At 38.8% G+C, this 49,739-nt stretch carries 50 protein-coding genes, 3 pseudogenes and 3 riboswitches; of the genes and pseudogenes, 33 read left to right on the top strand and 20 right to left on the bottom strand.

Annotated elements, in window-relative coordinates:
- Positions 1–2: 2 nt before the first annotated feature.
- Genes trxB through R2B72_RS16035 form a run of 3 tightly spaced genes read left to right on the top strand, consistent with a single transcriptional unit; the run spans position 3 to position 1,685 of the window.
- Complete coding sequence (gene trxB / locus R2B72_RS16045; RefSeq protein ID WP_318617758.1) at positions 3–947, top strand: thioredoxin-disulfide reductase; 945 nt, start codon at positions 3–5, stop codon at positions 945–947.
- Positions 947–1,375 carry a dual specificity protein phosphatase family protein gene (locus R2B72_RS16040; RefSeq protein WP_318617756.1) on the top strand — a complete coding sequence of 143 codons (429 nt, stop codon included), beginning with the start codon at positions 947–949 and terminating at the stop codon, positions 1,373–1,375. Before trxB ends, R2B72_RS16040 begins: the two co-directional genes overlap by 1 nt.
- Positions 1,376–1,406: 31 nt before the next feature.
- A complete protein-coding gene (locus R2B72_RS16035) occupies positions 1,407–1,685 on the top strand; it encodes a HesB/IscA family protein (protein ID WP_318617754.1) in 279 nt (92 codons plus the stop codon).
- Between the two features lie 293 nt (positions 1,686–1,978).
- Here the strand turns inward: R2B72_RS16035 and topB are convergent, their stop codons facing one another.
- On the bottom strand, positions 1,979–4,129 hold the full coding sequence (gene topB / locus R2B72_RS16030) for a DNA topoisomerase III (RefSeq protein ID WP_318617752.1): 2,151 nt from the start codon (positions 4,127–4,129) through the stop codon (positions 1,979–1,981).
- A gap of 378 nt (positions 4,130–4,507) precedes the next feature.
- Positions 4,508–4,608, top strand: a riboswitch (purine riboswitch).
- Between the two features lie 164 nt (positions 4,609–4,772).
- Here topB and R2B72_RS16025 point away from each other — a divergent pair.
- Both R2B72_RS16025 and R2B72_RS16020 read left to right on the top strand, forming a co-directional pair.
- On the top strand, positions 4,773–5,972 hold the full coding sequence (locus tag R2B72_RS16025; RefSeq protein WP_318617750.1) for a NupC/NupG family nucleoside CNT transporter: 1,200 nt from the start codon (positions 4,773–4,775) through the stop codon (positions 5,970–5,972).
- 30 nt (positions 5,973–6,002) lie between these two features.
- The gene (locus tag R2B72_RS16020) at positions 6,003–6,524 is read left to right on the top strand and encodes a cupin domain-containing protein (protein WP_318617748.1); all 522 of its coding nucleotides are present in this window, start codon (positions 6,003–6,005) and stop codon (positions 6,522–6,524) included.
- A gap of 417 nt (positions 6,525–6,941) precedes the next feature.
- Here R2B72_RS16020 and R2B72_RS16015 read toward each other — a convergent pair.
- Positions 6,942–7,192, bottom strand: a pseudogene (locus R2B72_RS16015) (YitT family protein); the annotation flags it as partial.
- A gap of 85 nt (positions 7,193–7,277) precedes the next feature.
- Between R2B72_RS16015 and R2B72_RS16010 the strand changes: the two are divergent.
- The 7 genes from R2B72_RS16010 (at position 7,278) to R2B72_RS15980 (ending at position 13,722) form a co-directional block, all read left to right on the top strand.
- Entirely contained in the window at positions 7,278–7,637 is a 360-nt protein-coding gene (locus tag R2B72_RS16010; protein ID WP_318617746.1) for a phage holin family protein, read from the top strand.
- Positions 7,638–8,179: 542 nt separating this feature from the next.
- Entirely contained in the window at positions 8,180–8,860 is a 681-nt protein-coding gene (locus R2B72_RS16005) for a response regulator transcription factor (RefSeq protein WP_318617745.1), read from the top strand.
- On the top strand, positions 8,844–10,256 hold the full coding sequence (locus R2B72_RS16000) for a HAMP domain-containing sensor histidine kinase (RefSeq protein ID WP_318617744.1): 1,413 nt from the start codon (positions 8,844–8,846) through the stop codon (positions 10,254–10,256). The genes R2B72_RS16005 and R2B72_RS16000 overlap by 17 nt, the downstream gene beginning before the upstream one ends.
- 132 nt (positions 10,257–10,388) lie before the next feature.
- Complete coding sequence (locus tag R2B72_RS15995) at positions 10,389–10,613, top strand: hypothetical protein (RefSeq protein ID WP_318617743.1); 225 nt, start codon at positions 10,389–10,391, stop codon at positions 10,611–10,613.
- Between the two features lie 19 nt (positions 10,614–10,632).
- A complete protein-coding gene (locus R2B72_RS15990; protein ID WP_318617741.1) occupies positions 10,633–11,874 on the top strand; it encodes an efflux RND transporter periplasmic adaptor subunit in 1,242 nt (413 codons plus the stop codon).
- Positions 11,874–12,611 carry an ABC transporter ATP-binding protein gene (locus R2B72_RS15985; protein ID WP_412177868.1) on the top strand — a complete coding sequence of 246 codons (738 nt, stop codon included), beginning with the start codon at positions 11,874–11,876 and terminating at the stop codon, positions 12,609–12,611. The genes R2B72_RS15990 and R2B72_RS15985 overlap by 1 nt, the downstream gene beginning before the upstream one ends.
- Positions 12,559–13,722 (top strand): ABC transporter permease, encoded by a 1,164-nt coding sequence (locus R2B72_RS15980; RefSeq protein WP_318617767.1) that lies wholly within the window; start codon positions 12,559–12,561, stop codon positions 13,720–13,722. Before R2B72_RS15985 ends, R2B72_RS15980 begins: the two co-directional genes overlap by 53 nt.
- Before the next feature lie 60 nt (positions 13,723–13,782).
- Here the strand turns inward: R2B72_RS15980 and R2B72_RS15975 are convergent, their stop codons facing one another.
- The gene (locus R2B72_RS15975; RefSeq protein ID WP_318617739.1) at positions 13,783–14,358 is read right to left on the bottom strand and encodes a phospholipase D-like domain-containing protein; all 576 of its coding nucleotides are present in this window, start codon (positions 14,356–14,358) and stop codon (positions 13,783–13,785) included.
- A gap of 214 nt (positions 14,359–14,572) precedes the next feature.
- Between R2B72_RS15975 and R2B72_RS15970 the strand changes: the two genes are divergently transcribed.
- The 6 genes from R2B72_RS15970 (at position 14,573) to R2B72_RS15945 (ending at position 20,071) form a co-directional block, all read left to right on the top strand.
- Entirely contained in the window at positions 14,573–15,286 is a 714-nt protein-coding gene (locus tag R2B72_RS15970; RefSeq protein ID WP_318617738.1) for a polyphosphate polymerase domain-containing protein, read from the top strand.
- Position 15,287: 1 nt separating this feature from the next.
- Entirely contained in the window at positions 15,288–15,986 is a 699-nt protein-coding gene (locus R2B72_RS15965; RefSeq protein WP_318617737.1) for a DUF4956 domain-containing protein, read from the top strand.
- 81 nt (positions 15,987–16,067) lie between these two features.
- On the top strand, positions 16,068–17,678 hold the full coding sequence (locus tag R2B72_RS15960) for a CotH kinase family protein (protein WP_318617734.1): 1,611 nt from the start codon (positions 16,068–16,070) through the stop codon (positions 17,676–17,678).
- A gap of 474 nt (positions 17,679–18,152) precedes the next feature.
- Positions 18,153–18,605, top strand: coding sequence for a MarR family winged helix-turn-helix transcriptional regulator (locus R2B72_RS15955; RefSeq protein ID WP_318617732.1), 453 nt, complete (start codon positions 18,153–18,155; stop codon positions 18,603–18,605).
- Between the two features lie 300 nt (positions 18,606–18,905).
- Positions 18,906–19,424, top strand: a complete 519-nt coding sequence (locus R2B72_RS15950; protein WP_318617730.1) for a GNAT family N-acetyltransferase — start codon at positions 18,906–18,908, stop codon at positions 19,422–19,424.
- Positions 19,425–19,447: 23 nt separating this feature from the next.
- Entirely contained in the window at positions 19,448–20,071 is a 624-nt protein-coding gene (locus R2B72_RS15945) for an FMN-binding negative transcriptional regulator (protein WP_318617728.1), read from the top strand.
- Between the two features lie 142 nt (positions 20,072–20,213).
- On the opposite strand, the gene R2B72_RS15940 is transcribed toward R2B72_RS15945, so the two are convergent.
- From R2B72_RS15940 to R2B72_RS15930, 3 genes are all read right to left on the bottom strand, one after another.
- Positions 20,214–20,612, bottom strand: a complete 399-nt coding sequence (locus R2B72_RS15940) for a VOC family protein (RefSeq protein WP_318617727.1) — start codon at positions 20,610–20,612, stop codon at positions 20,214–20,216.
- Between the two features lie 35 nt (positions 20,613–20,647).
- Positions 20,648–21,082: a VOC family protein gene (locus tag R2B72_RS15935; RefSeq protein ID WP_318617765.1), complete on the bottom strand. Its 435-nt coding sequence runs from the start codon at positions 21,080–21,082 to the stop codon at positions 20,648–20,650.
- A gap of 207 nt (positions 21,083–21,289) precedes the next feature.
- Positions 21,290–21,844 carry a TetR/AcrR family transcriptional regulator gene (locus R2B72_RS15930; protein WP_318617726.1) on the bottom strand — a complete coding sequence of 185 codons (555 nt, stop codon included), beginning with the start codon at positions 21,842–21,844 and terminating at the stop codon, positions 21,290–21,292.
- A 152-nt stretch (positions 21,845–21,996) separates the two neighbouring features.
- Between R2B72_RS15930 and R2B72_RS15925 the strand changes: the two genes are divergently transcribed.
- Positions 21,997–22,923: a DsbA family protein gene (locus R2B72_RS15925; RefSeq protein WP_318617724.1), complete on the top strand. Its 927-nt coding sequence runs from the start codon at positions 21,997–21,999 to the stop codon at positions 22,921–22,923.
- Positions 22,924–22,939: 16 nt separating this feature from the next.
- Positions 22,940–23,245 (top strand): monooxygenase, encoded by a 306-nt coding sequence (locus R2B72_RS15920; RefSeq protein ID WP_318617723.1) that lies wholly within the window; start codon positions 22,940–22,942, stop codon positions 23,243–23,245.
- A 225-nt stretch (positions 23,246–23,470) separates the two neighbouring features.
- Here the strand turns inward: R2B72_RS15920 and R2B72_RS15915 are convergent, their stop codons facing one another.
- The 3 genes from R2B72_RS15915 to R2B72_RS15905 form a co-directional block, all read right to left on the bottom strand.
- Positions 23,471–23,785 carry a multidrug efflux SMR transporter gene (locus R2B72_RS15915; protein WP_318617722.1) on the bottom strand — a complete coding sequence of 105 codons (315 nt, stop codon included), beginning with the start codon at positions 23,783–23,785 and terminating at the stop codon, positions 23,471–23,473.
- A complete protein-coding gene (locus R2B72_RS15910; RefSeq protein ID WP_318617720.1) occupies positions 23,785–24,126 on the bottom strand; it encodes a multidrug efflux SMR transporter in 342 nt (113 codons plus the stop codon). The genes R2B72_RS15915 and R2B72_RS15910 overlap by 1 nt, the downstream gene beginning before the upstream one ends.
- Positions 24,127–24,195: 69 nt before the next feature.
- Positions 24,196–24,293, bottom strand: a riboswitch (guanidine-I (ykkC/yxkD leader).
- A gap of 560 nt (positions 24,294–24,853) precedes the next feature.
- The gene (locus R2B72_RS15905; RefSeq protein ID WP_318617718.1) at positions 24,854–25,600 is read right to left on the bottom strand and encodes a MurR/RpiR family transcriptional regulator; all 747 of its coding nucleotides are present in this window, start codon (positions 25,598–25,600) and stop codon (positions 24,854–24,856) included.
- 193 nt (positions 25,601–25,793) lie between these two features.
- On the opposite strand from R2B72_RS15905, the gene R2B72_RS15900 reads away from it, so the two are divergent.
- Positions 25,794–27,122: a 6-phospho-beta-glucosidase gene (locus tag R2B72_RS15900; RefSeq protein WP_318617716.1), complete on the top strand. Its 1,329-nt coding sequence runs from the start codon at positions 25,794–25,796 to the stop codon at positions 27,120–27,122.
- Between the two features lie 99 nt (positions 27,123–27,221).
- Here the strand turns inward: R2B72_RS15900 and R2B72_RS15895 are convergent, their stop codons facing one another.
- The 4 genes from R2B72_RS15895 to R2B72_RS15880 form a co-directional block, all read right to left on the bottom strand.
- Entirely contained in the window at positions 27,222–28,004 is a 783-nt protein-coding gene (locus tag R2B72_RS15895; protein ID WP_318617714.1) for a DUF817 domain-containing protein, read from the bottom strand.
- A 93-nt stretch (positions 28,005–28,097) separates the two neighbouring features.
- The gene (locus R2B72_RS15890; protein ID WP_318617712.1) at positions 28,098–28,316 is read right to left on the bottom strand and encodes a helix-turn-helix transcriptional regulator; all 219 of its coding nucleotides are present in this window, start codon (positions 28,314–28,316) and stop codon (positions 28,098–28,100) included.
- Between the two features lie 10 nt (positions 28,317–28,326).
- A complete protein-coding gene (locus tag R2B72_RS15885) occupies positions 28,327–28,803 on the bottom strand; it encodes a DUF2975 domain-containing protein (RefSeq protein WP_318617709.1) in 477 nt (158 codons plus the stop codon).
- 141 nt (positions 28,804–28,944) lie between these two features.
- A complete protein-coding gene (locus R2B72_RS15880; RefSeq protein WP_318617708.1) occupies positions 28,945–29,745 on the bottom strand; it encodes a helix-turn-helix domain-containing protein in 801 nt (266 codons plus the stop codon).
- A 214-nt stretch (positions 29,746–29,959) separates the two neighbouring features.
- Here R2B72_RS15880 and R2B72_RS15875 point away from each other — a divergent pair.
- A pseudogene (locus R2B72_RS15875) lies at positions 29,960–30,082 on the top strand (QacE family quaternary ammonium compound efflux SMR transporter); the annotation flags it as partial.
- A gap of 395 nt (positions 30,083–30,477) precedes the next feature.
- Here R2B72_RS15875 and dapA read toward each other — a convergent pair.
- Positions 30,478–31,362: a 4-hydroxy-tetrahydrodipicolinate synthase gene (gene dapA / locus R2B72_RS15870; protein ID WP_318617707.1), complete on the bottom strand. Its 885-nt coding sequence runs from the start codon at positions 31,360–31,362 to the stop codon at positions 30,478–30,480.
- Positions 31,363–31,608: 246 nt separating this feature from the next.
- A riboswitch (Lysine riboswitch) is annotated at positions 31,609–31,786 on the bottom strand.
- A gap of 109 nt (positions 31,787–31,895) precedes the next feature.
- A pseudogene (locus R2B72_RS15865) lies at positions 31,896–32,069 on the bottom strand (haloacid dehalogenase-like hydrolase); the annotation flags it as partial.
- Positions 32,070–32,239: 170 nt separating this feature from the next.
- On the opposite strand from R2B72_RS15865, the gene R2B72_RS15860 reads away from it, so the two are divergent.
- Positions 32,240–33,004: a hypothetical protein gene (locus R2B72_RS15860; protein ID WP_318617706.1), complete on the top strand. Its 765-nt coding sequence runs from the start codon at positions 32,240–32,242 to the stop codon at positions 33,002–33,004.
- A gap of 25 nt (positions 33,005–33,029) precedes the next feature.
- Positions 33,030–34,211, top strand: a complete 1,182-nt coding sequence (locus tag R2B72_RS15855; protein WP_318617704.1) for an XRE family transcriptional regulator — start codon at positions 33,030–33,032, stop codon at positions 34,209–34,211.
- 165 nt (positions 34,212–34,376) lie between these two features.
- Here the strand turns inward: R2B72_RS15855 and R2B72_RS15850 are convergent, their stop codons facing one another.
- Both R2B72_RS15850 and R2B72_RS15845 read right to left on the bottom strand, forming a co-directional pair.
- Positions 34,377–34,979: a DUF2812 domain-containing protein gene (locus R2B72_RS15850; protein WP_318617702.1), complete on the bottom strand. Its 603-nt coding sequence runs from the start codon at positions 34,977–34,979 to the stop codon at positions 34,377–34,379.
- Positions 34,963–35,286, bottom strand: coding sequence for a PadR family transcriptional regulator (locus tag R2B72_RS15845; protein ID WP_318617700.1), 324 nt, complete (start codon positions 35,284–35,286; stop codon positions 34,963–34,965). The genes R2B72_RS15850 and R2B72_RS15845 overlap by 17 nt, the downstream gene beginning before the upstream one ends.
- Before the next feature lie 306 nt (positions 35,287–35,592).
- On the opposite strand from R2B72_RS15845, the gene R2B72_RS15840 reads away from it, so the two are divergent.
- Positions 35,593–36,081, top strand: a complete 489-nt coding sequence (locus tag R2B72_RS15840; protein ID WP_318617698.1) for a hypothetical protein — start codon at positions 35,593–35,595, stop codon at positions 36,079–36,081.
- A 188-nt stretch (positions 36,082–36,269) separates the two neighbouring features.
- Here R2B72_RS15840 and R2B72_RS15835 read toward each other — a convergent pair whose 3' ends face one another.
- Positions 36,270–36,695: a GatB/YqeY domain-containing protein gene (locus tag R2B72_RS15835; RefSeq protein ID WP_318617696.1), complete on the bottom strand. Its 426-nt coding sequence runs from the start codon at positions 36,693–36,695 to the stop codon at positions 36,270–36,272.
- 165 nt (positions 36,696–36,860) lie between these two features.
- Between R2B72_RS15835 and R2B72_RS15830 the strand changes: the two genes are divergently transcribed.
- From R2B72_RS15830 to R2B72_RS15820, 3 genes are all read left to right on the top strand, one after another.
- Positions 36,861–38,237 carry a catalase gene (locus R2B72_RS15830; RefSeq protein WP_412177867.1) on the top strand — a complete coding sequence of 459 codons (1,377 nt, stop codon included), beginning with the start codon at positions 36,861–36,863 and terminating at the stop codon, positions 38,235–38,237.
- A 211-nt stretch (positions 38,238–38,448) separates the two neighbouring features.
- Positions 38,449–39,273, top strand: a complete 825-nt coding sequence (locus R2B72_RS15825; RefSeq protein ID WP_318617694.1) for a gluconate 2-dehydrogenase subunit 3 family protein — start codon at positions 38,449–38,451, stop codon at positions 39,271–39,273.
- A gap of 15 nt (positions 39,274–39,288) precedes the next feature.
- Positions 39,289–41,034 carry a GMC family oxidoreductase gene (locus tag R2B72_RS15820; protein ID WP_318617692.1) on the top strand — a complete coding sequence of 582 codons (1,746 nt, stop codon included), beginning with the start codon at positions 39,289–39,291 and terminating at the stop codon, positions 41,032–41,034.
- A 187-nt stretch (positions 41,035–41,221) separates the two neighbouring features.
- On the opposite strand, the gene R2B72_RS15815 is transcribed toward R2B72_RS15820, so the two are convergent.
- Both R2B72_RS15815 and R2B72_RS15810 read right to left on the bottom strand, forming a co-directional pair.
- Complete coding sequence (locus R2B72_RS15815; RefSeq protein ID WP_318617690.1) at positions 41,222–42,226, bottom strand: aldo/keto reductase; 1,005 nt, start codon at positions 42,224–42,226, stop codon at positions 41,222–41,224.
- A 29-nt stretch (positions 42,227–42,255) separates the two neighbouring features.
- Entirely contained in the window at positions 42,256–42,654 is a 399-nt protein-coding gene (locus R2B72_RS15810; RefSeq protein ID WP_318617688.1) for a MerR family transcriptional regulator, read from the bottom strand.
- A 469-nt stretch (positions 42,655–43,123) separates the two neighbouring features.
- On the opposite strand from R2B72_RS15810, the gene licT reads away from it, so the two are divergent.
- From licT to R2B72_RS15785, 5 genes are all read left to right on the top strand, one after another.
- Complete coding sequence (gene licT, locus R2B72_RS15805; RefSeq protein WP_318617762.1) at positions 43,124–43,984, top strand: BglG family transcription antiterminator LicT; 861 nt, start codon at positions 43,124–43,126, stop codon at positions 43,982–43,984.
- Between the two features lie 230 nt (positions 43,985–44,214).
- The gene (locus R2B72_RS15800; protein WP_318617686.1) at positions 44,215–46,143 is read left to right on the top strand and encodes a beta-glucoside-specific PTS transporter subunit IIABC; all 1,929 of its coding nucleotides are present in this window, start codon (positions 44,215–44,217) and stop codon (positions 46,141–46,143) included.
- Between the two features lie 68 nt (positions 46,144–46,211).
- Positions 46,212–47,648: a 6-phospho-beta-glucosidase gene (locus tag R2B72_RS15795; protein WP_318617685.1), complete on the top strand. Its 1,437-nt coding sequence runs from the start codon at positions 46,212–46,214 to the stop codon at positions 47,646–47,648.
- Positions 47,649–47,684: 36 nt separating this feature from the next.
- Positions 47,685–49,121 (top strand): glycoside hydrolase family 1 protein, encoded by a 1,437-nt coding sequence (locus R2B72_RS15790; RefSeq protein ID WP_412177869.1) that lies wholly within the window; start codon positions 47,685–47,687, stop codon positions 49,119–49,121.
- Between the two features lie 492 nt (positions 49,122–49,613).
- The coding region (locus R2B72_RS15785) for a helix-turn-helix domain-containing protein (RefSeq protein WP_318617760.1) at positions 49,614–49,739 on the top strand (126 nt) is incomplete at its 3' end.

Genomic DNA, 49,739 nt, shown 5'->3' with positions numbered 1-49,739 from the left:
TAATCCTAGGTACTGGGCCTGCTGGCTTAACAGCAGCAATTTATTTAGCAAGAGCCAATATGAATCCTATAGTTATCGAAGGTGAACAACCAGGAGGACAATTAACACTAACAACAGAAGTTGAAAACTTTCCGGGTTTTATAGATGGGATTATGGGACCGGACCTTATGGATAACATGAGAAAACAAGCAGAACGCTTTGGTGCTGAATTTAAAAGAGGATGGGTAACGGATGTGGATGTATCCCAAAAACCTTTCAAGCTTCATATTAATGGTTTAGGGGAAGTTGTAACCGAATCACTTATTCTTTCAACGGGTGCATCAGCAAAACTCCTTCAAATTCCAGGCGAACAAGAACACATTGGTTCAGGTCTAAGCACTTGTGCAACTTGCGATGGCTTTTTCTACAGGGGCAAAAAAGTTATCATTGTTGGAGGAGGAGACTCGGCAATGGAAGAAGCGAATTTTCTCACTAAATTCGCTTCTGAAGTTACTATTATTCATCGCCGTGACGAATTACGCGCTTCAAAGATTATGCAAAATCGAGCTAAACAAAATCCCAAAATAGCTTGGGGGTTAAATAAAACTCCTCTGGAAGTAATTGGGGATGGTATAAAAGTAACGGGACTGAAAGTGAAAAATAATGATACTGGTGAAGAAGAGATAGTTGAGGCAGATGGGATTTTTGTCGCAATTGGACATACACCAAATACGGCTTTCCTAAAAGGACAAATCGAAACAGACGAGGTTGGTTATATTCAAGTAAAGCCTGGAACAATAGAAACTAATATATCAGGTGTCTACGCATGTGGCGATGTCCAAGATGATAAATATCGCCAAGCAATTACAGCTGCGGGGACAGGATGTATGGCAGCCTTAGATGTAGAAAGATACTTAGAATCTGTAAGTAATGAATGGAATCCAACATTGATCGGGGGGAAAGAATGATGACGACAAAAAATTATCAGGAATTAATTGAGGACGGTATTTTTATTGGTGGTGCAGATGATGCAGTGGATGTTATGAAGGATGAAAGAGTAGATGTAATCGTAGATTTACGTGCAGAATCCACGAATATTTCATCTGACAGCAATCGGATTCATTGTCCGATTGTTGATGATGCCGATCAGCAAGATGAATCTGTGAATAAAGCCATCAATTTGGTCGTCAATTCTTACAATGACGGACAGAAAGTCTTCGTTCATTGCGGTGGGGGAAGTAATCGAACAGGTACTGTGGCTATCGGAACACTTTTGGCCCTTGGTAAAGCAAACACAATTGCTGAAGCAGAGGAAATGGCGAAAACAATTCGCCCTAAGATCAATGTAAAATCAGCAATGAGAGACTCATTAAAAAGAATATTCCCCGATGCATAGTCATTGGATGGGAAAATAAGGAGAGAAGATAATGAACATTACAAATGAAGCCAAAGAATATATTCAATCACTATTGAAAGAACAGCAATCTAATGGACTTCGGATTTATGCCATTGAGGGTTGTTGTGGACCGCAAATCGGTTTATCCCTTGATCCACCTGAAGAGTCGGATACTGTTTCTGTGATCAATGACATCCAAGTTGCCGTTTCCACGATAGCTTTAGACCTTTTGAGCAATGTAACATTGGATTTTGAAACTGAAGGTGAACAATCCGGTTTAGTCATGATTGGTGCGCCGAATAACTGTTGAAAAAGAACTAGCTTTTTGTACAAAGAAAGCTAAATTGAAAATGCTTAAATCAGCTGAAGAAGTTCGCTTCGAGAATAAAGAGAATGAACAAACGCTGAATATGGAAATTCAGCGTTTGTTGTTTGTGTGCTATTCGCACTATTAGGTTGATTGTTCAAACCTCTGTAATTGATTAATTGTTTGTAATCAATCGATCTTTATTAGTTTCCGAGTGCCTGTTACCACTACGCTTTGAAAAAGTTGTTCATTATACCAAGCATTATTCATAAAAAAAGCAACTGTGCTCCCGCCTATTAAACAAACTCCAAATTGATCTTCCCGTCGACAAGTGTCAGCTGCGCATCAAACTTATTTCCCGTATTGGCAGTAAAGCCCTTAATTACATTCGTTTTTCCCTTCGTGCACAGGAGCTTAATCTGACTTGGTGTCAGCTTCTTCTTCAAAAACACTCCAGGGAATGTTTGCTTGCAGCCACTTTTATAAGCGCTACAACCGTAAAACTCTTTGCGTGCAATAATCATGCCTTCTTTACAAGCGGGGCATGGAGCAACTTCCACTTGTTTATAGGAGGTGCGTTGGGTCGTCTTGCTGACTACATTGGCGGCTAATTTTGCATCAATTGGCTTGGCATTTAATTGACCCGGTACTTCCTCCAATAAACTATGAATGAATTTCGCGATGCTACCTAGAAAGAGTTCTTGCGTTCCTTCGCCATTGCCGATTTTGCGTAAATAGGTCTCCCATTTGGCAGTCATCGACGGGCTTGCCAGCAGGTTTCCTTCAATGGCTTGGCATAGGATGCGACCTTTATCCGTAATCGACACGATGTTTTTCGTCACACTGATATAACCATGCCGTTTGATTGTTTCGATGATGCCACTTCGAGTCGCTTCTGTTCCAAGCCCCTCTACTTCTTTCAGAATTTCCGTCTCATTTTTATCCTCAACGAGCTTGCCACAGGTTTTCATCATGGCGATGAGCTGACCTTCTGTATACGGTTTAGGCGGCATCGTTTTGCCTTCCTTAATGCCGATGTCACTGTCGACGGGTTCATGGAGCGTGAGTGGTGGTAATGTAGGCTCGTCCTTGTCGTTATCTTTGGCAGATGAACGAACGAATAATGCTTTCCAACCTTTGTCACGCTCGGTCTTGCCGACTGTGAAGAAGGGAAGTCCGTTCACGTCAGTTGTCACCTTCGTTTCGGTGTACAGGTAGTCGGTATGGAACATGGCGAGTGTTGTGCGGACCACTTCCTCGTATAAGTTGCGCTCGATAGTCGATAACCTGCCAAGCACCGCCTGTGACGGGATTTTTTTCGTCGGTATGATGGCATAATGCTCTTGAACCTTCGAGCTGTCAACATAGCGCTTTTTCGGCGCAAGCGACTCGACGGGGAAGGGATGTCCAATAAGCTGTTGGTAATCGCTCACTTGGTTGGCAAGATAGGTGAATTCATTTGGCGTAATATAGCGAGAATCTGTCCGTGGATACGTGACAATCTTTTTTTCATAGAGTCCTTGCATGATCTTCAACACATCTGCAGGACTCGTTTTCCACAACCGATTCGCTGTTGCTTGTAACGTTGACAGAGAGTGCAGCTGTGGAGGTGGCGTCCGTTTATCGATTTTCTCCACAGATGTAATGGTTCCGGGTGATTTTGGATGAATATTGTGCTTGGCTAGTAGCTCCCGAATGATTTCTCGTTTCGGCTCCTTGGCCTTCGCTTTTCCTTTATACGCTCCATTAGCAGCTGTAAACGTTGCTTCAATTTCAAAAAATGGCTCCGAAACAAACGTCTCAATTTCTCTTTGTCGCTGATAAATTAAGTAAACCGTTGGCGATTGCACGCGTCCAATCGAAAAGACATCCTGAACACCACGTTCTTTTAGAAGTAACGAATACAGGCGTGAGCCATTCATTCCTACAAGCCAATCACTAATCTGGCGAGCTTTGGCTTCTTCATACATGAGAAGGTCTTTGCGGTTATCCTGTAAGTTGGAAAAACCTTTCCGTACTTCATCCACCTCAAGGGAATTGATCCATAATCGTTTAATCGTCTGATTCCGAGCCCCAGTTTGATAGTAAATGCTATAGAAAATATTCGATCCTTCACGGTCCACGTCACAGCCATTAATGACCGTATCCGTCCCTTTAATGAGCTTCTTCACAATCGTAAACTGCTTGTATTTCCCCTTCGCCACCTGGAACTCATAGCGTTCTGGCAAAATCGGCAAGCTGCCCAGTGACCACTTTGTCCATTTCGGGTCGTACGCTTTGGGCTCTTTCAATTCAACTAGATGGCCGATCCCCCATGTAATATAGGCACCCTCTGGAAAAATCGGTGAAGGCAAGATTTCTAAATAGCCTTCATGTCGTTTAACGGAAAAAGCATCCGCGTAAGCCTTTGCTTGGGATGGTTTTTCAGCTAGGATGACGGGTTTCATGATAGCACCTCTTTTCTTTATGCGATGAAACAGTAGTTCTTGTAGTTGAATTATCGCATATACGGAGGTGGTTTCCAAATTCATAGTTAGGGTGGAGGCTAGTGCGCAACTTATTATCCCTAGAGTTCAAAAAAACTTGTTTTTTTGAATTAACGTGTTTGAGTGACTGGTACCGAATACTAATTTGGCGTGTTTTTGCTTTATGATAAAGCAGAAAGTTTTTTTATTGTCTTCAGGATTGTTAAAACCTTTTCGTACTTCACCGACTTTGGATGGGTTGCACTTAGATGCAATAAATTTATAGTATTCATAATTAATAATTATATAAATATAACTTTAAATGATGGGTACTCGGTGTTACAATTAATTTTGCAATTAAAAACTTCATTATTTTTCACTCATATAATAGCAGGAATATGGCCTGCAAGTTTCTACCGAACCCCGTAAAGGCTTCGACTATGAGTGGCGATATTTTTGTGTTTTTTTATATTAAGAACCCAGGAAGTATTGTTCACTCATTTAAGTGTCTAATATTTCCTGGGTTTTTTTTTATTTTCCGGAAAATATGAAGGGGTTTTGTGAATACTGAGGTGGAAAGTGATTTCTTTAATAGCATTAAACTTGAGAAGGAGCAAAAACAATTATGTATTTTATTATTAATGTGGTTGGAATCATCGTAATTTTAGGTCTTGCTTATGTTTTGTCATTCCGTAAAAGACAAATAGCGATCAAGCCGATTATTACGATGTTAATCTTACAGCTGGCTATGACATGGTTCATGTTATCGACGGATATCGGTGGAAAAGTGATTACTTTAATTGCTGATTTCTTTTTATGGCTCATCAACAGTTCGATGTCTGGCATCAATTTTGTATTTGGGGATTTAGCGCCGCTTGATGGCTCGAGTTTTACTTTTTTCATGAATGTGTTGTTGCCGATTATTTTTGTCGTCGTCTTTTTTGATATTTTAACGTACTTTGGGATTCTACCGGCAATTATTAATGGGGTTGGCTGGGTGCTTTCCAAAATTACAAGAACACCGCGTTTTGAAAGCTTCTATGCCATTCAAGTTATGTTTTTAGGGAATAATGAAGCGTTGGCGGTTACGCGTGAACAATTAAATCGAATGAATGATAAACGGTTTTTAACTGTTGCGATGATTAGTATGTCCTGTGTAAGTGCGGGAATGATCGGCGGCTATTTGACGCTATTAGAGCCGACATATGTATTAACGGCGATTCCGCTAAATGCGATTGGGGCATTAATTATCACTTCAATTATTAATCCTTATCTTGTTACGGAAGAAGAGGATATTGTTTACTCACCGCCCAAATCGGAAAAAGGAAATTTCTTTGATATGATTACGACAGGTATGCTGATGGGCGGTAAGTTAGCCATCATCATTGCGGTCATGCTGATTGGTTTTGTTTCACTCATTACCGCTACGAATACATTCTTGGCTTTGATTCATTCCGAGCTTTCACTTGAGAATATTTTTGGTGTACTATTTGCACCATTAAGCTTTTTAATGGGCGTCGAATGGGATCAAATCCTCGCGGTTGGCCAATTAATGGGCGTCAAAATTGTTTTAAATGAATTCATGGCGATGACTCATTTAAAGGAAATGACTTCTTCTTTAAATCCGCATACAGAAGCCGTTGCGACAAGTTTTCTTGTCTCGTTTTGTAACTTTGCGACAATCGGTATCATTCTTGGAAGCATGCAAGCTTTATTTAAAAAAGAAAGATCCCAATACGTTGCAAGATATACATGGTTACTATTAGCAAGCGGTATTCTTGTTTCTAGCTTAACGGCAATGGTAGTCGGGCTTTTCGTTTGGTAATGATCACAATGCGGAATGGAGGAATTATCGATGAATCAACGCGATGCACACTATTACGTATCAAAACTTGGACTAGAGCCGCATCCAGAGGGCGGTTATTATAAAAGAACATTTGCATCTAGGGAACAGGTAACAGATCAGGAACTATCCGTGAATTTTGACGGGAAGCGCAAGCTTTATACAAGCATTTACTTTCTATTAACTTCTAAAGACGTGTCACATTTTCATCGATTAAAATCGGATGAATTATGGTACTACCACGCAGGAAGTCCTTTAACCATTCATATCATTCACGAAAATGGGGAATATGAAGAGATTAAGCTTGGGTTAAATCTAGATAATGGAGAAGTTCCTCAAGCGTTAGTTCCAAAAAACTCGATCTTTGGTTCGTCCGTTATGGATAAAGATACATTTTCTTTAGTAGGTTGTATGGTTTCACCGGGCTTTGAATTTCAAGACTTTGAGATGTTCACACAAGCTGAACTATTGTCCAAATACCCGAGGTACAAGGAAGTTATTATGAAGTTGGCCTATGAAGTACTTCCAGAATAAGGGGTAATATGGGTTGTACAATACATGACGTTAGTAAAAGGAAAGCTTCATCCACCAATGTTTACCCCCTACATGGATGTAACGTTACAAAGCAGTTTGATTGTAGGGGAATTAAAACCAGAGCGATTAGAAGAAGGATAACGCCTTAAATTAGGGTGTTTCCTTCTCTTTTTTTTTTTGGCTATTTCCTTGAAAAAGTCAAACCTAAATATAATCTGGAGTTCTTGACAAATAAGAAATTCAACAACTTTTACCTAAGTTTAACGTTGCTTGACCCTTTTCATCAACATAATAAGGTGAAATGTTTCATGACCACATCTCTTTTCTTTTTGCGATGAAACGTTAGTTCTTGTAATTGAATTACATAAGAGTGTGATGTTTTTTAATTCGATTTGATTAGAGAGAGGAAGTGCATAATTACCTATCGTTCGACTTAATATGATAATCTACATTATTTTCATCATAATTTGGTGATGTACTAGAGTGTATTAATATGCGGTCTAATACTTTTTTAGTAAATGGCATAAAGTAATTAAGTATTAGCCCCCTAAACAAACGGTTAATAAAGTTCCAACGCCGATTGGTCTATTAAAAAGTAGTGCCATTATCAAGAATACGAGGTAAATGAATCGATGAAACAGAGATTCAAAAATTATTGTTTGAGTGACTGGCACTTTTTTTATTTAGTCTCGCAAAGGTATACTAGAGTATATATTGTAATATAAAAGAAAACAGAGAGAGGGGGAAGCTGCAATGAACTGGTTTGGAAAGATTCTTTTGAATGCGGTCTTCTTTTTAGTACTGTCGTGGTTGATTCCAAGCTTTATCGTTTCAAGTATTTGGACAGCTATTTTAGCAAGTGTTGTATTGGCGATTATTAACGTCATTGTGCGGCCTATTTTAATTATCTTAACGTTACCGGCAACCATTATTACACTCGGATTGTTTTTATTCGTTATTAATGCGCTAATGCTTTTATTGACGAATAAAATAATTGGTGATGGATTTATCATTGAAGGTTTTGGAACAGCGCTCGTCGTTGCATTTTTAATGACGTTGTTAAATATATTCGTAAACCCAGCTATTTCAAATTCTAAAAGTAAAAGAAGATAATTGAGCTGCGTAGAAATGTTTGGATTGAATCATAAAGAGCATACCAATCAAGTGGTATGCATTTCAACGAAAAACGGAAAAGCATATGCGCTTTTCCATTTTATTTTGCCTATTTACTTGTTACTCCTCTTTTGAATAAAATTTTCCTTTGCCGTAATGTTCATTACGAGTTTATTAGATAAAACGTTCGTTCTAATTTGTTTGAGTGACTGGCACTTTATTTAACTGGCACCCATTTCTAATCAAATCCACGCACTATTTGTAATTTGATATGAGGAGTGTTTATGATGGATGTATTAATTGAAAGTTGGGTAGTTGGATATGTATTCGGAAAAAATCGTGGTTTGTGTATAAACAGAAACCCATGAAGAGGAATTACATTAGAAGATCGAGACGTCTGCGAAGTTGATCAAAGAATGGTTTCTCTTATTGATTTGGCTCGAAGTAGGTGCGGACACGCATATAGTCATGGTAAGTACAAGTATCTACTCGAAATTTTATCGAAAGGAACTCTTATTACTAATATACGAGGGATGATTATCATGAAAAGAATTTTAATTATAGAAGACGAATTTGCAATTAGCGAGGTGTTACGAGTTTATTTACAAAAAGCTGGATTTCATATTGAACAGGTATTTAACGGTACGGAAGCGATGGAGACATTTTATTCAAGCCAGCCGGATCTTGTACTGTTAGATGTAATGCTTCCTGGGAAAGATGGATGGAAACTGCTCAAAGAGATACGCCAAATTAATACGTGTGCTGTTATTATGCTTACAGCTTTAGGAGATATTAATTATCGTTTAAATGGATTGAATGAAGGAGCAGATGATTATATAGCGAAACCGTTTAATGCGGAAGAAGTGGTGGCTCGTGTAAAAGCAGTAATGCGTCGTTCCAAAGCTGAGAATTCTCAAGTTAAACGATTCGGACAACTTGAGATTGATTTGAAATCCCATCATGTTAAGCTTTTAGGAAAGACAATTCGTTTAACACCGCGTGATTTAACCGTACTTTTATTTTTGGCTGACCATCCTAACCAAACGTTTACAAGGGATCAATTGATTGAAGAAGTTTGGGGGTGGGATTATGAGGGAAGTGATCGGGCGGTTGATCTTGCCATAAAGCGATTAAGAAATGCACTACAGGATTGGCCGAAAGAAGAAGGTGAAATTAAAACACTTCGTGGAATGGGGTATCAGTTGGGTGTTCATAAAAAATAAAAAGCGAATTCCGTTAAGTCGTTATTGGACAAGTCGTTATTTATTGACGTTATGTATCGGATTAATCGTAATTGCACTTTTATCTGCGTTATGGATTCGCAATACGACTTTAGAAAATCGCATCAATATTATGAAGTTGCTTACAGAGGATATGGCGAACAGAATTGTAAGCTCAAATGAAATAAGACCACCTCTTGGTAGGGGTGTTCCGGGAGGATTTCCAGATCGCCGTTGGATGGGCTTGGAAAGTGAACCATTTATATATATTGCGAATTCGGATGGACAAGTTGTTTCCAGTAATCGGCCGATGGGACCTTTAGGCAAACAAGTAGATGTGAATATTATAGAATCTAAAGAAACAGTGCAAAAACTGCAATTCGGTGAGAATTCAATTAATTTTTATCTAGTTAAAGCACCTATATCAGTGAATGAGAATATAATTGGTTGGGTTGTAATGATGGAGTCCGAAATCGGATTGGTAAAAGTAAACCAGGAATACACGTTGCTGACCATCATGATTATTAGTCTTGCATTGCTAGGGTGGGGAGCTATCTATTTTTTAACGAAGCGGTTATCAAGACCGATTAAAGAAGTCGCCAAAGCAGCAAAACAAGTTCAAGAGGGTGATTATCGTATTCATCTTCCACTAAACAGTAAGGAAGAAGAGGTGTATGAACTCGTCGCATCTTTTAAGGAAATGGTGAATCGATTAGAACAGCTCGAATCCTTGAGGGCAGAATTGCTAGCTGGTGTAACGCATGAACTGAAAACACCGGTTACGTCTATAAGTGGCTTGCTTCAAGCGATAAATGATGGCGTTGTTTCTGGAGAAGAAGCAAAAAAGTTTTTAAAAATTTCTCTTAAAGAAACAACAAAAATGAATACAATGGTTGAGGATTTACTCGCTTTTAATTCATTTGCTGCTAATGCTGTTCACTTAACGATGATAAAGGCGAACATGAATGATTTGGTAGAAAACATCGTCTATCAGTGGAATGCATCCCAAGAAGAAGAAGGAATCAAGACAACCATTTCCCTTTTAAAAACGGATTTGCAAATAGAAGTGGATACAATTCGATTAGAACAAATTATGATGAATCTGCTGAATAATGCAAAGCAGGCAATCCAAGAAGGAGAAATCCAGGTAAGCGTAAGCTTTGATAAGGATGTTGTTTATATTGATGTTGCGGATGATGGACCAGGAATCCCATTGAATGAACAAGCATTTATCTTTGAGCGGTTTTTTCGTGGAGAAGGAAAGAAATACCTCCATAGGGGGTTAGGTCTTGGATTATCTTTAAGTAAAATGATTGCTCAAGCGATGAAAGGGGATTTGTATCTGAAGCAAAGCAGTTCCACAGGAACCATATTTCGTATTTGTTTACCAAGAGAATAGGTAATAAATTATTGAACACAGCCGCGAAGAGTCGTAGCTGTTTTTTTTGCAGGCAATAAATTTTTGTTCTGACATCGGCTTGACACAATACTGCAGTAAAGTATGTTTTATAAGAAAAGAGGAGGAATAAAAATGGAACAGTCCAAACAAAATCTAATAAAAATTTTACTCATTGTAAATTTAGTAATTAGTACGTGCGCAGCTATTGGAGTAGGATATATCGCTTATAAACAAAATACAAGTCCAAACTTTTCAGAAATGGAACCAAGAGGAGACGGACGAATGTTCCCGGGCAATGGACAGTTCCAACCTGGTCAATTCCAGCCGGGGCAGGATCAATCGGACCAAACTCAATGATGAAAAGGGGGATAGAAATTTGAAAAAATGGGTCATTAGTTTAGTAATTATTGTTGTAATAGGAGGAGCAAGTGCCTGGTTCTTTTTAGGTGGAAAAGATCAAGCTCAAGGTGTTGCCGCTGCGGCACAAACAACAACGGTCCAAAAAGGAAAATTAGAGGTGGCAGTTAGTGGATCGGGTTCGGTTACAACAAGTATAGATCAAGATGTAACAGCAGAAAATACAATTCTTGTTGTAAATAGCGTAAGTGTAGCATCTGGTGATACCGTATATAAGGGTGAATCACTTGTAACGTTTACAAATGGTGTTGTTGTTACGGCTCCATATGCTGGAGAAATCACGGCGGTTAGTGTGGAAAGTGGAAGCGGAGCTTCACGGGGAACAATGCTTCTTCGTATTAAAGATGAAGATGGAATCAATTCACCTATAACAAGAGGAGATAATAATGTTTCGGATAGCTTAAGTGGTGGAAGTAGCTTGACAGCAGATACTGTCAGTGTAAAGGAAGGAGATGTTGTAAAAGCAGGTGAAACACTTGTAACCTTTACAGACGGAAGTATGTTACAAGCTCCAGTTGTTGGGACAATCACAAGCCTTTCTATTGTAAGTGGTCAATCTATGCAAATTTCAGAGATCGTTGCACATATAACAAATTACAGCTCATTGCAAACAACCATTAGTGTGGATGAATTAGATATTACGAAAGTGCAAGAAGGACAGGCGGTAGAAATAACAGCGAGTGCATTTGAAGAGGAAACATTCGAAGGGAAAGTAACGAAAGTTGCAAGAGAGGGAACGTCATCAAATGGAGTTTCCACATTTGACGTTACTGTACAAATCACAGACCCAAAAAACCTGAAAATTGGTATGTCAACAGAAGCAAGTATCACAATAGAGAGTAAAGAAGACGTATTATACGTGCCAGTAGAAGCCGTGTATAAAAGCAGAGATGAAAAATATGTACTAGTTCCTGCAACTTCCGATGATTCCACACCATCTACAAAAAAAGTAACTGTAGAAACGGGTATTTCAAATGATACGTATGTAGAAATTACAAGTGGGTTAGCAGTAGGAGATTCTATTCAAATACCGAGAGTACAATCTACTGGTAATTCTTCTCGAGGAGAAATGATGATGCCAGGTGGCGGTTTCCAAGGCGGCAGCGGTGGTGGTTTCCCAAGTGGTGACTTTGGAGGAAGAAATGGAGGAGGAGCCCCATTTGGCGGCGGTGCTCCATCAGGTGGACGAGGAGGGAACTAATGACTATCCATGAGCCAATTATTCAAATTAATAGCATGAAAAAAGTGTATGAACTTGGCGGAGAAACGATATTGGCTCTTCAAAGTATTTCCCTCGATATCCAAAAGGGCGATTTTATTTCTATCATAGGTCCATCGGGTTCCGGAAAATCAACATTTATGAATATGATTGGCTGTTTAGATCGACCAGATTCAGGTGAATATTTGTTAGACGGTGAAGAAGTAGGAAAGATGAAGAGTTCACAGCTTGCGACCATTCGAAACGAAAAAATAGGTTTTATTTTTCAAAACTTCAATCTGATAACGAAACTCACGGCGGTTGAAAATGTTGAGCTTCCTCTCATTTATCGTGGAATGAAAGCAGCGGAACGAAGAGAAATTGCTTTAGGGGCGTTAAAAAAAGTAGGATTAGTAGATAGAGCGACTCATTTACCAACCCAATTATCAGGCGGTCAACAGCAACGTGTTGCCATTGCACGTGCGTTGGCTGGGCATCCTCCTATTTTACTAGCAGATGAGCCAACGGGTGCACTAGATAGTAAAACAAGTAAAGAAATTTTGGGGATGATGAACTCATTAAATGAGCAGGGGCATACTATTATACTCATTACACATGACTTAGATGTAGCAAAAAAAGCAAACCGTATTGTTCGTATTCACGATGGACAACTCTATGAGAATGGAGGTGAATGGTTTGCAGACACTCAAAATGGCATTAAAAAGCATCAAAGCAAATAAAATCAGAGCATTTCTAACGATGCTGGGGATTATTATCGGCGTATCCTCTGTTATCGTTATGGTTGCCATAGGACAAGGGTCAACTAAAGAAGTACAAGATCAAATTGGCAGTCTGGGAACAAATGTATTAACTGTAACGGTTACGGGTTCAGATGTAACATTTAAAGAAGAGGACGTTGAACAGATTAGGGGTATCAATGGTATTGATGAGATTGCTCCAACAGTGTCAGGAAGAGTAACCGTGAAAAATGGAAGAAACACTGTGCAAGTGTCAATGGCGGGAACAACTTCTTCCTACTTAGATGTCCGTGATTTACAGCTACAATCAGGACGCTTTGTTGCAGACTTGGACCATGATAATCATTCAAAAATTGCAGTCCTTGGTTCAGACACAGCACAAACATTATTTGGCATGGGTGATCCGGTGGGGGAATATGTAAAGGTGAACGGAACAGCCTATAAAGTTGTTGGGGTTCTTGAATCAGTTGGAAGTTCATTAGGAACAAGCGGGGATAATATGGTTATTGTACCCCTTAGCACAGGGCAACGTTTAGCTTCTACCACTACTATTGGGACAACATATGTCAAGGTAGAAAATGAAGATATGATTAATTCCATATCAAGTCGTATTGAAGGAACGATGAATTCAATTGTAGGTAATGCGGATAGTTATAGTGTATCAAGTCAAAAAGATTTAATGGAAACTGCATCATCTGTCAATAAAACGATGACCTTCATGTTAGGAGGAAGTGCAGCGATTTCTCTTATCGTTGGTGGGATTGGGATCATGAACATTATGCTTGTCTCGGTTTCAGAACGGACTAAGGAAATTGGTATTAGAAAAGCAATTGGAGCAAAGCGTGGAAACATTCTTCTTCAATTCCTCCTAGAATCAGTGATATTAAGTTCATTTGGAGGGATAATAGGAGTTGGAATTGGGCTAATCAGTGCCCAAATAGTTAATTTAGCAACAGGAACAGCAATTACCTATTCCGTACCTGTCATGCTATTATCATTTGTATTTTCTTTAGTAGTTGGTGTTTTATTCGGTGTATTTCCAGCGAGCAAAGCGTCTAAGCTTGATCCGATTCAAGCTCTTCGATATGAATAGAAAAAACAAACCGCCTTTTCTTCGAGGGTCTATCGTAGAAAAGGTGGTTTGTTTACTTTCTTAATTATTCCACCTTTTAAATTCACCTCGGTTCCATAGGTCTGTAAATATACCTGTCCATTCTTGTGCAAGTTCTTCATTAGATAGTGTCATGAGCTGTTCTAAATTTTCATCGGCAGATGCTTCCGTGAAATTATAAGAACCCGTTACAATTAGACGTTCATCGATGATCGCCATTTTTAAGTGCATTTTTCGGGACGTGTTTATTTTAACGACAATATTATTTCGCGTAAATTCGTCCAGTATTGCGGCTTGGTCATTTTTTTTCGCTTTACTAGCATCGGTCATAATCCTAACACTGACTCCGCGAATACGGGCATTAAGTACGGCTTGGGCAATTTCTCTGTCTTCAAAATTATAGATTGCAATGTCCAAAGTGTTATTTGCTTCATTTATTGCTTGAAGTAGAACTGTTTTTGGATCATTTACAACATCACTAAAAGCAAAACTAATTCCGTCGCTATCAAAAGAAAGCGACGATGCATCTTCTTTCGTTACTAATTTGTTAAGAAGAAGAATATTGACAAGCAGTGAAGCAATAAATCCTAAAAGCATTAATGTTTTGATATTCGGCAATGCCATCCCTCCATACATCGTGTCAATGAAATGATAACTGTCCAATAAGTCAGGAAGATGTCTGTTTAGCTTAGAGCATGAAAAAATAAAGCAATGTTCCTTTGTAAAGTATTCTTGGATGGAAGGTGAAGATTTTGTAAATGAATTTTCATTTTGACATCTGCTTGACACAATGAGGGAGTAAATTAAGGGTTGTAAGAAAGGAGGAGCTTGTTTGCAAAAAAAATTAAAATTTCGTCATGAACTAAAATATTATGTCAATTACCATCAGTACTACCTAATTCGTCAGCGATTAAGAATCTTGATGAAACAAGATCAGAATGCCAATGACAGCGGTGAATACCATATACGTAGCGTTTATTTTGATGACATTGAGAACAAAGCATTACAGGAAAAACAAGGCGGGGTTGAAAATCGACATAAATATAGAATACGTTTGTATAACAAAAGTGACACGATTATTCATCTTGAAAAGAAAATTAAACGCAATACAATGATTGCAAAAGAAAAGGTCGCTATTTCAAGGGAGGTAATGGACAGGTTATTAGTCAATGACTATTCAGTGCTAGCAAATGAGGAATCCCCCCTTTTGCAGGAAGTCTATTATGAAATGAAAAATAGACTGCTAAGACCGAAAGTGATTGTGGATTATGTAAGGGAAGCTTATGTGGCTAAAACGGGAAATGTTCGAATAACATTTGACAAAGACCTGCGAACAGGGCTAAACAAGATTGACCCCTTTGATCCAGATTTATTTCCTGTTAAAGCGCTAGACGAACCGGTTTACATCCTAGAGGTAAAGTACGATGAGTATATCCCGAACTATATTCGGGATGGTTTACAGCTAAATGGTTTACAGCGACAAGCAGCTTCAAAGTATACCATTTGCAGAAAATTTACTAAAGCAAATTCTTGGGAGGATCAATAAAATGCAGCAGAACAACAATGATTCCGTCAACTTTATGGATATTCTTAATAAAGATGTCCTTTCAAACTTGAATACAGATATTTCCCTCATTCAAATGGGGATTACGATGGCGATATCTTTCTTATTGGGGCTTTTCATTTATACGCTTTATAAGCGTGTTTTTAGCGGAGTTCTCTATTCAAAGAATTTTAACATCACACTCGTTGCGTTATCCATGATAACGTCTCTTATCATTATGGCAATTGGATCAAACTTAATTTTATCGCTTGGTATGGTTGGGGCGCTGTCAATCGTTCGTTTTAGAACGCCGATTAAGGATCCAGTAGATTTGATCTTTTTATTCTGGGCGCTTGCTACAGGGATTATTACAGGAGCTGGTTTCTACTCGCTCGCAATTCTTGGTTCTATTGTGATTGGAATTGTGCTATTTATTTTTATGAAAAAGTCAAGCTTCGAAACACCTTATTTATTTGTAGTCAATTTTAAAGGTTACGATACAGAAGAAGCGATCTATCAAAAATTAAAATCAGAAGTGAATCGCTTTGATGTAAAACAAAAATCCGTCACTGCTGAACAAACAGAAGTTACATTTGAAGTACGTTTAAAAGGGAATGAACCAAGTTTCGTAAGTAGCATATCTAACATTAATGGCGTTGAGCATGCAGTACTAATTAGTTATAACGGTGATTACGTTCAATAATAAATTTGAGTGCGCTTCTCTTATAAAAATAAGATTTATTTTACTAGGAGTTAGTGCACTCTTTAAAAAGAAGGTGATTGAATGGCGATATTAAAAGAAAGAAAACGGGGTATCTTTACAAGTTTAGTAATCGTGTCTATGTTAGTTTTCTTAGGAACTAACCGTACGTTTGCGGAAGAAACACAAACAGAAGATCCTATTTTTAAAAAAGGTGAAATTAGCACCATAAACATTGAAATCGATGAAGCAGACTTTCAAAATATGTTGGATAATCCAATGGATGAAGAATATAAAGAAGGAACGGTGACTTATAACGGCATAACAATTGGTTATACCGGTGTACGTGTTAAAGGCAATTCATCATTAATGACTGTAGCTGGGTCTGATTCGGATCGCTATAGCTTCAAATTGGAGTTTAACAAATTTATCGAACAGAACTTAGCGGGCTATACAAAAATCAATCTCAACAATAATTTTGCAGATCCTTCGTATATGCGAGAATATCTGACTTATGATGTGTTGGATAAGATGGGTCTTGAAGCGCCTAATTATAGCTATGTAAATGTCTCGATTAATGGAGAACATTATGGACTTTATCTAGCTGTAGAAAATCTTGAAGAACCTTATCTCGAAAGAAACTTTGGAAATTCAACAGGAAATTTGTATAAGGCGGATACAGGGGCCTCGTTAACCTGGAAAGATGGAATGAGCATTGATGAGACAGGATTAATAATGAAGTCAGGGCGTAAAAACAATACAAAACTACTGGAGTTTATCGAGGCTCTAAGTGATGGAAAAGACGTTGAATCCTATTTTGATGTAGATAAATATTTACGTTATTTAGCGGTTGGTACCGTGATGGTTGATATGGATAGCTATCAGGGGATGATGAGCCATAACTATTATTTATATGAACAAAATGGGAAATTCACGTTTCTTGCATGGGATCATAATATGTCTATTGGTGGCATGATGGGGCAAGACAGAGATACACAAAAAGAAATGCTCATCGATGAGCCTACTATTGGCGCGGTGAAGGATCATCCTCTCGTTAATTATGTACTATCCGATAGCGAATATAAAGAACAATACCATCGCTATGTTCAACAAACCGTCGATCTGCTTGTAGATATAGAGTCCCGAGTGGATGAATTGAAGTCACTTATAGGAGATGATGTGAAAAAAGATCCGACAGCCTTTTATTCATACGATGAATTTTTGGCGAATACCGGAGATGAGTCTGTAGACGGATATCCTGGGATTGTTGGATTTATGAAAGACCGTCTTGAACATGTTCAAAAACAATTAGATGGTGAAATTCCAAGCTATGTAAATGGTGAAGGGATAAGCGGTGGGAGTATCCCAGTAAATATGGCAGGTATGGGTAATGGAGAGATGCCAGAAGGAATGCCGCCTATGGGTAAAGGTGGGATGCCAGAAGGAATGCCGGCCATGGGTAATGGAGAGATGCCAGAAGGAATGCCAGCCATGGGAAGAGGCGGTATGCTGGAAGGTATGCAAGGTATGGGTAGAGGTGGAATGCCTTGGGGAGGAGGAAACCGAGGTGCAAACCAGCAAGATCAACTGAAGGAATTAATTACGGTTGCCGTCCTACTTGTTTTGCTAGTTGGTTCTTTATTATTTGTTAATTGTTTTAAGAGGTATCGGGGGTATAAAAGAGTAAGAAAGTAGTTAGAAGAGGTCTAAGAAGGTAGTCAAATTATAAAGTCCGCCAGATAAATACCTTAACTAACTTCTGTTGTTTGGTCACTACCATTATACCGAGTCAGGGAAGGTGACTGTTTTTTATTTGTTTGAAACCCTTGAGCCCCAAGGATTTTGAACTATGAAATTAACTCAATCACTAATTTTATTCAGTAACCAATCTGGTCGTATTGAAACTCTTACTTTTTATAAGAGAATCATACGGCCCTTATTTATAACAAAAAGTCAAAGCCATAAATTTACTGTTTGAATCATTGTGTGAAACTAATCCCTTATTATTATTCAATTTTTATTAAATTCCATCTTTCAGCTGAAGAATTCGTTATCTTTATTTTCCATACCTTTTCATTTGTTTGTTGCAAATACAACAAACATAAGTTAGATTTAAAATATAACCTTTTTGATGCATTTGCAACAAAGTTATATACAAAGGAGTTAACTATGAAAGAAATTCTTCGTGAAATTGGAATGATAGCAAGGGCTTTAGATTCTATAAGTAATATAGAATTTAAAGAATGCAACCTTACAAAAGGGCAATATCTGTACATTGTGCGAATATGTGAAAATCCGGGAATCATTCAAGAAAAGTTAGCTGAGATGATAAAAGTAGATCGAACAACAGCAGCTCGTGCTATAAAAAATCTTGAAATGAATGGGTTTATTGAAAAGAAAGGTGATGAACATAACAAAAAAATAAAAAAACTCTTTCCAACAGACAAGGGGAGACGTGTATACCCTTTTATAAAAAGAGAAAATGATCATTCGAATAGTGTTGCATTAGCGGGCTTTTCCGAAAAAGAAGTAGAGAGCATTTCTCATCTACTACAAAGAGTTAGAAAAAATATAGAACTTGACTGGGAATTTGTAAAAAAGGGAAACCGGAGAGATTATTGATTTTATCTTCTTTCAGCAGAAAACTCCGACTTCTATAGGGGAGAAACATAGTTCCATTTCTCCTAGGTGGCGAGATGAATGGGATTTTTTTTTCTGTTCAGTGGGTGTCAAAACAACCGCTGAAGGAAGATAAAGCCTCCGGCGGATGTCACAGATTTTGAAAGGAGTCAATAAGGTAACCTAAGTTCGCCGCGTCCTGCGGAAACGGTTGCATGACCAGCCTCGTGCTGGCCTCAAACTCGATTTAAAATCTAGACGCAATTCCGCCGAGGCATAATTGATATAAAGGGGGCAATTAAAATGATAATAAAAATAAAAAAGTGTAACCGTGAAGATTTAGAGATACTTCAAGAAATAAGTATCGAAACATTCAACGATACATTTAAAGATCACAATTCACCTGAAAACATGAAAGTTTATTTAGAAAGAGCATTTAACACGAAACAACTGGAAAAAGAATTGTCCACTATTTCCTCAGAATTCTTTATTGTTTATTTTAATGAGGCAGTAGCTGGATATTTAAAGGTCAATACGAATGAGGCTCAGTCTGAAGAAATGGGTGATGAATCACTTGAAATAGAGCGGATTTACATAAAAAATAAATTCCAAAAACATGGTCTTGGTAAATATCTGCTTAATAAAGCTATAGAAATTGCGATGGAACGTAATAAAAAGAGGATTTGGCTAGGTGTATGGGAAAGAAATGAAAATGCTTTTGCCTTTTATAAGAAAATGGGGTTTGTTCATACTGACTCACACTCTTTTTATATGGGTGATGAAGAACAAATTGATCTTATAATGACCAAAACGCGACTATAAATTTTTCGGAAAGGTGGATTACTATGTATATTCCAACATATTTTAAGGTCACCGATATGAACGAAATTCGCGACTTTATTCAAAAAAACTCTTTCGGTACGCTTGTGACAACAAAACAAGGAACACCAATTGCTAGCCATTTACCCTTGCAGTTAAATAAGCAAGGCGATAATTACTATATTACTGGACATATGGCTTATGGGAATCCTCAGTGGAAAACGTTCGAGGTTGAGAATGAACATGTCCTTGTTATATTTCAAGGTCCGCATGCTTACGTCTCATCAACTTGGTATAAAGATGAAAATGTGCCAACATGGAATTATCAATCTGTCCATGTATATGGAACAGCTAGTATTATGAGTGAACAGGAGCTAGAAGAAGAGCTTAGCTTACTATTACAAAAATACGAACATCATCGGGAGAATGCAGCATTATGGGAAAACCTTTCTCCACAAACCAAAAAACAAATAAAAGGTATAGTTGGATTTAAGATTAAAGTACAAGAAATTCAAGCCGCCAATAAACTAAGTCAAAATCGTAATGAAGAAGACTATCAGAACATCATTACTAAACTCTATGAAGAAAAGGATTTAAATTCTCAACAAATGGCACAATTGATGAAGAGAGAGTTAAAAACGGATAAATAAGTATTATATTTATTTTTTATGGGAAGTTACAGGGGTAAGAAATTCTAATATTAAAAAGCCCGAATTCTCAGCATTACATTGAGAAATTGGGCTTTTCGTTATGCAATTAAAGCGGCTGGTTATGGAACGCATGTAAGTAAACTTATTTTGGAAGATTAAGTTGCCACGAGACACCGAACTGATCATTTATCCAGCCAAACTTCTTGCTAAAACCGTAATCACCTAACGGCATAAGTGCTTGTCCATCTGTAATAAGCTTCTCATATAGATTATCTATTTCCTTTTCGGAATCACAAGTGATATAGATTGAAAACGAGGGTGTAAAGGAAAACGCATGCTTTATATTACTGTCAATGCACATGAATTCTTGTCCCTTTAAGGAAAAAGTCGCATGCATGACTGTTCCTTCATCCCCAGTTTCATTTGCTCCGTAGCGAGAGATACTCGTTATTTCTGAATCCTCGATGAGTGATGTGTAATAAATCATCGCTTCTTCCGCATTGCCATCTTGAAACATTAAGAATGGAGTAATCTTTTCCATTAAAATCAACCCTTTTCTATGTTTTGTTCAGTAATTTAATACTGCGGTTGCTCTGCTGGGACGTTCACTTGGAAAGTAACGCCGAACTTGTCCTTTACTTGCCCGTACAAGGGGCTCCAATCCGTCTTCTGAAGGGGCATGATGACTTGTCCGCCGTCTTCCAAAGCGGTGAAGATTTCTCTAGCTCTAGCCTCTTCTTTGGGATGGATGGCCATCTGAATCGTATTACCTGGCTGATAAGGCATGCCTTCGTACGTATCGCTGAACATGAGGTCTGCCTCTCCGACTTGCAAGTGTCCATGCATAACGCGTTCCTTCATGTCATCCGACAACGGATAATTCGGGTCCGCTGGCATATCTCCGAACGTCATGATACCTATCACTTTCCCGCCAAGCGCTTTCTCGTAAAAATGAATTGCATCTCTCGTGTTTCCGTCAAAAATCAAATACGGGTTTAAACTAATTGACATCATTCAACAGCTCCCTAGTTCTAATTTTTATATAGTTCTAAGTAATCTCCAAGTGGCAGTAACCACCCAACTATTATTCCCATAACCATACTTTATAACACGGAACATGTGTTTGTCAACGGAGGCATAGTTGATTTCTAATAATTTTCTACGTTACACTTACATTCTTTTTGATATAACACACGATTAGAGAGTGTTATAGTGCACCTACTTTATCCCAGGAATTATATAAGGAATTGCTAATTTGATAAATTCCTCTGGTGATATCTTCTTACTATCTCTTCTCCATTCCACAGAAGCCCCGTAAATTCCCCAGCTTAAAATGACGGCAGTAATTTTTAGAGCTCTATCTTCCTCAGTTTTATGTTGTTTTAACAACATTTTATAAAAAATGATTTCGAGCTGGTCCCTAATGATACGGGCAATGGTATCTTCGTAACCTCTATGACAGCGATTGGATAATGACTTTTGAAAATTTGTGATTGCTAAGAATATGCTAACCAACGCTTCTTCATTCAGTTCGTCATTTTGGTAGTCATCACAATTCAAATTAACTAACAATACTTCTGACAATACCTTTTCCAATAAGTCATATATATCTTCAAAATGGTAATAAAATGTGGCACGATTAATCATAGCTTCAGCTGTAATATCCTTAACGGTAATATCCTTAAAATCTTTTTTACTTGAAAGTTCCATAAAAGAATCCATGATTAATTTGCGAGTACGTTGAACTCGAGGATCAGTCTTTGGTTGAGTCATGTTAATCCCCCTTCTATTTTTTTAAACAATTTGCTCAATGTGTTGTATAAACGACATTTCCAATGAACTATTGGTGTTGATACTATTAATTATTGTCTACAATTCAATTGTAAGCAAATACTTGATTTTCAAAAGAAATGAGGGAATATAAATTGACGAACAATAATATGATGTGTGATTTAGAAACAGGCGTCTGCGGAGTCGTTGGAGAAGAGGAAGTCGGGCTGATTGATTTTAATCAGCCGAAGAAGTCCATTACTATTTATTATGTGACTGACCCGATTTGTTCCCATTGCTGGGCAATTGAACCTGAGCTCCGTCGTTTTGTAGAGCAGTACGGTAATTATTTCAGCTTTCACACGGTTATGGGTGGTTTGCTGGAAAAATGGCATGATGGACCCATCGATTCTGCTAACGGAATTTATAAACCATCAGATGTTGCAGGTCATTGGAGAGAAGTTGGAGAACAGTCAAGAATGCCAATTGATGGTACGTTAATGATTGATAACCCAGTTCAATCCTCCTATCCACCCTCACGTGTTTTTAAAATAATTCAAAAAAGTCATAATGACGTTATTGCATTTGACTATTTGCGCCGTGCCAGAGAAGCACTTTTCGCATTTAATCAAAATATTTCAGAACAATCCGTTCTAATTGAAATCGTAAATAAAATGGGTCTTAATGGGGAAGCTATTGTAAATGAAGCTGAACAACCAATCGGACAACAATTATTGAATGAAGATTTTGCTCTGGTTGGAAATTTAGGGGCCAGAGGTTTTCCTACGATTATCATGATGAATGAAGAAAATAAAGGTGTAAAAATTGTTGGTGGGCGCCCGTTTGAATACTATGTTGATGGATTAAAACAAGTGCTTCAAACGGAAAACCTTCAACCAAAACAACAACCATCCCTTTCTAGCTTGCTTGAAAAAGAAAAACTGCTATTTTCTAAAGAAATTGAAGTCATGTACGATATTAGGCAACCAGATGTTCACTCTTTTATTGAAAAAGAGCTTACACCAAATAGCTATCAAGCGAAGGAAATTCTAGGAGAATTCTATTTTACAACTACTAAATAATCGGAGGAGAATGACTATGACTTACGTATTACAAGTGGATTTCAAAATGAATGGACCATTCGGAGATAAAATGACAGAGGCGTTTACTGATTTAGCAAAAACCATCAATGAAGAAGATGGGTTCATATGGAAAATTTGGACAGAGAGCTCCGAGACAAAAGAAGCCGGTGGAATTTACAGTTTCGAAACAAAAGAAACAGCTGAAAAATATCTAGATATGCACACTAAAAGATTAGCTGGCTTTGGAGTTATAGACATCAACGCGAAAGTCTTTGCCATCAATTCTAAACTTACTGAGATTACTAAAGGACCAATAAAATAAATAAAAAACTGTGAAAATGAATAATAAAGTTTACTTAATATCATCTCTACTTAAATAAAGAGGAGTATCTTATGTTGGTACTCCTTTTTATCCTGTAATTATACGATGAAAGATTAGTTCTCATTACTCGATTGTCGCATAGATAAAGGGGGCCAAATTCTTAGGTTGGATGGCCATTGTTATTAATTTACGTGAGAGTTCAAACAGACATGAAATTCACGTTTTTTATGAGACTAGCTTTAAACCAACTGCTGCCGCCAATACCATGGCTATAAAAATGATTCTTTTCCAGTCTTTTGATTCACCATAAAAAATCATTCCTAATATTGCTCCACCAGATGCACCAATCCCTGTCCAAATTGCATATGCAGTACCCATCGGTAGTGTTTTCATGGCATATGCTAGAAAAATAAAACTTGTGCCAAATCCAAGAATTAGAAATAGCAACGATTGCCAATTGCGATCTTTATGCAATTTATTGATCATTAATACACCAAACATTTCAAACAACCCCGCAACAACCAAAGAAACCCAAGCCATTACTCTTCAACTCCTTCTTCAACTGCGTCTTTCGTCACTAATTTCAGACCAATTACCCCAGCTAATAAAACCAAAATCAACAGCATTTTTGCAAGTTGAAACGGTTCACCAAAAAATAAGATATCTGAAAATACGGTTCCAGCGGTGCCTAGACCTACAAAAACCGCATAGACGGTTCCGACGGGTAATTCTCTTCCAGCCATAATCATTAAGTAAAAACTAATGATAATTGCAATAACTGTCCCAGTCCAAGCCCAGAAATAATCCGCATGTTTTAATCCAATAACCCAAAAAATTTCAAAAAAAGCAGCGATAATTACTTTCACCCAGTTTGCATTCATGCAAACAACACCTCCAATTTTAGTCTTACCTCAAAAAGCAAAAAAGCCTAAGGCAAACTGTTGAACAGTTTCTCCCAGGCTTTTATCCTTCCGTGACATAGCAGAGCTATGAGTTTTCTCTCGGACCAGACTAACAGACTCGTTACGGAACCCTAGAAAACATTTTACTTATACAATTGCCTCCTATTATACACAAATTTCGACCTAATTCAAGGTTAACGTTTTAATTTTGTGGTGCCAGTGGCTGCCTTTAAATTCGATAGCATAGGGTGGTTGTTTTTTCTATTGGTATAAAGTAAAAGAAGAGTTTAGAACGTATGTATGGTATATTTAGCAGGGAAATAGAATAGGAAACTCAAGGGTGGTCGGCACACTCCTCTTTGAAAGGGGGTGATGCTAATGTCAGTATTTGAAGCGTTAATGTTTGCAGTCACTTTTGCAGCATTAGTTGTAGCAATATTGTCATTCAACCATAAAAAATAACCCATCCTTGAGTTGGTGGCTCAATACGGTTGGGTTATTCCGCCTTAGAAGCGCCGACCCCTTAGTAGGGGACCTGCTATTGCTACTGGTCGTTCGATGCTACAACATCGTGCGACCTTTTTTAGTATACGTAATCTATCCTTTTATTATACGTTTTTTTTGCCCCGCCTGACAACCATATTCTATTATATGGCTTATCATTTGAAATAAGTATCTTTCGCATCCAAGTAGGTGTATTCCGCTTTTATTCGTTGGTATCTATTTTTTCCTCCCTATTTATTTCATATACCTTTCGTGCCATTTCCTCCAATATAAAAACTACTGGAATTTGCGTGGTGACATTCATACTCCCAATCCACTCTTCTGTTACATAATAAGAAATATTTATATCAGATAGTTTTGCCATCGTAGATTGTCCATTGTTAGTAATACTAAAAATCTTACTACCCTGCTCCTTTAACTTTTGAACGTGCGACAAAGTAAAAGAACTTTCTCCTGAAACAGAGAGAGCAATCGTAATACTATTATTCAAGTCGGTATGAATGGGCACAAACCAGTCTTTTATATAGATAGAGAACTTGCCTACGCTTGAAAAATACCTGGAACCGTATTCAGCGAGCGTTCCTGAACTACCAAATCCGATAAAAATGATGGTCTCTGTTTTAGCAATAATACTCGCCATATCCTCTAATTTAGACATGAATTTCTCATTTTGAGTCCGTTCAAAAAACTCCGCTAATACATACTGGCTACTTTTAATGGTTACGTTAGGTTTTTCATCACTTAAAAGCTTAAGTTTTACTTTAAATTCTGAGAAACCCTCACAATTTAATTTTCGACAAAATCTCATGATCGTTGAAGTGGAAACATGAGTTTCATCTGACAGATCCCGTATTCGCATGTAAATAACTTTTTCTGTATTTTTCATTATGTATTTATAAAGTAGCATCTCTAGTTCATTGAATGTTGCGATTACTTCGGTCGTAAACAAAGGCTGTTCACTCCTCATCTGTCGTTCTCTTTCCTTTATCTTCTATTATACATCAAGCGAGAAACGCAGTGTTATTTTCATGAAACAAATGCCTTTCATTGAAAAATAAATCTCATGCTCCCGAAACTATATCTTATTGGCCTTTTTTCCCCTAGTATTTGTTTTGTAAATAAGTTTTATAGGAGGATGGACAATGACTAAAGGGATTAAGATTGTCACGATTGGTGGAGGTTCAAGTTATACGCCAGAATTAGTGGAAGGGTTTATTAATAGACACGATGAACTGCCTGTGAGGGAATTGTGGTTGGTTGATATAGAAGCGGGTAAGGAAAAATTAGAAATCGTGGGTAACCTTGCAAAAAGAATGATAGAAAAAGCAGGTCTCCCCATTCAAGTCTATTTAACTCTCGATAGAAAAGCTGCTCTACAGGATGCCGATTTTGTTACGACTCAATTTCGTGTAGGCTTGCTAGATGCTCGTGCAAAAGATGAAAGAATTCCTTTAAGCCATGGAGTACTTGGACAAGAAACAAATGGGCCAGGTGGGCTATTTAAGGGATTGCGTACGATTCCGGTCATTTTAGACATTGTAAATGACATTAAGGAATTATGTCCAGACGCTTGGCTGATAAATTTTACAAATCCTGCTGGCATGGTGACAGAAGCTGTTCTTAGGTATACAGATCATAAGAAAATCGTTGGGTTATGTAACGTGCCAATCGGTATTGAGATGGGGGTTGCAAAACTTTTAGATGTGGATCATTCGCGTATTCGTATAGACTTCGCTGGTTTAAATCATATGGTATATGGATTGGATGTCTATCTAGATGGAGTTAGTGTAAAAGACCAAGTCATTGAACTGTTAGCCAATCCGGAAAATAGTAGCTTTGTTAAAAACATAGAAGGACAAGGCTGGGAACCAGACTTTATTCGAGCATTAAATGCACTAACTTGTCCTTATCACCTTTACTATTATAAAAAAGATGAAATGTTACAAAAGGAGCTGGAAAACTTTAAAGAGGGGACGACGAGAGCGGAAGTAGTGAAGAAGCTTGAAGAAGAATTGTTCGAGCTTTACAAAAATCCTGATCTAGCGATTAAACCATCTCAGTTAGAGGAAAGAGGTGGATCGTACTACAGTGATGCAGCTGTTCGTTTAATTTCATCTATCTATAACGATAAGCGAGACATTCAGCCGGTTAATACCATTAATAATGGGGCCGTCGCTAGTATACCGTTTGACTCCGCTGTTGAGGTCAGTTGTGTCATTACGAAAGAAGGTCCAAAGCCAATCATTAGTGGAGATTTACCAGTTGCAGTCAGAGGTTTGGTACAACAAATAAAATCTTTCGAACGAGTAGCAGCTGAGGCGGCTGTGACGGGAAACTATGATACAGCGCTGCTTGCCATGACCATCAATCCTCTCGTTCCGTCAGATAAAGTAGGTAAAGCCATTTTGGATGAAATGCTAGAAGCACACAAAGAGCACTTGCCGCAATTTTTTCAACGTGTAGAAGTGTAATTTTTAAGCAGATTTCATGGTGCCACTCATTCAACCATATTTGTTTGGAATAATATGGTTAGTCGACTGTGGCACCTTTTTAAATAACAGTAATAAAAATTAACTAGCCTTTACCTCAGCAGAACCTTTCTCCTTAACCCGCTTCAATGTAGCCACAATCAAAAAGCTCACAATCACCAATAATAGCCATGAACTCACCTTACCTAAGTGAACGAGACTCCATGCAGCGGTTTGGTTAGGATATTGCCACGCTCCAAAGAATGTCGCGATATTTTCGGCTACCCATATAAAAAAACCTATGAGCACAAAAGAAAATGCGAGTGGCATACGATAACGAGTTCCATTCACTGCATATGTGACCCACGATTGCCAAAAGACAATTAAGACAAGTGCAGATAACCACCAACGTACGTCAATCCAATAATGGTGGGTAAAAAAATTCAAGTAAATCGTAGCTGCAAGAGGTACGACTAGTAAAAAAGGAGGCCACTTAACGAGCTCCACGTCAAGCCTTCTCCATGCTTGGCACAGGTAACTTGCTACACTCGCATACATGAACCCGCTATACAAAGGTACTCCGAAAATTTTGAAATAACCTTCCCCTGGATAAGACCATGAACCCATATGTACCTTAAAAATTTCAAGTGCAAGTCCAATTAGATGGAACAATGTAATCACCTTTAGTTCATCCCGCGTTTCAAGCCCAGAATGCACCATCCACCATTGCATCAAAATGCAGATGATAAGAATCCAATCATATCGCGGTAGTAAGGGGAGTGGTATGATTTGTGTTAAAGCTAAAGAGGCAAAAATAACGACAGGAAACAAACACGATAGGGCCTGCTCCCAACCGAAACGAATAAGTTGTTTTACTGCTCTCATAATTGATGCCTCCAAAGGTTCACTCGCGGGTGCTAGGTTACTGAAACCATTCGCGTCTTTCTGCGAATTGTAGCAGTGCCTGGCTTCCGCCTATTATTGTGCGTCTTCATCACTTCGGTATTCCAAAATATCCCCAGGTTGACATTCTAAAGCCTTACAAATCGCTTCTAAAGTGGATAAACGAATCGCTTTTGCTTTTCCATTTTTCAATATGGAAATGTTGGCCATCGTTATGCCGACCTTCTCCGAAAGTTCAGTTACGCTCATTTTCCTTTTTGCTAACATCACGTCAATATTGATAATAATCGCCATTGTTTTCACCTCAGACCGTTAAATCATTTTCTGATTTTATTTGAATTGCTTCTTGTAAAAGTCTTTGAAGAACAGCGGCAAAGACGGCAATCACCATTGAAGCAAAAACAGGAACCATTCCAACTATGACGAGACCTGGTGCATCGTCTAGATCGGCAACGAGAAATACAAATGGCAAAATGATGACATACAATCCACTAATTGTTATTGCACAGAATTTAATATTCTTTAGTGATTTAACAGATAACTCAGAGAAAGATTGGCTCATGTCAATATAGCTTAACAGTTTAAAAGCCTGATACAATGCCATGAAGAACGGTATAACTGAGACATACATACCTATTAAAATGGGATAGAGTATATGGGCATAATCTGGGTTTACTGGATTATTGGCGAGCTGATATAACCCATATATACACAAAGCAAGGACTGGGATTCCCATTAAAAAAACAGCCATCCTTAAAAATAGTGTTGACCCTCGTTTCATAAAAAGCACCTCATTTGTTTATTGTAAACTTAATTTTAACACGTTATTTATCGTTTTGCAATAAATACTTATCGAATATAATGGACGAGTCACATCAATTACAATATCACCATTTTTAAATAGGCGAATAGGCGGGAGCTACTAACCAATCAAAAAACCTTCCAACGACACATCATATTCCTTGAAAATATCCTCAAACAACGCTTTATCAATCAATTTACGCAATACGCCATCAAAATAACCGGGAATATTACGGACTGTTTTGCGCTTTGACGCTTGAACAGCAATATGAAGTGCTTGTATGGCCAACCGTTCAAATAAATCTCCTTGCTGCTCATGAAGGCTAAATTTCATCATGCGTAATGACTGTGCACGGTAAATCCCAAACAATTGACGAGCTAAAGAATTGTCACCAATCGTCGTTGATAATAGATCTTTTATTCTCCCAAACAACGTAGTAGGTGTAGGAGCCGGCTCCGCAGGATACGTATCTGTAAGAGTATGGGTCTTTATGTTTTTAGATTCAAAAGAAAATGCTTCAGGTTCAGGAAAAACATCGTCAGCCTCACTGTCACAAGGCTTGTCCGCTGTTGCCGGCATGGTCAAAGTCGACTGGTCAACGAAGGGTAAAATAACATAAATGTTAGCGCCAAGTCCGTTCATGACTGGGCGAATGTAATGGATCCGCTCGATAATTCCAAGACTTTCTAACTTACGAATCGCACGTCGAACCGTTACATTAGATTTACCGATTTTGTCTGCCATCGTGTCGTGCTTTAAGTGAGCAGCGCCGTATTTCACGGAGTAACGACGAATCATGTCCAACACAGCACGATCTGTTGGATTCATCTCGTTCCAATGCTTAATGACATGACGTTGCGCTGCCTCGTCCATATCTTGTGTGTTTGCGAAACGTGCGAAGTCTTTTAAGTAAATTGTCATGGTGGTCATTCCCCTTTTATTTTTTATATAGAGGGGAATGAGGAAATCGGATACATCTTTAAAAATATATTTTTGAAAAAGAAAATCCTTCTGAACAAGCAAGGATTTATTTGTTGACGGAGAGTTAGATGAAAATACAGTATATAGGAGATTTACACATAATTCCGATGGCGGTAATAGGCGGGAGCACAGTCACTACTACAATTCGCCGGCGATTGGAACATTGGGCTCTGCGATAGTCGGTATCGTGTTTTATTATGAAGCTAAGAATGGATTGAGGATTTTTTGTATCCTTGGAATTGTATTTACGATTATTGGTCTGAAAGTAGTAAGTTAGTGCGGCCAACTTTTGGAGGGTTCCCGTGTGAGAAACAATGATACATGTTTATTTGAATTAACGTATTTGTTCGAGAGACTGTACTTTTTATTCAATTACGAACACCCCTGTAATCGTAGGAAACAACTAACGATTACAGGGGTGTTTTTATAAGCAAGTCTCTTTTAAAAAACTTGCACCAAGTTCAATTTCATCACTAGAAAGATTACTAAAGCCAAGTTTACTAATGGATCCATCGGTATGATTGTGAATGAAGTAGATGGAAGTGGGATACACCTTGGCACAAAAAGGGCGGCGCGTTCAATGAGCCATTTCTCTGAATGGCCAAGTTGTCCTTTCGAAATAAAGGAATTGATTTGTATACCGCCCTAAAAGTTACTGCGGCATCGTGGCGATCAAACACTCACTCCATCATAAATAGACAACGTACGTTGCAATGAATGGAGTTGTTCATCGTTCAATGGAATCATCGGCAAACGGACACCGCCGACGGGAATTCCTGTTAGATTCAATGCCGCTTTTACTGGCGATGGATTTGGCGCGGCAAAAAGAGCTTTCATAATGGGTAACAATTTACGGTGGTCTGTAGCAGCCTCTTTGACATTGCCCATTTTGAAGTTTTTAATCATTGCTTGCATTTCATTTCCTATAATATGAGAGGAGACAGAAACAACGCCAGCTCCACCAATTGATAATACTGGAATGGTTAAGCCGTCATCGCCGCTATACAAGGAAAATCCTGCAGGCGTCTGCTCGATGATTTCAGCCATTGCATCTAAATGGCCGCTCGCTTCTTTAATTGCAACGATATTTGGGATTGCTGCCAGGCGAATGACTGTATCGACGGCGATGTTGACAACTGTTCGCCCTGGCACATTGTATAACATAATCGGTAAAGAAGTAGCAGCCGCAATCGATTGGAAGTGTTGAAACAATCCTTCTTGGCACGGCTTGTTATAGTACGGGGCGACGAGCATAATCGCATCGACACCAACATCTTCTGCTAACATTGTCAGTTCAATCGATTCCCTTGTGCTGTTCGAGCCTGTTCCGGCAATTACGGGCACTCTGCCACCCACAACTTCTACTACAAACTTAAATAATTGGACCTTTTCCCCAGTGGTTAATGTCGGAGATTCTCCAGTTGTTCCCGACACAACTAAACTATCTGTTCCGTTAGCGATTAAATGATCAATCAAATTCCTCGTAGCGTCAAAATCAATGTCCTCATGTTCATTAAAAGGAGTTACCATAGCTGTTACAACTTGTCCGAAATTCATCAATTCTCCACATCCTATTCATTTTTTTAGTAAAAAATAAAATAGAGGGTGGAGGGCAATTTATCAATTATGCCCCAGCGTAATTGCGTCCAGACTTTTTTGGGGGGTGCCTGAAAAACTCGCCAAAAAAGTACGTGACATCGGCCGGAGGCTTTATCTGGATTATTCTACTGACCCCAGATAAATTGACGCAAAAAAGCAACAACGAGGGCTCGTTGTTGCAGCGAAATAATAGATTATTTCTTTGCATAAGATAGCCCTCCATATAGTTTCCTATATGACAATCCTGCACTTATTCAACGCAGAACCAGCTTCGAGATAATGAGTGTCTCTCCACTTCGGCAAATCCCCCTTTCTACAATCTTCATAGGATCTCATTATCCTTGGATTGCATACTAATGGTTTTTGCGCCTCTATCCTTACTTCAAAGTTTCGAAATAAGTAATATTAAATTATTACCACTTTACACGTAATTCTGGACAATTGCAAGCCGAAAGTGAAATTGCTTGTTTCGGAGGCCTATAAATCCTCGTTCAACGTCTCACAGATGAGGCCATTCTTACATAAGTATGTCGTCTTCCTCTGATGACGATTGAATAGGTCATGATGTTTTCCGGCACTGCAATCCCATAAAAGCCTGTATCACCGATATGATAAATATCAGCGCCAGCCATTTTACTATTGAGTGCGATTTGGCGTATCGTTGCGACTTCATTTTCGAGGAGACTGTCACCTATGCAACCTCGAATTCCTCTTTTTGTTAGATTCATAAATAGTCCTGTCATAACCCTTGAACTTTAAGTATAATGTATCTAAATCATATTTTATTTAATGAAGTTGAAGGTCTTTCATAAAATTGTATAGGGGTGTATGTCAAATGAAAGAATACAGTTTATCAGAGAAATTAAATGAAAGTATTGTTGATGGAATTATTGAAGGGTATAGGGATTACTTGGATGTACGGCGACAAAAAGCTCGTGAATTAAAGGTTCACGGCGCTTATGCCTGGGTTAAGGGGAATCATATTGACCATTATGTTGCTTTGTCTTGTGAGGACAGCGGTGTTACTAGTACTTTAGCAAAGGCAGGTTTAACTTGGCAATATTTACAGTTCTCAGATAAGAATGAGAAGACGTTGTTTATTGTAAAAAATGTACGGTATTTTAATATAGATGAGGTGGACAAGGGGAAAGACGCGAAAGGTCGCACGCGAGGAAGTAAAGCTTCCTATATGCAAAATTTAATGCAAATTAATAGTGGCGTTAAGTTTGATGAGATTCCTGCAAAGATATTCAATCAATCTGTACAATTAGAGCTATTAGAGGATTTTCAGCCAGTGACACTTGCAGCTGAAGATACAGAAGGAATGGATGCGCAGTTTGACAGGTTTTATATCGCTACCTATAACATTGATGAGGATCATCAAATTGGTGAAATCCGTTTATGGATGCCTAATCCTGCTGATAATAAGGCATACTTAATAAGTGAGTTAACGCCATATATTGGACAAAAGTCTAGTCATTTATTTGAAATTGAGGAAGAACTAAAATCAGTTCTGGTACAAACAATTGCAGCTGAAGGTGTCCTAGATGCAACTGCCTTCGGTATTGTTCTTGATGATGTCGAAGAGCAAGAAAATTGAGTTTTTATAGAAATGAGGTGCCTTCTTGTTTATTGGTAAAAGTTTAACCAATATCCGTATTCTTAATGATTTGAGTAGGGGGCAATTGGCAGAAAAAGTGGGCGTAACTGAACAGGCTATTTGGCAATATGAAAATGGTTATATGTCCCCTAAATTAGAAGTTGTGAATAAATTGAAGCTGACTTTTAAAGTGAAAGCTTCGTATTTTTATCGTGTAGATTTATTGGATAAAGTCGATTTTGAGAATATACAGCTTCAACATATAGCGTATCGTTCTGAGACAATAAATTCTTTGAGTAAAACGCAAAGCGAACTAATGCATATTCGATTTTTAGATGAATTTTTAAAGAAAGTCGAATCCAAAATAAGTTACCCATCTAATATATTGTTGCAACTACGGAAAGAGACGCTTGAATATCTTGGACAAAACCCAAATGTTGATCGGGAAACCCAAATTCAATTCATAGCTAGCTTAGCGCGCCGAACAATTGGACTACCCGAAAGTTCTAACCAAAATATTCTTTTTTTATTGGAGAAAGCAGGCGCTTTTATTTTCGAAAAAGAAATTGGAGAAACCATTGATGCTTATAGTCTTTGGACAGAAGACGATAGGCCTTATATTATATTGGGCACGATTAAAAAGTCTGCCGCTAGAAGAAACTTTGATCTGGCCCATGAATTAGGTCATTTATTACTGCACTATAAAGTTGAATTCAACATGCAGGATAGAAAAACCTATAGAACTTTGGAAGATGAGGCGCATAGTTTTGCCTCTGAATTTCTATTACCAGAAGAATTTAAAAAAGATTGCGCAGGTATCGTTAAAGTTTCAAATCCAGATTCTTATATCGACATCAAACAAAAATGGGAAGTTTCGTTACAAGCTATTGCAATGAAAGCATATAAATTGGGGCTAATGGAATATCAGCAGTATCGCTATTTCTTCATGTCCATTAACAAAAAGGGCTATAAAACGCAGGAACCACTTGATGACCAGATTTCAATTAGCCGTCCGATGAAGATAAAAAGTATACTGCAGCTACTTTTTGATAGAGGGATTTATTCCGTATCTAATTTAATGGAGGAATTAAAAGTAGATCAAGAATTTCTAACGATATTAACAGGCATAGAAAAGGAATTCTTTGATAACTATCGTCAAAATGAACAAAAAGTTTTTACGACTAGTGAACTGGTTTTTAAACAATAATGTCACTCAGTCAACCTAAAATCGAACCTCCCAAAGCGGCGAGGTTCGTTTTGTTTTTTATCAAAATCAAGTTAAACTGTTCACGGATTTTGACATCGTTTCGTCATCTGTTTTCCTTGCAAGTAATGGTTTTGCAAATTACATGAGTGACTGGCCCTCTGTACGTTACGTTGTTTTTTCTAACTCATTCTTGTACCTTAGATACATTAGCGCACACGCTATGCCACCAATAACGAAAAGCCAAGGTGTACTAAACCTTGCAAGTGCAAGTGGCGTTTCAATTAAAAAAGCGGTTAAAAATTCTATTCCCTTCCTATTCCAAAGTCCAGGTGTAAAATAGGCTGACTTCAGGCTTGTGTATGGGGAGCTGTTATTAAATAAGATAAATGTGAAAAACATGAAGAATAGCGTGAAGTTACCGTAGTACTTCATCAAGCGTTGCAAATAGGATTTTTCGGATGCATCGTCTGAAAATAACTCATCTAGTCCGTCTGTTGGTTTGGTCCAATATTGCGACAAAGACCAGCGTGAACCTCCTATATGGTGCCAGCCAAAGTCCTCATGTAATTGTATATATTGCTCATATATTTCTATCGACTTGAATGATTGGGAATCAAGGCGAATGACTTGCTTGAGCATTTTGGTTTTTTCGAAATAATATATTCCAAATGCATTGACCTTCTTGCATATCCAACCTTTTTCAATCATTTTATTTAACCATTTCTCTTCTTTTCGTGAATCAATAAATAATCTAAATTTCTTCATCATATTCGCCTCCTTCATAAAGTGAGAGAATGTGGCTTAAACGTTCTTGTTCAGTTTGTAAAATATCTAGACCTTCGCTTGTTACCCTATAAACTTTTCTTCTTGGATCATCAGTAGGTACGAGCACAATCCACTTGTATTTCAATAAGTTCTCAACGGCTCCATATAATGTACCCGCAGCTATCCGAACTTGCCCCTTGCTCATAACTTCTACCTTCTGCATAATTGCATAGCCATGTAACGGCTCCCTTAACGCCAACAATATATAATGCATTGTTTCTGTTAAGGGAAGTAACTTATGCCTTCTCATTTAATTAACCTCCTTACCATCTGGATATACAGTCTAACTATATAGCTTAATTATATACAGTCTAACTATACATTCCAACTGTATAATTGAGTTTATAAAAAATATTTTAGGATTGTGATTGGCATCTTGTTAAATAAACCCAATATATATCGAGATGAAGAAGTAAGAAGGTGAAAAGGACGGTGTTGGGAAATAAAAGTATTTAATGGATTAAAAGTAAGTCCAGTCACAAAAACTTTTTCACCACAAATCATCCTTAAAGGAAATGATGAAAATGCAGGGAAATCTGGCAAAAGAGATTCTATTATGATTAGCAATGAAGCGCGGGCTCGGCTAGGGAATTGGCAAGAAAGGTCTGCCCCTATGATCGAAAGCTTAATGGAAAAACAGCAGAAAGTTCAAGAGGAGAAAAGTAATTTGATAAAACGTACATTGAAGGCTGGGGAAGAGCTTTCTACGATTAAAGGGCAGATTGGAGCATTTGATGAACAAATTGCCGAAACCCAGGGACAAATAGCGACAATAGAAACACAGAAACGCGAGAGAGAACAGCGTGAAAAAGTAGAAAGGCAACAAGCTACTACCCAAGTACAAGAGAAGTCTGAAACTGTACAATCCCTTGCCCAAATTAGCGCAATAAAGCAAGTGAAAGTACCCATCGAAAATGCGCATCGTCGACTCAAAACAGAAATGAAGAATGACATAGGCCGCGGGACATTTGCAGAGAGTAAGGCAAAGAAAATTAACGAACTCGCCGAGCGTACGAGAAGCCCCGATAGCGGGATGAACACCTAGATTAGAAAAGCGCAAGAATCTTCGAACGAAATGAATAAGAATGTTTCTGCTAAGGAAGAGCCGGCAGAGTTAGTAAGTGAATCGCTTGAGAACTAGCCCCCATAGTGGCTGGATTCAACATACGGCCCATTTTTCACAGGATAAACCAAAACGAACCTCCCGTAATGGCAAGGTTCGTTTTGTCTATTTTAAATTAAGCTTTTAACAACTTTCGACATCGTTCCACCGTCTGTTTTTCCGGCAAGTAGTGGTTTTGCAATTTTCATAGCATCACCCATGTTCATGCCTTTGGTGATTCCTGCCTCTGTCAACATCGCTACAATTTCTTCCTCGCTCAGTTGTGCAGGCAAGAACTTTTTGAGCAGAACCAGTTTCGCTTCTTCTTGTTCAATTAAGTCTTCGCGCTGTGCTGTTTGTGCTCCTTCCAGTGATTGATGGGTCTGTTTGATTTCGCGGTTGACGATGGCGACTTCTTCTTCAGTTGAAAGAACTGCACCTTTTTCCTTTTCCGCGCTATCCAATGCTGCTTTCAATAATGTCAGTATGCCTTTTGAAAGTACATCTTTTTCCCTCATAGCATTCTTTAAATGTTCAAATACGGTTGTCTTTAACATTGTTGCATCTCCTCCCACTTGTGGTTAAAAGTATAAAAGAGCTACATGTGAAAAGCAACAAATGGTGATTGGCTAGCTATTCGAATTCATAATAGGATGAAGCCTCACATAAATAATACTGTATCTTAGGGAATTAACTTGTGGATACAGGAGGCAGGAGGCGTTATGAGAGAAAACAATGGATGGGCATCAGAATCTTCTACGTATCTAAACAGAAATATATCAAGCAAAAGGGCTCATGAAATGCATTCACAGACGGTAGGTGAAAGAGGTCCTGTACTGGAGCAGGACAATATTTTGCATGAAACATTGGAAACCTTTGTCCATGAAAAAATTTTAGAAAGACCCGTGCATGTGAAAGGCTTTGGTGCCTTTGGCTACTTTGAGACCGTGTATTCGATGGCAAATTACACAAAGCTAAGCTTTTTACAAAATCCTGGGCAACAGGTTCCAGTCACGGTGAGGTTTTCGCTTGCTGTAAGCAATAAAGGCACTCCAGACACCTCCCGAAATGTGCGAGGATTTTCTACTAAGTTTTATACTGAAGAGGGCATTTTTGATTTGGTTTGTAATCACATCCCTGTATTTCTAGTACGAGACGCCATGCGCTTTCCAGAGGCCATTAAGGCTCTGTTACCCTCTCCAGTAAATAACTTGATGGATCCTGAACGGTTTTGGAGCTTCGTAGCCAGAGCGCCAGAATCCACTCATTTTCTAGTTTGGCTCTACTCCAATGCAGGCACAGTAAAAAGCTTTCGTCACATGCCGGGGCATAGTGTGAACACCTATGTTTGGCGGAATGAGCAGGGCGTTCGCAGCTATGTTAAGTATCACTGGGTCCCTGATGCCGGGAAGCAATATATAGACAGTCAAGAAGCCGCCCGATGGAATGGCGAGAATCCGGATATTGCAGGCAAGGATTTGTATGATGCCCTAGCAAAGGGTGAGCCCGTTGTCTATGGGCTTTATGTGCAGCTGATGAATCCAGAAGACGAAGCCACTCTTTCCTATGATCCATTGGATGATACAAAAGTTTGGGATGAACAGCAGTATCCGCTTATACCAGTTGGTCGCATGACGTTGAACCGAAACCCGGATAATTATATGGAACAAGTTGAGAAAGTGGCGTTTTCACCGTCCAATCTATTGGAAGGCGCAGAATTATCGGATGATAAGTTGCTGCAGGGACGCGCCAATATTTACTGGGATTCTCAGAGACGGCGGCTTGGACCAGATTTTCGTAGAATACCTATCAATCATCAGCAAGATTGGTTGCCAGCTTCTCTTGTGACAAGCGGAAATGGCAGATATGTGGAGGGGCATCTGGTACGATCTGATTTGCCGAAACAGGATGATTTTACGCAAGCCGGGCAATTTTATTATGGTCTTCCCCTTGTACAGCAAGACCATCTAGTCAAAAATCTTGCTACTGATCTTGCCGGCATATCTCAAAAAACGCAGCGTATTGTTTTGTCGTATTTGTATAATGCGTCGCCGGAATTGTGGGAACGGGTTGTCCGGGAAATTGATATGCAGACATAGGGGGAAGTATTGGAATTCTGTAGGAATGAGCACTGTATTTTACAGTGCTCATTCCTATTTTTATTATCTAAAAAGGATCCACAAGTTCTGAATTAGCTCCCTTTGAATGAATAAAATTCCAACACTAATTAATTCATGAATATATTTGGATGATACTGGCGATTATGTGTGATAAGCAATACATGAATGTAATTGTAAGGAGGAGCACGAAGTGGCAGATAAATCGACGGGTACAAACGGCATGAGCCGACGTACGTTTATAAAGAATTCAGGACTAGTTGCCGGAGGATTAGTGGGGGGGGGCTTGTTTGGGGGGCTGCTGACAAACCAGTTTCAAAAAAAGCCGGAAATACTATCAGATGCAAAGATGAGTGGTGGGCTACAAGAAGCACGGGTGTTTATCAATCGTGCTGAAGACTTTAATATCTTATCGGCCGCAACCGAACGCCTTTTTCCGAAAGACAGTTTAGGTCCCGGCGCTATTGAGCTAGGCGTCCCATTCTTTATTGACAAGCAATTAGCTGGTGAGTGGGGGATGAATGCCAAGGAATATATGAAGGGTCCTTTTATTACGAATATCCAAGCAGCGGGTAATCATAATAACAGCAATAATCAGGATAGCCAAGGACCGAATGCAGCCACCCAAGTCCCTGCTCCTACTCCCCGCTACCAATCTATATTAAATCGAAGTGAAATTTTTACGTTGGGCTTACGGAAAATAGATCAAGTGGCACAAGAGGACTTTGGAGCAAGGTTTGTTGACTTGGCTCCAGATAAGCAAGATGAAGTGCTGCGTATGTTCGAGGAGGATAAAGTCGAAATGAAAGGGGTAGGATCTTCAAACTTCTTCTATTTACTTCTGCAGACTACGCTCGAAGGAGCCTATGCTGATCCGGTGTATGGCGGCAATAAAAATATGATGGGATGGAAAATGAAAGAGTATCCGGGCCCACGAATGAGTTACTTGGACAAAATTGATGTGGAAGAATTCATTGTAATGGAACCAGAAAGCTTACGAAATTATCAAGGTCATTAATGGGGGGAAAATAAGATGGTAGTTAAATTGGCTAAAGTGGATGTAGTTGTTGTAGGTACGGGTTGGGCGGGTGGTGTTGTCTCAGCTGAACTTTCGAAAGCAGGCTATAAAGTGGTAGCGCTAGAACGTGGTAAAAATGTAACTCGAGATGATTATATAGGCGTGAAAGATGAACTGCGTTATACGGACCGCTATGAGATGATGCAGAATCTGGCTTCTGATACAGTTACTTCCCGAAATTATGTAGATGAAACAGCATTGCCAGTAAGAACCCGTAAGGAAGTAATGATTGGTACGGATTTGGGTGGGGGCAGTGTGCATTGGGCCGGTGCCACTTATCGTTGGAAGCCATATGATTTTGAAATTAGAAGCAAAACAATTGAGCGCTACGGGAAGAATAAGATCCCTGCCGATATGACGATACAGGACTGGGGAATCACATACGATGAGATGGAAAAGTATTATGATCGATGGGAAAAAACAGCGGGAATTTCGGGAGAACCTGATCCTATTGGAGATATGCGATCCAGTGATTATCCGAATCCACCAATGAAGGAATCTCCAGCCATTCGTTTATTTATGGACACTACCAAAAAAATGGGGTACCATCCATACCGCGTTCCTGCAGGTAATTTATCGCAAGCGTATGTAAATCCTGATGGGGAACAGATGAATCAGTGTATGTTTTGTTCATTTTGTTCACATTATGGATGCGACTTTGGTGCCAAATCAGATCCACTTGTGACGGTACTCCCAACAGCCATGAAGACCGGAAATTTTGAAGCGAGAACAGGCGCTTATGTTCGCCGTGTCTTATACAAAGGTGGCAAAGCGACAGGTGTCCTCTATACCGATACCATGACGGGAGAAGAATTTGAACAACCCGCGGATGTAGTCGTATTGGCCGCGTTCACATTTACAAACAATCGCTTATTACTGTTATCTGGTATCGGAAAGCCCTATAATCCGAATACGAGACAAGGTGTAATTGGAAGAAACTTTAACGCTCAATTTAATATTACTTTTCTAGGTGCGAGAGGATTTTTTAAAGACAAGAAATTTAATTATTACATGGGAGCAGGAGCATTAGGCGCTACCTTGAGTGATTTTGCGGGAGATAATTTCGATCATTCAAATGTAGATTTCATTAATGGCGGAGGAATCGAATTACGACAATACGGAGACGGTGCCATCGCGACGAATCATGTTCCGAAAGGTACACCAGGATGGGGAGAAGAGTTTAAGAAGAACTCAATCTATTATACAAATCGCTCTCTGGTTGTATGGTATACAATGGCAACCATGTCCTATTGGCATAACTTTTTAGATTTGGATCCAACGTATAAGGATAATTTTAATGATCCACTACTGCGTGTAACTTATAAATATACTGACCAAGACCGAAATATGGCTAAATTCGGCATAGAGAAATCACGTGAAATCATGGAAGCAATGGGTGCGGACATCATTGATGAGGATGAGGTTCCGGAAGAATTTGATCATGTCTATGATGGTATGCATTACGCAGGAGGCGTCATTATGGGAACAGACCCGGCAACATCGGCAGTCAATAACTACTTACAAATGTGGGACGTCGATAACCTCTTCGTAGTTGGTGGATCCGCCTTTCCACAATTTGCGGGCCATCACCCAACCGCAACAATTGGGGCATTGGCTTACCGCGCGTCTGAAGGAATTGTGAACTACTTGAAAAACGGCGGTCAATTAGTAGAAGCAAAACAGAAGAGTAGCATTGTTTAACTTTTTTTCGGAAGTTCCTCCATTTCAAAAGTTACGGAAATTGAAGGTTGAAAAGACAGCTATAATTCAACAACGCTTGAGCGTTTACTCAAGCGTTTTTTTGATTAATAGCATATCAGCACTTTTTTATTAAACATGCTGCCCCTACATAAAGACAGAAGCAGCTCAATGTAAAAGAGAATTTTTTTTACGTAAGGAATCTCGGATCCGGAATAAGCCCTACTACTGGATGTGGCACGTATAACTCCTCTAAATAAATCATCTCATCAGGAGTCAAGCGAATATCAAGTGCAGCTACCGCACTTTCAAGATGGCTTTCTTTTTGTGCACCAATAATTGGCGAGACAACTTGGTCCTTATTCAGAAGCCAAGCTAACGCAATCTTATCGCGAGTAACATCGTGCTTGATTGCTACTTCAGCCAAACGTTCTACGATGCCGCGATCAGCAGAAATCATACTATCATATTTTGAATGTTGAATTGTGTCCGTTTCAGAACGAAAAGTAGTCTCTGACCAATCACGAGTCAAACGACCCGAAGCAAGTGGACTGTACGGTGTAATCGCAATTTTTTCATCACGACAAAATGGAATCATTTCACGCTCATCTTCACGGTAAATCATATTATAGTGGTTTTGCATGGAGACAAATTTCGTCCAGCCATTTTGTTCAGCTACACGTTGCGCTTTTTGGAATTGCCAAGCGTACATAGCACTCGCACCAATATAACGAGCTTTCCCTGATTTAACGACATCATGAAGAGCTTCCATCGTTTCTTCAATTGGTGTGTGATAGTCCCAGCGATGAATAATATATAAATCTACATAATCTGTTTCCAGGCGTTCCAAACTATGATTGATTTCGCTCATAATTTCTTTACGGGATAATCCACCGCTGTTTGGGCGACCTGGGCGCATTGTTTGATGAACTTTTGTTGCGAGGACAATATCGTCACGTTTTGCATAGTCCTTTAGTGCGCGGCCAAGAATTTTCTCACTCTCACCCAGCGAATAAACATTCGCGGTATCAAAGAAATTAATCCCTAAATCGAGCGCTTTTTTAATGATTGGACGACTATGTTCTTCGTCTAAAACCCATTTGTGGGTCCATTTCTCTGCATCCCCGAACCCCATTGCCCCTAAACAAATACGAGATACATCCATCCCGGTATTGCCGAATTTAACGTATTCCATAATAAAACCTCCATTGTTTTATTTACCGTTTACTTTTCTTGTTCATCAAATTCACGAAGCTCTTTTTCAGTGGGAACAACATGACTCTCATAGTTATCAATCTTAAAATTCAAACGCCTGAGTGCACTTTGCATCATATTAATACGCTTTTGCAAATCGTCACGTTCATCACTTAGTATGCCCACACGAGCTGGGATAGTGGTATCATCACCATCTTTGAACAACCCAATGTATTCGATTAGTGCTTCAATGGATAATCCTGCTTCACGCATTTTGCGAGAGAACTCAATCCAGCGAATGTCCTCATCGTCAAACTCACGTACACCATTTTTATTTCTTTTTATGGGTGGTATTAAGCCAATGCGCTCGTAATAACGAATTGTATCAGCAGACACACCAGTTTTTTCACTTACCGGTTTAATGTTCATGTAAATCCACCTCTTTTCTTTTGAGCTAAGTTCAGTCTAAACCTTGGAGTGCACTCTAAGGCAAGGGAATTGAGTTATTCTTTTTCCTTCTTCAAATCTGACGGAACCAGTGTGACTGAAAAGACAGCAGCGAGCTCAAAAATACTTGTGAGTGTATTCAAGTTTTTTTGATTGTCTAGAAAACTATATTGAAATCGGATGAGGAGGCAGACTTTTGGGGTCTAAAGATGCCAATATTTTTTTAGAAGGATAGTGTGTAAGATGAATTTTGATTGACTCTTGACAATCTTCAAACTACATGACAATATTATAGGTAATCGCTTACAATTGAATAATTGGATTGTTACTGTTTGGCAGGCAAAACCTAAGTTTGTGTTGGAATAATGAATAATTATTCTTTTCACAGAGTTGGGTTTTTATTGTGCTTATTTAAAGGGAGGGCTGATCATTGAATCAAAGGCGAAGGTATATGAAGATTGAGAAGGTATTAAATAATAATGTTGTCATTTCGAATAATGAATTGAACCAAGAAATAGTTGTGATGGGGCGAGGTTTGGCTTTTCAGAAAAAGGTAGGAGATCCAATTGAAAACTCTAAAATCGAGAAAACCTTTATCTTGGAAAAAAACGGTGTTTCTGAAAAACTTGCTAACTTATTGAGAGATACTTCTGAATTATATTTGAATATTTCGTCAAAAATTTTAGATTATGCCAAAACCCAACTGCCATTTAAATTGGACGATTATTTATATGTTGCCTTAACTGATCACTTAAGCTTTGCAATTATTAGGCATGAGCAGGGAATCGACTTTAAAAACGCGTTATTATGGGAAATTCGAAAGTATTATAAAAGTGAGTTTCAAGTTGCTTTAAAAGCCCTTGATATTATTGAAAATGATACGGGAGTCAGACTTCCAGAAGATGAAGCAGCTTCAATTGCATTACATTTAGTAAACAGTCAAATCTCCGGCGAGAATATGGCGGGGGCTGTACAAGTTACGGAAATGGTTAATAACATCTTGAACATTGTAAAGTATTATTTCCAAGTGGAGTTAGATGAGAGTTCGGTCAACTATGAACGTTTTTTAACGCATCTCCGATTCTTTGCCATACGGTTTATGCGTAAGGAAATTGCAGCGGATAGTCATGATGCTTTTTTATATGAACAAATGCAACAAAAGTATACAGATGCTTTTCAATGTAGCCAAAAGATTGTTGCTTATTTGGATAATACCTATCAATATACTATTTCCAAAGATGAAGAAATCTATTTAACATTGCATATTCATCGAGTCACTCAACGGCATGAATTAAATAGTATATCTGAGTGATTTATGGAGGTTGAATAGTAGTATTGTACTAACTACTAAAAGTTTATGAAAGCGTTGACATTATAAAAAAGGTGTGATATATTTCGATTAAATAAAATATTCATTCATGGAATGTTACCAAATTTGGGCATAACCTGAACTGATCTGACACGTAAGTAACTTATGTGTTCGGATTGGGTCGGGTTTTTTTATTTATAAAAATAACTTTTGGGAGAAAGAGGGGATCGAAAATGAAGTACGAACAATTGGCAAAGGACATCGTTGAAAACGTTGGGGGTAAGGACAATATTAGGCGTGTTGTACATTGTGTAACGCGTTTGCGTTTTCAGTTAAAGGATGAAGGAAAAGCAAATACCAATGTGCTGAAAGAAATGGATGGCGTTGTTACGGTTATGAAAAGCGGTGGCCAGTACCAAGTTGTCATCGGAAATCATGTGCCTGATGTCTACAAGGCGGTACTAGAAGTAGCGGGGCTTCAAGCGCAGGCCCCTGTAGAAGAGGACGGTCCAAAAGAGAAAAAAGGTTTGTTAAATGGGTTTATAGATATCGTTTCTAGCATCTTTTTTCCTGTGCTTGGCGTATTAGCTGCTGCAGGGATGATCAAAGGATTTAATGCGTTATTCATAGCTTTAGGTTGGTTAGACAATACTTCTGGGACGTATCAAATTCTTAATGCAGTTGGGGATGCCCTGTTTCACTTCTTCCCGATCTTCCTAGGCTATACAGCGATGACGAAGTTTGGTGGCAATAAATTCATCGGGATGGCGATAGGTGCAGCGCTTGTTTATCCGTCATTGTCGACGTTAACTGCTGGCGATCCACTCTATACATTATTTGCAGGAACAATGTTTGAATCACCGGTTTATATTACATTTTTGGGTATTCCAGTTATTTTAATGAGTTACGCATCATCTGTTATTCCAATTATTCTTGCGGCTTATTTCGGGTCTAAAATAGAAAAAGGGTTTAAGAAAGTCATTCCTGATGTTGTAAAACTGTTCTTAGTGCCTTTCGGAACATTATTAGTTATTGTACCCGTTACATTTATTGTGATTGGACCTATTGCAACATGGGCTGGTCAAATTTTAGGACAATCGACGATTTGGATTTATAATCTAAGTCCAATTGCAGCGGGAGCGGTTCTTGGAGGATTATGGCAAGTAATCGTTATTTTTGGTCTACATTGGGGTATTGTTCCAGTTGCTATCAATAATCTTATGACTATGGGTGCAGATCCAATCCTAGCTATGGTGTTTGCGCCATCATTCGCACAAATCGGTGCCGTTCTTGCAGTCTGGATGAAAACAAAACAGCAAAAGCTGAAATCACTTAGTATACCGGCATTTATCTCAGGAATTTTCGGTGTCACAGAACCAGCAATTTATGGCGTTACACTGCCATTGAAAAAGCCGTTTATTATGAGTTGTATTGCTGCTGCAGTCGGAGGAGGTATTGTTGGGATTACTGGTACTCATGGATACCTCCTTGGTGGTCTTGGCATCTTTGCTATTCCAAGTTTTATTCATCCGACAGGGGGTCTAACAATAGAATTTTGGGGCGCAATTATTGCGATGGCAGTCGCTTTCGTTTTAGGTTTTATTCTTACCTATTTGTTTGGAATGGGCAAAGGAAGAAATTCAGAGAAAGGTGAAGAAACTGTCGTAGCAAATACTGCTAATCATAAAGAAACTACAGTTAAAGTAAATAACAAAGTGGTTTTCAGTCCTTTTAATGGTCAAATGATTCCTTTATCGGAGATTAATGATGCGGCATTTGCATCTGGCGCACTTGGAGCAGGTGTGGCTATTGTTCCGTCAGAAGGGAAACTATTCTCACCTGTTACTGGTACAGTAACTGCTCTATTCCCTACAAAGCACGCAATAGGTATTGTGGCTGACGATGGTGCAGAAATGTTAATTCATATTGGATTGGATACAGTTCAATTGGAAGGAAAGTATTTCACAGCACATATTGCGCAAGGTGACCGTGTTGAAAAAGGTCAATTACTCATCGAATTCGATATTGAACAAATTAGAACTGCTGGATTTGATGTGACAACGCCGGTCATTGTGACAAATCATGAACGCTATAAGCTAGTACCAACGACAGAAAAACAAATTAAGCATGGGTTCGATTTACTTGAGTTACAGGCAAAATAACGTTAAAAAGGGAAGCATGTTAAAGCATGCTTCCTCTCAAATAAAATTAATAGAATAGGAGAATTTATATGTCTACAAACTTTCCACAAGGATTTTTATGGGGCGGTGCGATTGCGGCCAATCAGGCTGAGGGTGCTTATCTTGAGGACGGAAAGGGACTAACAATCGTTGACCTGCTTCCAACTGGAGAAAAACGGTGGGATGTTATGACTGGTCATATTGATTCCTTTATACCTAGTGCTGAAGAATACTATCCATCCCATGAATCGATTGATTTTTATCGCCGTTATAAGGAGGATATTGCTCTATTTGCAGAAATGGGATTCAAAGCGTTACGCCTTTCCATCTCTTGGGCAAGAATTTTCCCGAACGGAGACGATGAGTCACCAAATGAAGCTGGTTTACAGTTCTATGATAATTTGTTTGATGAGTTATTGAAGCATGGAATTGAGCCGGTTGTTACACTTGCTCACTTTGATGTACCGGTACATTTAGTTGAAACGTACGGTAGCTGGAGTAACCGAAAGCTCGTGCATTTCTTTGAGAAGTATGTAAAAACAGTCTTTACACGTTATAAGGACAAAGTGAAATACTGGATGACCTTTAATGAGATTAATATGTTGCTTCACTTGCCGTTTATAGGCGCGGGTCTTGTTTTCAAAGAAGGGGATAATCAAAAACAAATCCAATACCAAGCAGCGCATCATCAGCTTGTAGCAAGTGCATTAGCTGTGAAAGCTTGTCATGAGCTAATACCGAATGCAAAAATTGGCTGTATGCTTGCGGCGGGAACGACTTATCCGTATACATGTAACCCGGACGATGTGTATGAGGCAATGGAAAAAGATCGTGAGTCCTTTTTCTTTATTGATGTGCAGTCACGTGGGGAATATCCTGCATACACGAAGCGGTTCTTTAAAGATAACGATCTGACTATTAAGATGGAAAAAGAAGATGCAGCCCTTTTGAAAAATCATACGGTTGATTATATCGGGTTTAGCTATTATTCAAGCCGTACAACAAGTACAGATCCAGAAATAGTAAAGCAATTGACAAGCGGTAATGTTTTTGGGTCCATTGAAAATCCATATGTAGAAAAGTCAGCGTGGGGATGGACCATTGACCCTAAAGGGTTCCGTATTACAGCCAATCAGCTGTATGACCGTTACCAGAAACCATTGTTTGTTGTGGAAAATGGACTTGGTGCCGTAGACGAATTGAATTCAGATAGAGAAATCCATGATGATGGCAGGATTGATTACCTGAAAAAACACTTGATTGAAATGTCCGAGGCAATCGAAGACGGGGTAGATATTATTGGCTATACAAGTTGGGGACCGATTGACATTGTTAGTGCCTCGACAGGGGAAATGAAGAAACGCTATGGCTATATATATGTCGATAAAGATAATGAAGGCAATGGATCATTGACTAGAACGAAGAAGAAAAGTTTTGATTGGTATAAAAAAGTGATTGAAACGAACGGGGCAAGTCTTGAAAATTAACAATTAAAAAACAGGAGGTATGAAGAAATGGGACAAATGAATGCAAGTTTTCCAGATGGATTTCTTTGGGGAGGAGCTACGGCTGCTAACCAAATGGAAGGTGGATTTTATGAGGGAGAAAAAGGTTTAAATATTGCGGATGTTCTTCCAGGTGGGAAAGAGCGACTGAAGATATTAATGGAGCCAGGATTTGATTTCGAAATTGATAAAACAAAATATAGTTATCCGAATCATGAAGGCATTGATTTTTATCATCGTTATAAAGAGGATATTGCGCTATTTGCAGAAATGGGTTTTAAAGCATTCCGTATGTCCATTGCCTGGACAAGAATTTTCCCACAAGGGGATGAATTGGAAGCAAACGAAGAAGGACTCGCTTTTTATGATCGCGTCTTCGATGAATTGCATAAATACGGCATCGAACCAGTCGTAACGATTTCACACTATGAAATGCCGATAAATCTAGTTAAAGAATACGGTGGCTGGAGAAACCGTGAAGTCGTCACATTCTTTGAAAGATACGTGAATGCAATCTTTACTCGTTATAAGGACAAAGTGAAATACTGGATGACTTTCAATGAAATCAATAGTGGCTTAATGATGCCGATCATGGGTCTAGGTTTTTCAATTGAGAAGGAAGAAGATAAGTATCAGGCGACTTACCAGGCGTTCCACCATCAATTTGTTGCTAGCAGCATCGCGGTCAAAGCTTGCCATGAAATCATTCCTGGATCGCAAATTGGTTGTATGATTATTTTCGCACCCGTCTACCCATTTGACGCAAATCCGGAAAATATCCTTTATGCGCATCAGGAAGAACGGTTATTTAATAATTTTTGCGCAGATGTCCAAGTGCGGGGAGAATATCCAGCCTTCATAAATAGTTACTTTGCAAAACATGGCATTGAATTAGATATTCGAGAAGGTGATCTAGAATTATTGAAAGAGCATACTGTCGACTATATTGCTTTTAGTTATTATATGTCACGAACAGAGAAAAAAGAGAAATCCGAAATGGAACAAGCGCAAGGGAATATATTAGCGGGTGTGAAAAATCCTTTCCTTAACGCAAGTGACTGGGGTTGGGAAATTGATCCAACAGGGTTGCGCGTCTCTTTGAATAAATTGTATGACAGATACGAGGTTCCACTTTTCGTTGTTGAAAATGGTTTAGGTGCTTATGATGAAGTTGAGCAAGATGGTTCCATCAACGATGACTATCGTATTGATTATCTACGTGAGCATATTACGGCGATGAAAGATGCCATCAATGAAGATGGTATTGAGATAATGGGCTATACGAGCTGGGGCTGTATTGACCTAGTGAGCGCATCGACAGGCGAAATGTCAAAACGCTATGGCTATATCTATGTGGACAAGCATGATGATGGTAGTGGAACGTTGGAACGGAAGAAGAAAAAGTCTTTCTTCTGGTATAAGGATGTTATCGCGACGAATGGTGAAAATCTATAGCATAATCATACCGCCGGCAAACCATTGTGGTTGCCGGCGTTTTTTGTTGATTGGATTAGATGGCTCTTTTACTTAACAGTTGACATCTACCCTGTAGATGCAATATTAACCTATATATGATCAAAATAACAGTCACCGATTAGCAAGCCATACGAAGATAGCATAGTCTATATGGATAGTAGTTTGATTCGTAACGGAGGCACTTGAACAGCATATAAAAAACTATAAAAATAGTTAAAAGTCCATTGGTATTGTGCATACTTTTCCGTACAAGGGGGATAGAACTTGTACGGAGGTGGTAATTATGAAGCGATATAGTATAGGCCAACCCACATACGGAATGAATGTGGCTGTTCAAATGTTAAGAGATTGGGGTTTTACGGGTAAAAGGAAGTTTAAGCCCGACTATGTTTCCTTGTCCCGCCATCGTTACAACTCGCAGAAACAACTTGCTAACGAAGTTTTACATCTCGTCAAGGAGTTGAGGGGAGGATGATTCTGGGGGAAAAGGTCAGGTTGAGACCGACAAAAGCGCAAGAATTAAAAATGTGGAAGTCGGTTGGTACCGCAAGATGGGTCTATAATTGGACGCTCGCACGGCAACAGGAAAACTACAAA

Source organism: Sporosarcina sp. YIM B06819 (genome assembly GCF_033485175.1).
Lineage (GTDB): Bacteria > Bacillota > Bacilli > Bacillales_A > Planococcaceae > Sporosarcina.
Note: the sequence above shows the minus strand (reverse complement) of the source record. Positions and strands in the feature narration are given on the sequence as shown.

What these genes read in the sequence shown, in the direction of transcription:
- R2B72_RS15895 (WP_318617714.1), bottom strand. Translation starts at nt 28,004, where the DNA reads ATGAGAGCAGTAAAACAACTTATTCGTTTCGGTTGGGAGCAGGCCCTA.
- dapA (WP_318617707.1), bottom strand. Translation starts at nt 31,362, where the DNA reads ATGAATTTCGGACAAGTTGTAACAGCTATGGTAACTCCTTTTAATGAA.
- R2B72_RS15845 (WP_318617700.1), bottom strand. Translation starts at nt 35,286, where the DNA reads ATGAGAAGGCATAAGTTACTTCCCTTAACAGAAACAATGCATTATATA.
- R2B72_RS15810 (WP_318617688.1), bottom strand. Translation starts at nt 42,654, where the DNA reads ATGAACATTAAACCGGTAAGTGAAAAAACTGGTGTGTCTGCTGATACA.
- R2B72_RS15830 (WP_412177867.1), top strand. Translation starts at nt 36,861, where the DNA reads ATGAGAGAAAACAATGGATGGGCATCAGAATCTTCTACGTATCTAAAC.
- R2B72_RS15815 (WP_318617690.1), bottom strand. Translation starts at nt 42,226, where the DNA reads ATGGAATACGTTAAATTCGGCAATACCGGGATGGATGTATCTCGTATT.
- R2B72_RS15915 (WP_318617722.1), bottom strand. Translation starts at nt 23,785, where the DNA reads ATGGCTTGGGTTTCTTTGGTTGTTGCGGGGTTGTTTGAAATGTTTGGT.
- R2B72_RS15950 (WP_318617730.1), top strand. Translation starts at nt 18,906, where the DNA reads ATGATAATAAAAATAAAAAAGTGTAACCGTGAAGATTTAGAGATACTT.
- R2B72_RS15900 (WP_318617716.1), top strand. Translation starts at nt 25,794, where the DNA reads ATGACTAAAGGGATTAAGATTGTCACGATTGGTGGAGGTTCAAGTTAT.
- R2B72_RS15920 (WP_318617723.1), top strand. Translation starts at nt 22,940, where the DNA reads ATGACTTACGTATTACAAGTGGATTTCAAAATGAATGGACCATTCGGA.
- R2B72_RS16040 (WP_318617756.1), top strand. Translation starts at nt 947, where the DNA reads ATGACGACAAAAAATTATCAGGAATTAATTGAGGACGGTATTTTTATT.
- R2B72_RS15820 (WP_318617692.1), top strand. Translation starts at nt 39,289, where the DNA reads ATGGTAGTTAAATTGGCTAAAGTGGATGTAGTTGTTGTAGGTACGGGT.
- R2B72_RS15945 (WP_318617728.1), top strand. Translation starts at nt 19,448, where the DNA reads ATGTATATTCCAACATATTTTAAGGTCACCGATATGAACGAAATTCGC.
- R2B72_RS15985 (WP_412177868.1), top strand. Translation starts at nt 11,874, where the DNA reads ATGACTATCCATGAGCCAATTATTCAAATTAATAGCATGAAAAAAGTG.
- R2B72_RS16020 (WP_318617748.1), top strand. Translation starts at nt 6,003, where the DNA reads ATGAATCAACGCGATGCACACTATTACGTATCAAAACTTGGACTAGAG.
- R2B72_RS15790 (WP_412177869.1), top strand. Translation starts at nt 47,685, where the DNA reads ATGAATGCAAGTTTTCCAGATGGATTTCTTTGGGGAGGAGCTACGGCT.
- R2B72_RS15885 (WP_318617709.1), bottom strand. Translation starts at nt 28,803, where the DNA reads ATGAAACGAGGGTCAACACTATTTTTAAGGATGGCTGTTTTTTTAATG.
- R2B72_RS15835 (WP_318617696.1), bottom strand. Translation starts at nt 36,695, where the DNA reads ATGTTAAAGACAACCGTATTTGAACATTTAAAGAATGCTATGAGGGAA.
- R2B72_RS16010 (WP_318617746.1), top strand. Translation starts at nt 7,278, where the DNA reads ATGAACTGGTTTGGAAAGATTCTTTTGAATGCGGTCTTCTTTTTAGTA.
- R2B72_RS15935 (WP_318617765.1), bottom strand. Translation starts at nt 21,082, where the DNA reads ATGTCAATTAGTTTAAACCCGTATTTGATTTTTGACGGAAACACGAGA.
- R2B72_RS15890 (WP_318617712.1), bottom strand. Translation starts at nt 28,316, where the DNA reads ATGGCGATTATTATCAATATTGACGTGATGTTAGCAAAAAGGAAAATG.
- R2B72_RS15850 (WP_318617702.1), bottom strand. Translation starts at nt 34,979, where the DNA reads ATGATGAAGAAATTTAGATTATTTATTGATTCACGAAAAGAAGAGAAA.
- topB (WP_318617752.1), bottom strand. Translation starts at nt 4,129, where the DNA reads ATGAAACCCGTCATCCTAGCTGAAAAACCATCCCAAGCAAAGGCTTAC.
- licT (WP_318617762.1), top strand. Translation starts at nt 43,124, where the DNA reads ATGAAGATTGAGAAGGTATTAAATAATAATGTTGTCATTTCGAATAAT.
- R2B72_RS15930 (WP_318617726.1), bottom strand. Translation starts at nt 21,844, where the DNA reads ATGACTCAACCAAAGACTGATCCTCGAGTTCAACGTACTCGCAAATTA.
- R2B72_RS15880 (WP_318617708.1), bottom strand. Translation starts at nt 29,745, where the DNA reads ATGACAATTTACTTAAAAGACTTCGCACGTTTCGCAAACACACAAGAT.
- R2B72_RS16005 (WP_318617745.1), top strand. Translation starts at nt 8,180, where the DNA reads ATGAAAAGAATTTTAATTATAGAAGACGAATTTGCAATTAGCGAGGTG.
- R2B72_RS15860 (WP_318617706.1), top strand. Translation starts at nt 32,240, where the DNA reads ATGAAAGAATACAGTTTATCAGAGAAATTAAATGAAAGTATTGTTGAT.
- R2B72_RS15955 (WP_318617732.1), top strand. Translation starts at nt 18,153, where the DNA reads ATGAAAGAAATTCTTCGTGAAATTGGAATGATAGCAAGGGCTTTAGAT.
- R2B72_RS16025 (WP_318617750.1), top strand. Translation starts at nt 4,773, where the DNA reads ATGTATTTTATTATTAATGTGGTTGGAATCATCGTAATTTTAGGTCTT.
- R2B72_RS15965 (WP_318617737.1), top strand. Translation starts at nt 15,288, where the DNA reads ATGCAGCAGAACAACAATGATTCCGTCAACTTTATGGATATTCTTAAT.
- R2B72_RS15795 (WP_318617685.1), top strand. Translation starts at nt 46,212, where the DNA reads ATGTCTACAAACTTTCCACAAGGATTTTTATGGGGCGGTGCGATTGCG.
- R2B72_RS15940 (WP_318617727.1), bottom strand. Translation starts at nt 20,612, where the DNA reads ATGGAAAAGATTACTCCATTCTTAATGTTTCAAGATGGCAATGCGGAA.
- R2B72_RS15800 (WP_318617686.1), top strand. Translation starts at nt 44,215, where the DNA reads ATGAAGTACGAACAATTGGCAAAGGACATCGTTGAAAACGTTGGGGGT.
- R2B72_RS15995 (WP_318617743.1), top strand. Translation starts at nt 10,389, where the DNA reads ATGGAACAGTCCAAACAAAATCTAATAAAAATTTTACTCATTGTAAAT.
- R2B72_RS15910 (WP_318617720.1), bottom strand. Translation starts at nt 24,126, where the DNA reads ATGAATGCAAACTGGGTGAAAGTAATTATCGCTGCTTTTTTTGAAATT.
- R2B72_RS15960 (WP_318617734.1), top strand. Translation starts at nt 16,068, where the DNA reads ATGGCGATATTAAAAGAAAGAAAACGGGGTATCTTTACAAGTTTAGTA.
- R2B72_RS16035 (WP_318617754.1), top strand. Translation starts at nt 1,407, where the DNA reads ATGAACATTACAAATGAAGCCAAAGAATATATTCAATCACTATTGAAA.
- R2B72_RS15840 (WP_318617698.1), top strand. Translation starts at nt 35,593, where the DNA reads ATGATTAGCAATGAAGCGCGGGCTCGGCTAGGGAATTGGCAAGAAAGG.